50 protein-coding genes and 5 tRNA genes (1 of these 55 cut by a window edge) are annotated in these 57094 nt (G+C 72.6%); 13 read left to right on the top strand and 42 right to left on the bottom strand.

Annotation, left to right across the window (positions count from 1 at the left end):
• Positions 1-114 carry the 5' end (the start) of a hypothetical protein gene (locus ACZ3TI_RS14570; RefSeq protein WP_350602344.1) on the bottom strand. The gene continues 465 nt to the left of window position 1, outside the view, so only the first 114 of its 579 coding nucleotides appear in the window; it begins with the start codon at positions 112-114; its stop codon lies off the left edge, out of view.
• Positions 115-547: 433 nt separating this feature from the next.
• Positions 548-1960, bottom strand: coding sequence for a proline--tRNA ligase (proS, locus tag ACZ3TI_RS14565; RefSeq protein WP_465726532.1), 1413 nt, complete (start codon positions 1958-1960; stop codon positions 548-550).
• A gap of 218 nt (positions 1961-2178) precedes the next feature.
• On the opposite strand from proS, the gene ACZ3TI_RS14560 reads away from it, so the two are divergent.
• On the top strand, positions 2179-3012 hold the full coding sequence (locus ACZ3TI_RS14560; RefSeq protein ID WP_465726531.1) for a class I SAM-dependent methyltransferase: 834 nt from the start codon (positions 2179-2181) through the stop codon (positions 3010-3012).
• 148 nt (positions 3013-3160) lie between these two features.
• Here the strand turns inward: ACZ3TI_RS14560 and ftsH are convergent, their stop codons facing one another.
• From ftsH to nsdA, 7 genes are all read right to left on the bottom strand, one after another.
• Positions 3161-5122, bottom strand: coding sequence for an ATP-dependent zinc metalloprotease FtsH (gene ftsH / locus ACZ3TI_RS14555; protein WP_465726530.1), 1962 nt, complete (start codon positions 5120-5122; stop codon positions 3161-3163).
• A 94-nt stretch (positions 5123-5216) separates the two neighbouring features.
• The gene (locus ACZ3TI_RS14550) at positions 5217-5741 is read right to left on the bottom strand and encodes a GNAT family N-acetyltransferase (protein ID WP_465726529.1); all 525 of its coding nucleotides are present in this window, start codon (positions 5739-5741) and stop codon (positions 5217-5219) included.
• Positions 5742-5962: 221 nt separating this feature from the next.
• The gene (gene ffh / locus ACZ3TI_RS14545; protein ID WP_465726574.1) at positions 5963-7528 is read right to left on the bottom strand and encodes a signal recognition particle protein; all 1566 of its coding nucleotides are present in this window, start codon (positions 7526-7528) and stop codon (positions 5963-5965) included.
• 148 nt (positions 7529-7676) lie between these two features.
• The gene (locus ACZ3TI_RS14540; protein WP_465726528.1) at positions 7677-10121 is read right to left on the bottom strand and encodes a [protein-PII] uridylyltransferase; all 2445 of its coding nucleotides are present in this window, start codon (positions 10119-10121) and stop codon (positions 7677-7679) included.
• A gap of 140 nt (positions 10122-10261) precedes the next feature.
• Positions 10262-10600 (bottom strand): P-II family nitrogen regulator, encoded by a 339-nt coding sequence (locus ACZ3TI_RS14535; RefSeq protein WP_097236101.1) that lies wholly within the window; start codon positions 10598-10600, stop codon positions 10262-10264.
• Complete coding sequence (locus ACZ3TI_RS14530; RefSeq protein WP_465726527.1) at positions 10600-11988, bottom strand: ammonium transporter; 1389 nt, start codon at positions 11986-11988, stop codon at positions 10600-10602. The genes ACZ3TI_RS14535 and ACZ3TI_RS14530 overlap by 1 nt, the downstream gene beginning before the upstream one ends.
• A gap of 319 nt (positions 11989-12307) precedes the next feature.
• Positions 12308-13762: a transcriptional repressor NsdA gene (nsdA, locus tag ACZ3TI_RS14525; RefSeq protein WP_465726526.1), complete on the bottom strand. Its 1455-nt coding sequence runs from the start codon at positions 13760-13762 to the stop codon at positions 12308-12310.
• 615 nt (positions 13763-14377) lie between these two features.
• Between nsdA and ACZ3TI_RS14520 the strand changes: the two genes are divergently transcribed.
• Positions 14378-15070 carry a bifunctional DNA primase/polymerase gene (locus ACZ3TI_RS14520; RefSeq protein ID WP_465726525.1) on the top strand — a complete coding sequence of 231 codons (693 nt, stop codon included), beginning with the start codon at positions 14378-14380 and terminating at the stop codon, positions 15068-15070.
• A 120-nt stretch (positions 15071-15190) separates the two neighbouring features.
• On the opposite strand, the gene ftsY is transcribed toward ACZ3TI_RS14520, so the two are convergent.
• From ftsY to ACZ3TI_RS14495, 5 genes are all read right to left on the bottom strand, one after another.
• Positions 15191-16426: a signal recognition particle-docking protein FtsY gene (gene ftsY, locus ACZ3TI_RS14515; protein WP_465726524.1), complete on the bottom strand. Its 1236-nt coding sequence runs from the start codon at positions 16424-16426 to the stop codon at positions 15191-15193.
• A 47-nt stretch (positions 16427-16473) separates the two neighbouring features.
• Positions 16474-20052, bottom strand: a complete 3579-nt coding sequence (gene smc / locus ACZ3TI_RS14510; RefSeq protein ID WP_465726523.1) for a chromosome segregation protein SMC — start codon at positions 20050-20052, stop codon at positions 16474-16476.
• A 162-nt stretch (positions 20053-20214) separates the two neighbouring features.
• Positions 20215-20418: a hypothetical protein gene (locus tag ACZ3TI_RS14505; protein WP_045702518.1), complete on the bottom strand. Its 204-nt coding sequence runs from the start codon at positions 20416-20418 to the stop codon at positions 20215-20217.
• Positions 20419-20844: 426 nt separating this feature from the next.
• Positions 20845-21144, bottom strand: coding sequence for an acylphosphatase (locus ACZ3TI_RS14500; RefSeq protein WP_465726522.1), 300 nt, complete (start codon positions 21142-21144; stop codon positions 20845-20847).
• 158 nt (positions 21145-21302) lie between these two features.
• Positions 21303-22649 carry a hypothetical protein gene (locus ACZ3TI_RS14495; protein ID WP_465726521.1) on the bottom strand — a complete coding sequence of 449 codons (1347 nt, stop codon included), beginning with the start codon at positions 22647-22649 and terminating at the stop codon, positions 21303-21305.
• 321 nt (positions 22650-22970) lie between these two features.
• Here ACZ3TI_RS14495 and ACZ3TI_RS14490 point away from each other — a divergent pair, with 321 nt between their 5' ends.
• Entirely contained in the window at positions 22971-23894 is a 924-nt protein-coding gene (locus ACZ3TI_RS14490) for a DMT family protein (RefSeq protein WP_465726520.1), read from the top strand.
• 23 nt (positions 23895-23917) lie between these two features.
• Here the strand turns inward: ACZ3TI_RS14490 and mutM are convergent, their stop codons facing one another.
• The 10 genes from mutM to ACZ3TI_RS14440 all read right to left on the bottom strand — a co-directional run bounded on the left by mutM (position 23918) and on the right by ACZ3TI_RS14440 (position 33728).
• Positions 23918-24796 (bottom strand): bifunctional DNA-formamidopyrimidine glycosylase/DNA-(apurinic or apyrimidinic site) lyase, encoded by an 879-nt coding sequence (mutM, locus tag ACZ3TI_RS14485; RefSeq protein WP_465726519.1) that lies wholly within the window; start codon positions 24794-24796, stop codon positions 23918-23920.
• 53 nt (positions 24797-24849) lie between these two features.
• Entirely contained in the window at positions 24850-25620 is a 771-nt protein-coding gene (rnc, locus tag ACZ3TI_RS14480; RefSeq protein WP_465726518.1) for a ribonuclease III, read from the bottom strand.
• Positions 25621-25640: 20 nt separating this feature from the next.
• Positions 25641-25814 (bottom strand): 50S ribosomal protein L32, encoded by a 174-nt coding sequence (gene rpmF / locus ACZ3TI_RS14475; protein WP_035866499.1) that lies wholly within the window; start codon positions 25812-25814, stop codon positions 25641-25643.
• Between the two features lie 2 nt (positions 25815-25816).
• A complete protein-coding gene (locus tag ACZ3TI_RS14470) occupies positions 25817-26461 on the bottom strand; it encodes a YceD family protein (protein ID WP_465726517.1) in 645 nt (214 codons plus the stop codon).
• Positions 26462-26624: 163 nt separating this feature from the next.
• Positions 26625-27791 carry an ATP synthase F0 subunit B gene (locus tag ACZ3TI_RS14465; protein ID WP_465726516.1) on the bottom strand — a complete coding sequence of 389 codons (1167 nt, stop codon included), beginning with the start codon at positions 27789-27791 and terminating at the stop codon, positions 26625-26627.
• A gap of 193 nt (positions 27792-27984) precedes the next feature.
• On the bottom strand, positions 27985-28476 hold the full coding sequence (gene coaD / locus ACZ3TI_RS14460; RefSeq protein WP_465726515.1) for a pantetheine-phosphate adenylyltransferase: 492 nt from the start codon (positions 28474-28476) through the stop codon (positions 27985-27987).
• Between the two features lie 51 nt (positions 28477-28527).
• Positions 28528-29112, bottom strand: coding sequence for a 16S rRNA (guanine(966)-N(2))-methyltransferase RsmD (gene rsmD, locus ACZ3TI_RS14455; RefSeq protein ID WP_465726514.1), 585 nt, complete (start codon positions 29110-29112; stop codon positions 28528-28530).
• Between the two features lie 90 nt (positions 29113-29202).
• Complete coding sequence (locus ACZ3TI_RS14450) at positions 29203-29736, bottom strand: hypothetical protein (RefSeq protein WP_465726513.1); 534 nt, start codon at positions 29734-29736, stop codon at positions 29203-29205.
• A gap of 105 nt (positions 29737-29841) precedes the next feature.
• Positions 29842-32058 (bottom strand): ATP-dependent DNA helicase RecG, encoded by a 2217-nt coding sequence (recG, locus tag ACZ3TI_RS14445; protein ID WP_465726512.1) that lies wholly within the window; start codon positions 32056-32058, stop codon positions 29842-29844.
• Positions 32059-32099: 41 nt separating this feature from the next.
• Complete coding sequence (locus tag ACZ3TI_RS14440; protein WP_465726511.1) at positions 32100-33728, bottom strand: DAK2 domain-containing protein; 1629 nt, start codon at positions 33726-33728, stop codon at positions 32100-32102.
• Between the two features lie 298 nt (positions 33729-34026).
• Between ACZ3TI_RS14440 and rpmB the strand changes: the two genes are divergently transcribed.
• Positions 34027-34212 carry a 50S ribosomal protein L28 gene (rpmB, locus tag ACZ3TI_RS14435; protein ID WP_014138233.1) on the top strand — a complete coding sequence of 62 codons (186 nt, stop codon included), beginning with the start codon at positions 34027-34029 and terminating at the stop codon, positions 34210-34212.
• Between the two features lie 166 nt (positions 34213-34378).
• Here rpmB and thiD read toward each other — a convergent pair whose 3' ends face one another.
• From thiD to ACZ3TI_RS14420, 3 genes are all read right to left on the bottom strand, one after another.
• Positions 34379-35239 carry a bifunctional hydroxymethylpyrimidine kinase/phosphomethylpyrimidine kinase gene (gene thiD / locus ACZ3TI_RS14430; protein WP_465726510.1) on the bottom strand — a complete coding sequence of 287 codons (861 nt, stop codon included), beginning with the start codon at positions 35237-35239 and terminating at the stop codon, positions 34379-34381.
• 24 nt (positions 35240-35263) lie between these two features.
• A complete protein-coding gene (locus tag ACZ3TI_RS14425; RefSeq protein WP_465726509.1) occupies positions 35264-36289 on the bottom strand; it encodes a 6-phosphofructokinase in 1026 nt (341 codons plus the stop codon).
• 195 nt (positions 36290-36484) lie between these two features.
• Positions 36485-37450 carry a thiamine-phosphate kinase gene (locus ACZ3TI_RS14420; protein WP_350634183.1) on the bottom strand — a complete coding sequence of 322 codons (966 nt, stop codon included), beginning with the start codon at positions 37448-37450 and terminating at the stop codon, positions 36485-36487.
• A 224-nt stretch (positions 37451-37674) separates the two neighbouring features.
• Here ACZ3TI_RS14420 and ACZ3TI_RS14415 point away from each other — a divergent pair, with 224 nt between their 5' ends.
• On the top strand, positions 37675-37908 hold the full coding sequence (locus ACZ3TI_RS14415) for an Lrp/AsnC family transcriptional regulator (RefSeq protein WP_465726508.1): 234 nt from the start codon (positions 37675-37677) through the stop codon (positions 37906-37908).
• A gap of 35 nt (positions 37909-37943) precedes the next feature.
• Positions 37944-38462: a DUF3515 family protein gene (locus tag ACZ3TI_RS14410; protein WP_465726507.1), complete on the top strand. Its 519-nt coding sequence runs from the start codon at positions 37944-37946 to the stop codon at positions 38460-38462.
• 69 nt (positions 38463-38531) lie between these two features.
• Here ACZ3TI_RS14410 and ACZ3TI_RS14405 read toward each other — a convergent pair whose 3' ends face one another.
• The 3 genes from ACZ3TI_RS14405 to ACZ3TI_RS14395 all read right to left on the bottom strand — a co-directional run bounded on the left by ACZ3TI_RS14405 (position 38532) and on the right by ACZ3TI_RS14395 (position 41626).
• Complete coding sequence (locus tag ACZ3TI_RS14405) at positions 38532-39677, bottom strand: D-alanine--D-alanine ligase family protein (protein ID WP_465726506.1); 1146 nt, start codon at positions 39675-39677, stop codon at positions 38532-38534.
• Positions 39678-39794: 117 nt separating this feature from the next.
• The gene (locus ACZ3TI_RS14400) at positions 39795-40799 is read right to left on the bottom strand and encodes an NAD(P)H-dependent glycerol-3-phosphate dehydrogenase (protein ID WP_350634180.1); all 1005 of its coding nucleotides are present in this window, start codon (positions 40797-40799) and stop codon (positions 39795-39797) included.
• Entirely contained in the window at positions 40796-41626 is an 831-nt protein-coding gene (locus ACZ3TI_RS14395; protein ID WP_465726505.1) for a lysophospholipid acyltransferase family protein, read from the bottom strand. The genes ACZ3TI_RS14400 and ACZ3TI_RS14395 overlap by 4 nt, the downstream gene beginning before the upstream one ends.
• Before the next feature lie 231 nt (positions 41627-41857).
• Between ACZ3TI_RS14395 and cofC the strand changes: the two genes are divergently transcribed.
• Positions 41858-42541 carry a 2-phospho-L-lactate guanylyltransferase gene (gene cofC, locus ACZ3TI_RS14390; protein ID WP_465726504.1) on the top strand — a complete coding sequence of 228 codons (684 nt, stop codon included), beginning with the start codon at positions 41858-41860 and terminating at the stop codon, positions 42539-42541.
• 137 nt (positions 42542-42678) lie between these two features.
• Positions 42679-42900 carry a hypothetical protein gene (locus tag ACZ3TI_RS14385; RefSeq protein WP_465726503.1) on the top strand — a complete coding sequence of 74 codons (222 nt, stop codon included), beginning with the start codon at positions 42679-42681 and terminating at the stop codon, positions 42898-42900.
• A gap of 232 nt (positions 42901-43132) precedes the next feature.
• Here the strand turns inward: ACZ3TI_RS14385 and ACZ3TI_RS14380 are convergent, their stop codons facing one another.
• The 4 genes from ACZ3TI_RS14380 to leuC form a co-directional block, all read right to left on the bottom strand.
• On the bottom strand, positions 43133-43873 hold the full coding sequence (locus ACZ3TI_RS14380; RefSeq protein ID WP_465726502.1) for an HU family DNA-binding protein: 741 nt from the start codon (positions 43871-43873) through the stop codon (positions 43133-43135).
• A gap of 133 nt (positions 43874-44006) precedes the next feature.
• Positions 44007-44354, bottom strand: a complete 348-nt coding sequence (locus ACZ3TI_RS14375; protein WP_380658828.1) for an SCO5555 family protein — start codon at positions 44352-44354, stop codon at positions 44007-44009.
• A 182-nt stretch (positions 44355-44536) separates the two neighbouring features.
• Positions 44537-45133 (bottom strand): 3-isopropylmalate dehydratase small subunit, encoded by a 597-nt coding sequence (gene leuD / locus ACZ3TI_RS14370; RefSeq protein ID WP_350524622.1) that lies wholly within the window; start codon positions 45131-45133, stop codon positions 44537-44539.
• Positions 45134-45136: 3 nt separating this feature from the next.
• A complete protein-coding gene (gene leuC / locus ACZ3TI_RS14365; RefSeq protein ID WP_465726501.1) occupies positions 45137-46576 on the bottom strand; it encodes a 3-isopropylmalate dehydratase large subunit in 1440 nt (479 codons plus the stop codon).
• A gap of 232 nt (positions 46577-46808) precedes the next feature.
• Between leuC and ACZ3TI_RS14360 the strand changes: the two genes are divergently transcribed.
• The gene (locus ACZ3TI_RS14360) at positions 46809-47522 is read left to right on the top strand and encodes an IclR family transcriptional regulator (protein WP_030246527.1); all 714 of its coding nucleotides are present in this window, start codon (positions 46809-46811) and stop codon (positions 47520-47522) included.
• A 170-nt stretch (positions 47523-47692) separates the two neighbouring features.
• Here ACZ3TI_RS14360 and ACZ3TI_RS14355 read toward each other — a convergent pair.
• The 8 genes from ACZ3TI_RS14355 to ACZ3TI_RS14320 form a co-directional block, all read right to left on the bottom strand.
• Positions 47693-47767 (bottom strand) — tRNA-Gln (locus ACZ3TI_RS14355).
• Between the two features lie 49 nt (positions 47768-47816).
• A tRNA-Glu gene (locus ACZ3TI_RS14350) sits at positions 47817-47889 on the bottom strand.
• 26 nt (positions 47890-47915) lie between these two features.
• A tRNA-Glu gene (locus ACZ3TI_RS14345) sits at positions 47916-47988 on the bottom strand.
• 27 nt (positions 47989-48015) lie between these two features.
• Positions 48016-48088 (bottom strand) — tRNA-Glu (locus ACZ3TI_RS14340).
• Positions 48089-48134: 46 nt separating this feature from the next.
• A tRNA-Gln gene (locus ACZ3TI_RS14335) sits at positions 48135-48206 on the bottom strand.
• A gap of 239 nt (positions 48207-48445) precedes the next feature.
• Positions 48446-49945 (bottom strand): glutamate--tRNA ligase, encoded by a 1500-nt coding sequence (gene gltX, locus ACZ3TI_RS14330; RefSeq protein ID WP_465726500.1) that lies wholly within the window; start codon positions 49943-49945, stop codon positions 48446-48448.
• Complete coding sequence (locus ACZ3TI_RS14325) at positions 49938-50738, bottom strand: fumarylacetoacetate hydrolase family protein (protein WP_465726499.1); 801 nt, start codon at positions 50736-50738, stop codon at positions 49938-49940. Before ACZ3TI_RS14325 ends, gltX begins: the two co-directional genes overlap by 8 nt.
• Positions 50739-50981: 243 nt before the next feature.
• Complete coding sequence (locus tag ACZ3TI_RS14320) at positions 50982-51248, bottom strand: hypothetical protein (protein ID WP_465726498.1); 267 nt, start codon at positions 51246-51248, stop codon at positions 50982-50984.
• A gap of 590 nt (positions 51249-51838) precedes the next feature.
• Here ACZ3TI_RS14320 and ACZ3TI_RS14315 point away from each other — a divergent pair.
• From ACZ3TI_RS14315 to ACZ3TI_RS14300, 4 genes are all read left to right on the top strand, one after another.
• Positions 51839-55504 carry a nitrate- and nitrite sensing domain-containing protein gene (locus ACZ3TI_RS14315; RefSeq protein WP_465726497.1) on the top strand — a complete coding sequence of 1222 codons (3666 nt, stop codon included), beginning with the start codon at positions 51839-51841 and terminating at the stop codon, positions 55502-55504.
• A 10-nt stretch (positions 55505-55514) separates the two neighbouring features.
• Positions 55515-55928: a roadblock/LC7 domain-containing protein gene (locus ACZ3TI_RS14310; protein WP_030291361.1), complete on the top strand. Its 414-nt coding sequence runs from the start codon at positions 55515-55517 to the stop codon at positions 55926-55928.
• A gap of 164 nt (positions 55929-56092) precedes the next feature.
• Entirely contained in the window at positions 56093-56518 is a 426-nt protein-coding gene (locus ACZ3TI_RS14305) for a DUF742 domain-containing protein (protein WP_465726496.1), read from the top strand.
• Positions 56499-57077: a GTP-binding protein gene (locus ACZ3TI_RS14300; protein WP_465726495.1), complete on the top strand. Its 579-nt coding sequence runs from the start codon at positions 56499-56501 to the stop codon at positions 57075-57077. The genes ACZ3TI_RS14305 and ACZ3TI_RS14300 overlap by 20 nt, the downstream gene beginning before the upstream one ends.
• Positions 57078-57094 lie beyond the last annotated feature (17 nt).

Below are 57094 nucleotides of genomic sequence, written 5' to 3'. Positions count from 1 at the left end.
GCCGATCAGGGCCTCGGGCGAGGCCAGGTCGGGGAGGTCCTGGTGGTAGGCCTGGATGTCGCTCCAGGCGGCGGCCAGTTCGGCCGCGAGAACGAGGGGCTGTGTCGTGCTCACGCTAGACCAACGATGGAGTGCGAGCCGATGTTCCGCATGTTCTCGTTCTCCGGGAATTCACAGGGAACTCCCAGGAATGCAAGGCCGCGCGCGAATTGCACGCTCCGGATCTGACGCAAGACCAACCCCCTGCCGGTTTCGGCCCGTCGAAGAGTCGGCGGGCCTGGTGAAATTCCGCCCCGGAGGGCGGGCTGTCGCCCCCAGGACGTACGGCCCGTGGTCCCGCCTGATTGACAGGGCCACGGGCCGTACACCGTACCGCTATTCCGTTAATACCGGGAGTTGACCGGCCAGTAGGGATGTCCACTGCCGGGAGTCCCTCGGAAGAGTTACCGGATTCTTACCCATCCGCATTCCGGGCAAATGTTGTCGCCGCCGGTCATTACCAGCAGGTAACACACATACCGGAACCCGGAATCAGTACGCGCGGGCGTCAGTACGCGCGGGCGACGATCGCGATGTTGCCGTCCTGGTCGTCCGACGCCGGCACCGAGCCGTCGGCCGCGACGATGCAGCGCACCGTGACGCCCTGCTCGGCCAGCTTGGCCTCGCCCTCCGCGCCGAGCTCGGCCCAGGAGATCCGGCCCCAGCCGGTCGCGGCGGCCTCGACGGCCTCGTCGATGGTCTTGACGTCGACCGTGCGGGACTCGCGGCGCTCGCGGGACTGGCGCAGCAGCAGCGCCTGGTCCTCCTCCAGGATGCCGGGGAGCAGCGCGGCCAGGGCGTCGATGGCGACCGGCTCCTTGCCGCCCGGGATGCGGCGGGCCAGCATCGCGGTGCCGTTCTCCAGGTCGCGCGGGCCGACCTCGATGCGCAGCGGAACGCCCTTGAGCTCCCAGTCGACGGCGCGGCGGCCGAACGGGGTGTCGGTGCGGTCGTCGACCACGACGCGGATGCCGACGGCCTCCAGCTGGGCGCCGATCTCGCGGACCTTGGCGATGACCGCGTCGTCGCCCTTGATCGCGAGCACGACGGCCTGGACGGCGGCCAGGCGCGGGGGCACCCGCAGGCCGTTGTCGTCACCGTGGGACATGATCAGGCCGCCGACCATGCGGGTCGAGACGCCCCAGGAGGTCTGCCAGACGTACTCGCGCTCGGCGCCCTGCAGCTGGTAGGTGGTGTTGAACGCCTTGGCGAAGTTCTGGCCCAGCTCGTGGCTGGTGCCCATCTGCAGCGCCTTGCCATCGCCCATCATGCCCTCGAGGGTGAGGGTGTTGATGGCGCCGGCGAAGCGCTCCTTGGCGGTCTTGCGGCCGAGCACGACGTCGATGCCGAGCACGTTGGTCATGAAGTCGCCGTAGACCTGGGTGTGGATCATCGACGCGTACTCGCGGGCGTCCTCGTAGGTGGCGTGGGCGGTGTGGCCCTCCTGCCAGAGGAACTCGGTGGTGCGCAGGAAGACGCGCGGACGCAGCTCCCAACGGACCACGTTGGCCCACTGGTTGATCAGCAGGGGCAGGTCGCGGTGACTCTGGACCCACTTCGAGAAGTACTCGTTGATGATCGTCTCGGAGGTGGGCCGGACGACGACCGGCTCCTCCAGCTGCTTGCCGCCGCCATGGGTGACCACCGCGAGTTCGGGCGCGAAGCCCTCGACGTGCTCCGCTTCCTTGGTCAGATAGGACTGCGGGATGAACATCGGGAAGTACGCGTTCTGGGCGCCGGCCTTCTTGATCCGGGCGTCCATCTCCTGCTGCATCCGCTCCCACAGGCCGTAGCCGTACGGTCGGATGACCATGGTGCCGCGCACCGGACCGTTGTCGGCCAGCTCGGCCTTGTTGATGAGGTCCTGGTACCAGCGCGGGAAGTCTTCCGCCTGAGGGGTGAGAACGGGTGCCTTAGCCATGGGGCGAATGGTACGGGGAGCGACCCCCTGACTTCGAATCGGTATCACACCCGCGGAGGGTGGCGAGCCGGGTCGCGGAACGGGGGGCGCACCACCGCGACGCGCGCGCACCACCCTGCACCCCTCTGGACGCCGGGCCCGACCCGCTGTTCGCTGGAGTGGGGCGGGACTTTGGGGGAGCCGTAGCAGCACACCGAAGGACCGGATGGGAGGCCGCGATGGCTTCAGCTCGGACGACCGGCACGACCCGCACGACCGTACGACCAACGGGCGCACGCGCGCACCACCCGCAGCCCGGGGCGACCGGGCCCGCGCGGGCGCGCGACTGGGCGGAGATCCAGGAACGCATGCTGGTGCCGCTCTACGAGGCGGTCCACGACCGGCTGGAGGTCGGTCCGGCGAGCAGCGTGCTGGGCCTGGGCTGCCGGTCCGGACTGGCCCTGCTGCTCGCGGCGGGCCGGGGCGCCCAGGTCGCCGGGCAGGAGCCGCGGGACGAGCTGCGCGAGCTGGCGCGCGGGCGCCGGCTGCGGGTGTGCGCCGTGGCCCGGCCGACCGCCGCCGTCCCCCGCTCGGCCCATTCGCTGGTGACGGTTTTCGAGCAGCTGCCCGGCGCCGCCGAGCCGCGCGCGCTGGTGGCCGAGGCTGCCCGGCTCACCCTCCCGGGCGGGCACGTGGTGCTCGCCGCCTGGGGCCCGCCGGAGCGCTGCGAGAGCGCCCCGGTGCTGGACGTGGCCCGGCGGATGGCGGGCCGCACCACCGCGCGCGACCCGTTCGAGCTGAGCGCGCCCGGAGCGCTGGAGGACCTGCTCGCCCCGGCCGGCCTGCGCCCCGCCGGCAGCGGCCGGGTGAGCTGCCCGTTCGCCTACGCGGACCTCGACAGCGCGGTGCGCGGCCTGCTCTCCACCGGCCTGTTCGAGGCCGCCGAGGAGTTCTCCGGCGCCTCGCTGGTGGCCAAGGAGCTGGAGGAGGCGCTGCAGCCGTACCTGCGCGCGGACGGCTCGGTCCGGATGGAGAACGTGTTCCGCTACCTGATCGCCGAACGGCCGCGGTAGGCGGTCCGACGCGCGGTAGCGGGCCCGACGCGCGGTAGCGGGCCCGACGCGCGGTAGCGGGCCCTCACGGCCGCGCTGGAAGCGTTCATGGAGGGCACGATGAAACCGGGGGCGCCCGCCACACGGCGAGCGCCCCCGGACGACCGGCTCACACCTGGTCGAGCGACTTCCCCCCGGCGCCGTCCGGCCCGTCCGAGGCCCCCTCCCGCGGCACCCCCGCCGCCCGGTACGCCTCCTCCTCGTCCAGCGTCTCCGCCTCCAGCAGCGCCGCCGCCAGCGCGTCCAGCCGGTGCCGCTGCTCGGTCAGCAGCCGCAGCGCGTCGTCGTAGCACTCGGCGACGATCCGGCGGGCCTCCTCGTCCACCGCGTCCAGCGTGGTCGGCGCGGCGGAGAGCCCGTACGCGCCGGCGCCCTGCACGTCCGCGGGCACCGCGGTGAGCCGGCCGACCCGCTCGCTCATCCCCCAGCGCCCGGCCATCCCGCGGGCGATGCCGGTGACCTGCTCCAGGTCGCTCTCGGCACCCGTGGTGATCACCCCGTAGACCACCTGCTCGGCCGCCATGCCGCCCAGCGCGCCGATGATCCGACCGCGCAGGTACGGCTCGGTGTACGAGTAGCGGTCGTTCTCCGGGGTGGAGAGGGTGACGCCGAGCGCCCGGCCGCGCGGCACGATGGTGATCTTGCGGACCGGGTCCGCGCCGGGCTGCAGCATGCCCAGCAGCGCGTGCCCGCTCTCGTGGTATGCCGTCCGCTCGCGCTCCTCCTGCGGCATCACCAGCGGCCGCACCGCGCCCAGTTGGACCTTCTCCAGGGCGTCCGAGAGGTCCCGCTCGTTGACCGCGTCCTGGTCGCGCTTGACGGCCAGCAGGGCGGCCTCGTTGACCAGGTTGGCGAGCTCGGCGCCGGTCATCCCGGGGGTGACCTTGGCCAGCTGCAGCAGGTCGGTGCCGCCGGCCAGCGGGACGCTGCGGGTGTGGATGCGCAGGATCGCGGCGCGGCCCTCCCGGTCGGGCGGGCTGACGGTGATCCGCCGGTCGAAGCGGCCGGGGCGCAGCAGCGCCGGGTCGAGCACGTCCGCCCGGTTGGTCGCGGCGATCACGATGACGCCCTCGGAGCCGCTGAAGCCGTCCATCTCGGTGAGGATCTGGTTGAGCGTCTGCTCGCGCTCGTCGTGCCCGCCCATGCCGCCGCCCGCGCCGCGCTGGCGTCCGATGGTGTCGATCTCGTCGATGAAGATGATCGCCGGGGCGACCTTGCGGGCCTCGGCGAACAACTCGCGGACCCGGCTGGCGCCGACACCGACGATCATCTCGATGAACTCGGAGGCGGAGGCGGAGAAGAACGGCACGTCCGCCTCGCCGGCCACGGCCCGGGCCAGCAGGGTCTTGCCCGTCCCGGGCGGGCCGCTCAGCAGCACGCCGCGCGGCATCTTGGCGCCGAGCCTGCGGTACCGCTCCGGGTTCTTCAGGTAGTCGACCACCTCGGTGAGTTCGGCTTCCACCTCGTCGATGCCGGCCACGTCGGCGAAGGTGGTGCGCTTGCCCTGCTCGGCGGTGACCGGCTTGGGCGGCGCCTTGCGCCCGAGCGGTCCGCCGCCGAGGCCCCCGGCCATCCGGCGGGCGAGCAGCACCCAGATGAAGATCAGCAGCAGCATCGGGGCGAGCGAGAGCAGCAGGTTGGTGAGGAAGCTGCGCTGCTGGACCGGCGAGGTGGCGGTGACCTCGACGCCCTGCTGCTGCAGTATGGCCCACAGGTTGTCGCCCGCGAAGGAGGGCCGCTGGGTGTCGAACTCGGTGTAGTCGCCCTTGCCGCCGTCCGGCTTGGGCTGGGCGCTCTTGAGGGTGCCCTCGATCGCGTCGCCCTTGGCGTAGATCTTGGTGATGTTGCCCTTGTTCAGCTGGTCGTTGAACTCGGTGTACGAGATCGTGGTGGCGCCCTCGTTGCCGAAGAAGGACAGCAGCACGTCGGAGATCAGGAACACCACGAGGGCGGTGAGGACGAGGCCGGTCCAGCCGCCGGGCATCCGCCGACGGGGCGGCGTCGGGGGCGGGGCGCCCTCGGAGCGCCAGGGCTGGTCGGGAGTCTGACGCGGCGGCACGGGTTCGGTCACCCATCGGACGATACGGACAGGTGATCGGGCGGGCCAACCGCAACGCCGCGCCCGGGCACCCGTACGGGGGGTGCCCGAGGGCCCTCACCAGCGGCTATGCCGAGGCGCCGGGCCACTCCTCGGCGGTCAGCGCGAACCGCTCGTGGTCCCGCCAGTCGCCCTGGAGGAAGAGCATCCGCGGCGAGAAGCCCTCGTGCCGGAAGCCCAGCCGCTTGGCCATCGCGACCGAGCGCTCGTTGTCCGGCTGCACGTTGATCTCCAGCCGGTGCAGCCCCAACCCGCCGGCCGAGTGCGGGGCGAAGCACTGGTCCAGGACCAGCCGCATGCCCTCGCTCATCCGCCCGGTGCCGGCGAACGGCAGGTACGAGTCGTAGCCCAGCGCCGCGTTGCAGAACCGGCCCATCACGATGTTGGCGACGTTCACCTTGCCGACCAGCCCGCCGGTCGCCCCGTCGACGATCAGGAAGGTGCGCAGGCCCGCCCCCTGGCGCTCGAGCAGCTCGGGCAGCCCGTCCGGCTCGACCGGGTTCCACCGCCCGATGTGTTCGGCGGACCGCCGGACCGCCTCGGCGTACGCAACCGCGTCCTCGGCCCTCGGGGCCCTGATCGTCACTCGCATGTCCCCATCATCGGACACGCGATCGGCCCGCCGCCCGGAAACACCGGACGACGGGCCGACCAGAATCGATCAAGGCCGATCGCGCACAAGCCCCGGAAGGGCCTCGACCGATCAGGAGACCGATCAAGAGCGCCGATCAAGAGCGCCGATCAAGAGCGCCGATCAAGAGGGCTGATCAAGAGGGCTGATCAGGAACACCGATCAGGAACACCGATCAAGGACTACAGCATGTCCTTGAACTCCTTGGGCAGCTCGAAGTCGGCCGGGCCCTTGCCCGCGCCGAGGCCGAACGCCCCGCCGTCCGCCGGAGTCTGTCCGGCGCCCGGGCCGAGCGCGCGGCGCTCGGCGGCCGCGGCCTCCTCCTGGGCCCGCTTCAGCGGGTTGCCGCTCTTGCGCTTGCCCTTGGCCTGCGGGGCCTTCTTGCCGGACTTCTTCGCGCCGCCGCCCATGCCCGGGATCCCCGGCATGCCGGGCATGCCCTTGCCGGAGGCCATCGCGGACATCATCTTGCGGGCGTCGAAGAACCGCTCGACCAGGTTCTTCACCTCGCCGACCTGGACGCCCGAACCCTTGGCGATGCGGGCCCGGCGGGAACCGTTGATCAGCTCCGGCTCGGCGCGCTCGGCCGGGGTCATCGACTTGATGATCGCGCCGACCCGGTTGACGTCCTTGTCGTCGATGTTGTTGATCTGGTCGCGGATCTGGCCCATGCCGGGCAGCATGCCGAGCAGCTTGGAGATCGAGCCCATCTTCTGGACCTGCTCCAGCTGCGACAGGAAGTCGTCCAGCGTGAACTGCTTCGGGCCGCCGCGCAGCTTGGCGGCGATCTTCTCCGCCTCGGCCTGCGAGAAGGTCTGCTCGGCCTTCTCGATCAGCGAGAGGACGTCACCCATGCCGAGGATGCGCGAGGCCATCCGGTCCGGGTGGAAGGCGTCGAAGTCGTCGACCTTCTCGCCGTTGGAGGCGAACATGATCTGCCGGCCGGTGACGTGCGCGACCGACAGGGCGGCACCGCCGCGGGCGTCGCCGTCGAGCTTGGAGAGCACGACACCGGTGAAGTCCACGCCGTCGAGGAAGGCCTGCGCGGTGGTGACCGCGTCCTGGCCGATCATCGCGTCGACGACGAACAGGACCTCGTCCGGGTTCACCGCGGCGCGGATGTCGGCGGCCTGCTGCATCAGCTCGGCGTCGATGCCCAGGCGGCCGGCGGTGTCGACGACGACGACGTCGTACTGCTTCTGCTTGGCGTACTCGATCGAGTCCTTCGCGACCTGCACCGGGTCGCCGACGCCGTTGCCCGGCTGCGGGCCGTAGAAGGCCACGCCGGCGCGCTCGGCGACCACCTGGAGCTGGTTGACCGCGTTGGGGCGCTGGAGGTCGCAGGCGACCAGCAGCGGGGTGTGCTTCTGCTTCTTCAGCCAGTGGCCGAGCTTGCCCGCGAGGGTGGTCTTACCGGCACCCTGCAGACCGGCGAGCATGATGACCGTCGGGCCGCTCTTGGCGAACCGCACCCGGCGGGTCTCGCCGCCGAGGATCGCGATGAGCTCCTCGTTGACGATCTTGATGATCTGCTGCGCGGGGTTCAGCGCGCCGGAGACCTCGGCACCGAGCGCCCGCTCCTTGACCTGCTTGATGAAGGCCCGGACGACCGGCAGCGCGACATCCGCCTCGAGCAGCGCGATGCGGATCTCGCGGGCGGTGGCGTCGATGTCCGCCTCGCTGAGGCGGCCCTTGCCCCGGAGGTTCTTGAACGTCGCTGCGAGGCGATCGGAAAGGGTGTCGAACACGTCGTCGCGGGTCCTCTGCGGCATCGGTATCGGTACGGTCGTCGTCCCCCAGGGTATCCGGCCGCCCCGGGTACGGTCTCCACCCCTGCTCCGAGAGCTCCCCACCTCCTGCTCCCGGAGCTCCCTGGCGCCCCGCGCCCGGCGGTCCTCAGCCCAGCGCCGCCCGCACCGCCGCCGCCACCTCCCCGGCCCGCAGGGCGGTCAGCGGACGGCCCGCCTCGTCGGTCAGGTAGAAGGAGTCGACGGCCTCCGCGCCCAGCGTGGAGACGTGCGCGGTGCGCACCCGTACGCCCGCCCCGTCCAGCGCCCGGCCGATCCGGTGCAGCAGCCCGGGAGCGTCGTGCGCGCGGACCTCCAGCACGGTCGCGGTCGCCGAGGCCACCGCGGGCGCCACCGCGACCAGCGGCGGCGGGGTCGGGATGCCCCTGCGACGCGGGGTGGCCGCGTCCCGCTCGGCGAGGCGGCGCGCGACGTCCAGCGAGCCGTCCAGCGCCCGGCGCAGGTCGGCCCGCAGCCGGGCCGCCTCCGGCAGCTCGCCGAACTCGGCGGCCACCCGCCAGGACAGCAGCAGCACCGGCCCGGCACCGATCGGGTCCAGCTCGCGCAGCCCGGCCGAGCGGACGGTCAGCCGGTGCAGCGCGAGCACCCCGGCGGCGGTGCCGAGCAGCCCGGGACGGTCCGGGACGGCCAGGGTCAGCTCGACGCCCATCGGCTCGGTGCCCGGGTCCGCGCCCTCGGCCTGGGCCCGCAGCGAGAGCGCCGGCTCACCGGTGCGGGCCGCGTCGACCGCGAGCCGCTCCTGCTCGGCGGTCGGCGCCGCCTCCACCGGCGCGGTGCCCGCCCCGGCCAGCCGGTCGGCCGCCCGCGCCACCAGCCCGCCGACCAGCGAGGCCCGCCAGCTGCTCCACGCGGCCGGGCCAGTGGCCAGCGCGTCCGCCTCGGTGAGCGCGTGCAGGAGCTCCAGCTCCGGCAGGGTGGTGACGGCCTTGGTGATCACCTCGACGGTGGCCGGGTCGTCCGGGTCGCGGCGGGTCGCGGTGTCGACCAGGGTCAGATGGTGGCGGACCAGCACCGCCAGGGTCTCGGTGTCCTCGGGGCCGAAGCCCATCCGGGGGGCGAGGTCGCGGACGATCACCTCGCCGGCCTCGCTGTGGTCCCCGGGCCAGCCCTTGCCGATGTCGTGCAGCAGCGCCGCGACCAGCAGCAGGTCCGGCCGGGCCACCCGGCGGGTCATCGCGGCGGCCCGCACCGCCGTCTCCACCAGGTGCCGGTCCACCGTCCAGCGGTGCACGGCGTTGCGCTGCGGACGGCAGCGCACCCGCTCCCAGTCCGGCAGCAGCCGGGTGACCAGCCCCTCCGCCTCCAGCGCCTCCCACACCGGCACGGCCGCCTCCCCCGCGCCCAGCAGGGTGACCAGCTGCTCGCGCGCCTCGTCCGGCCAGGGCACCGGCAGCGGACGGCACTCGGCGGCCAGCCGGCGCACCGTCGCGTACGAGACGGTCAGCCCGTTCTGCGCGGCGGCGGCCGCGGCGCGCAGCGGCAGCACCGGATCGGCCGCCGGGCGGGCGCCCTGGGCCAGCACCGCCTCACCGTCCTGCTCGACCACGCCCTCGGCGAGCGGACGGCGCTCGACCGCGCCCCGGGCCACCGCGCCCGCGCCCCGGCCGACACCGGTGAACGGCGCGGTGAACGGGAGCGCGCGGCGCACCGCCCGGCGGCCCCGGCCGGCCTTGGCGGCGAGCACCCGGTCCACCGCCCGCCAGGTGACGTCGCTCGCGTAGGCGATGGTGCGGGCGGCCTCGTAGACCTGGCGCAGCAGGGTGTCGGCGTCCAGCACGCGGAGCCGCTCGGCAACCTGGTCCTGGTCCTGGAGGCTGAGCCGCTCGGTGGCCCGGCCGGTGACCAGGTGCAGGGCGTCGCGCACGTCGGCGAGCCGCAGCGCGGCGGCGTCCAGGCCGTCCCGGGGCGCGTCGGCCAGCCAGGTGGCGGCGACGGCGTTGAGCGCGACCACGTCGCGCAGGCCGCCGCGGGCCTCCTTGAGGTCGGGCTCCAGCAGGAAGGAGAGCTCACCGTGCCGTTCGGCCCGCTCGCGGCCCAGCTCGCGCAGCTCGGGCAGGCGTGCGGGGGCGCCCGCGCGCCAGTCGGTGAACACCGCGGCGCGCAGCTCGGCGGTGAGCGCCGGGTCCCCGGCGAGGTGGCGGGCGTCCAGCAGGCCGAGCTGGGCCTTGAGGTCGGCGGCGGCGACCGCCCGGGCCTCGGCGACGGTGCGCACCGAGTGGTCGAGCCTGGCGCCCGCGTCCCAGACCGGGTACCAGATCCGCTCGGGCAGCTCGCGGGCGATCGGTCCGTCGTGCAGCAGCAGGACGTCCAGGTCGCTGCGCGGGGACAGCTCGCCGCGCCCGTAGCCGCCGACGGCGACCAGGGCGACGCCGGGCGGGGCGCCGGCCGCCGCGAGCAGGCCGGCCAGCCAGTCGTCGGTGAGCCGGGCGAGCGCCTCACGGCGGGGTCGGCCGACCGGGCCGGGGTCGGCGAGCAGCGCGGCCCGGGCGGCGGCATGGTCGGCGGGGTCGGAAGGCCTGGTCTCGGTGGTCATGCGCTGGGTCCCGTCCGTCGTGCGGCCGGACCGTCCCGCGGGGCGCCGGGAATGCGGTGCGCCGCGGTTCGGCCGAGCGGGGGTACGCCGTCGGCGGGCCCGCGTTCCCCTGGGGGTCACGGGCCCGCCGGCGGTGGGGGCTACAAAGCGTCGGGGCCGCGCTCTCCGGTGCGGACCCGTACGGCGGTGTCGACCGGGATGCTCCAGACCTTGCCGTCGCCGATCTTCCCGGTCCGGGCGGCCTTCACCAGGACCTCGATCAGGTCATCGGCGTCCTCGTCCTCGACCAGGACCTCGATTCTGACCTTCGGTACCAGGTCCACGGTGTACTCGGCGCCCCGGTACACCTCGGTGTGGCCGCGCTGGCGGCCGTAGCCGCTGGCCTCGGTGACGGTCAGGCCGTGGACCCCGAAGGCCTGCAGGGCGGCCTTCACCTCGTCCAGGCGGTACGGCTTGATCACGGCGGTGATGAGCTTCATCAGGCGTCGACCTCGGTCTTCTCGGCAGCCTTTCCGGCGGCCTGCTCGGTGGGCTTCTCGGCGGACTTCACCTCGGGGTTCGCGGCGGCCGGTGCGACGGCCGCGGCCAGGCCCGGCAGGGCCCGGGCCAGGCCCGCCCCGACAGCGCTGAAATCGTAGGCGGACTCGGCGTGTTCGGCCTGGTCGATGCCGGCCACCTCGACCTCCTCGGCGACCCGGAACCCGACCAGCTTGTCGACCGCCTTGGCCAGCAGCCAGGAGAGGACGAAGGAGTACGCCGCGACCACGGCCACGCCCATCGCCTGCTTGCCGAGCTGCCCCAGCCCGCCGCCGTAGAACAGGCCCTTGGCGGCCTGGCCGACCCCGCCGGTGGCGAACAGGCCGACCAGCAGCGAGCCGATCGCCCCGCCCACCGCGTGCACGCCCACCACGTCGAGTGAGTCGTCGAAGCCCCAGCGGTACTTGAGCGAGACGGCGGCGGCGCAGACCGCGCCCGCGACCAGGCCGATCGCCACCGCGCCGAGCGGGCTGACCGAGCCGCAGGCCGGGGTGATCGCGACCAGTCCGGCGACCGCGCCGGAGGCGGCGCCCAGCGTGGTGAAGGCGCCGTGCTTGAGCTTCTCGTAGACCAGCCAGCCGACCAGCGCCGCACCCGTGGCGACCTGGGTGTTGACCATCGCCATCGCGGCGACGCCGTTGGCGGCCAGCGCCGAGCCCGCGTTGAAGCCGAACCAGCCGAACCACAGCAGCCCGGAGCCGAGCATCACCAGCGGCAGGCTGTGCGGGCGCATCGGGTCCTTCTTGAAGCCGACCCGCTTGCCCAGCACCAGGCAGAGCGCGAGGCCCGCGACACCGGCGTTGATGTGCACGGCCGTGCCGCCGGCGAAGTCGATCACACCGTTGCGGTCGCCCAGCCAGCCGCCGTTGCCGCCGTCGAAGAAGAACACCCAGTGCGCGACCGGGAAGTAGACGACCGTCACCCAGAGCGCGATGAACAGGCCCCAGGCGGCGAACTTGGCCCGGTCCGCGATGGCGCCGCTGATCAGCGCCGGGGTGATGATCGCGAACATCAGCTGGAAGACCGCGAAGGCGGTGACCGGGATGGTCCCGGTCAGCTCGTTCAGGCCGATCCCGCGCATCCCGAGGAAGTCCAGGTTGCCGATCAGACCGGCGAAGGAGTCGGGCCCGAAGCTGAGCGAGTACCCGTAGAGGACCCAGAGCACGGTGACGATGCCGAGCGAGAGGAAGCTCATCGCCAGCATGTTCAGTGTGCTCTTCGCCCTGACCATGCCCCCGTAGAAGAAGGCCAGGCCCGGGGTCATCACCATGACCAGGGCCGCACTGATGAGCACGAAGGCGGTGTCGCCCGCGCTGAAGCCGTCCGGCATCGGCGTCTCCTCTGCGTCCAAGCCGATCCGCACCCGGGTACCTGTCCCGTGCCATCCGGGGCGTCGGCGATGAAGAGGAGCGTGCCGAAGGCTGGTTTCGGCCAGTGCGGCCGGTTGTTTCGCGGCCGTGACGCGTTCGACGCACGGGTTACGGCTGCGTGAACCACGGCCCCGCGCTCGCCCGGACGGGTTACCGTGCCGCCGCACGCGACGACCCCGGGCGCGACGGAGCCACCGACCGTGACGGCGGCGGCCGCCACGGTCGGTGGAGTCACGGGGAGGGCCGTTCCCGGGGCCCCGGGACCCGGACCGGCGGGGCTCAGACCACCGAGACGTACTCCGGGATGTCCTGAACGACCCGCTCCTTGAGCCGGCTCACCGCGTCCACGCCCTTGAACCGGGCCGCCGCGGCCTCCGTGGTCTTGCGCACCCGGGAGTTCAGCCGCTCCGAGCGCACCTTGGTCGCGATGTCCACCGCCTGCTCGGCCATCACCACCGCCTGCTCGGCCTCCTTCTGCAGCAGGTGCACGCTGGCCATGCCGATCAGGTTGAAGGCGTACGAGCGCACGTGGTCGCCGTCCTGGCGGAACAGGTCGACCGCGCGCTCCATCACCGGCGCCGACAGCGAGGCGTACAGCTGGGCGTTGTCGGAGTGGTACGCGAGGTCGCGGAAGGAGTGCGCGTTCTCGGCGTTCAGCTCGGCCGGCGAGAAGAACTTCAGCCAGTCCGGATCCCCGTCCCCCTCGCGGATGTCGGTGAAGGTGTCCTCGGCCAGCCGGATCGCCCGGGCGCAGCGGTTCACCTCGCCGATGGTGGCGTAGGCGCGCGCCTCCATCGCGTACAGCAGGGACTGCTGGCGCGGGGTCGCGGTGTCGCGGCTGCCGTACTGGGCCAGGTGGATCAGTTCCAGGGCGTCCTCGCCCCGGTTGAGGTGGATCATCTGCCGGCTCATGTCGGTGAGGATCAGCGCGCCGAACGGGCGGTCGCCGGCCTCCTTGGCCGCGTGCAGGGCCAGCACGTAGTACTTCTGCGCGCTCGGGTGCATCCCGACGTCGTACGACATCCACCCGGCCAGGTGGGCGAGTTCGGCGGTGAGCCGGAACAGTCGCCGGGTGGTGTCCTCGTTGTACGTCTCCTGGAGCAGGTCGGTGACCTCGTGCAGCTGGCCGACGACGGCCTTGCGGCGCAGCCCGCCGCCGTTCTGCGCGTCCCACTGGCGGAACATGACCGTGGTCTGCTCCAGCAGTTCCAGCTCGGGCTCGGAGAGCCGGCCGGTGAACGCCTCGCCCCCGTTGGCCGCGGTCAGGATCGGGGTGGGCACGCCGGTCGGGCCGGGGGTCAGCCAGCGCTGCATCGGCTCGATCAGCGCGGCGCCGGCGGTCAGCGCCAGCGAGGTGCCGAGGAAGCCGCGGCGGTTGAGCATCAGGTCGCTGCGGGAGTAGTCACTGATCAGCTGGACGGTCTGCGGACCGCTCCACGGCAGGTCGACGCCGCCGCCCACGGTGGAGACCGGGATCGCGGCGCGCAGGCCGAGGTCCTCGATCGAGACCACCGAGCCGAAGCGCTCGGAGAAGAGCTCCGACATGATCTTGGGGATCGGCTCGCGGGGCTGCTCCCCGTCGAGCCAGCGGCGCACCCGCGACGTGTCGGTGGACACGTGGTGGGCGCCGATCTGCCGGGCCCGGCGGTTGACCTGACGGGCCAACTCGCCCTTGGACCAACCGCTGCGGGCGAACCACGTGGTCAGCTTCTCATTGGGTTGCTTCTCTGCCATGGGAACGTCCCATCCCGCCCGGCCCCTCGCGGGGCCCCCGATCGTGACCGCCCGACGGTTGCGGGCTCTTGCCAGACGTGCCGTGCCTGAGGTGGTGCCGTGCCGCGTCCTCGCACTGGTGTGCCATCGTCGCGGACGAGCCGTCAGATCCCCAACTCCCGTTCTCCGAAGGCCCGGAGCGGGATCAACGACAGCATCCGCGCACTGAACGTAATGCCCCGCGAGGGGCCCGCGGGAGCGACCCTGGCGAAACGCCACCTTTCGCCACCCCCAGGAGTGAACCGAAGCCAAGGGGTACACGCTTCACTAGGTAGTCCCGACGGTCCGGCATATGCGGGCCGCCAAGTCTCCGGGCTCATCCCGGGGGGCCCGGCAGAACCCGCAATCCACCTCAGCCACAAGCGAGTTCAGCACCCACTCGGGGCGGCAACAGTCTCGCGCACACGACGATCCGGCATCCGCGTCGCCCCCACAAGGCGGCGCCCGAGGCGCACCACCGGAACAGGCGCACGCCACGCGCTGCGCGCCGCCACCGCACAACGCACCACGCGTCCGACAATCGACACACAGTCACCGTCCCGTAACCATCGGCAACGAGAACCTGTTGGGGGAGGCATGGACAACCTGTTCGGCGAACTTCGACTGGGGCACCTGCGGCTGGCACCGCTGGGCGCGCGCCGCCGCACCAAGGTCACCGCGTCCCGGGCCGCCGCGGAGTACACCGGCCGCTGGGGTTGGGCGGTCGCCACCGGCGACCCGGCCACCGGCACATCGGTCAGCGGCGCCACCGACCCGACCCGCTGTCCCTGCGGCGCCACCCGCTGCGCCGCGCCCGGCCTGCACCCCGTACCGGGCGACGAGGGACGGGCCCGCGCCGGCCGCGCCGAGGGCTCCGTGCTGTTCCCCACCGGCCGCGCCTTCGACGTCCTGGACGTCCCCGAGCAGGCCGGCCTGCAGGCGCTGGTCCGGCTGGAGCGGATGGGCACCCAGGTCGGCCCGGTGCTCGCCGCCCCGACCGGCCGGCTGCAGTTCCTGGTCGCCGCCGGCACCGCCCGCCGCCTGCCCGACCTGCTCTACCGGATGGGCTGGGACGACGCCGCGCTCGACCTCGCCTGCCACGGCGAGGGCAGCTACGTGGCCGCCCCGCCCACCGTCCTCGGCGGCCTCGGCCCGGTCCGCTGGCTGCGCCGCCCCACCCGCGACAACGCGGGCTGCCCGCCCGAGGCCCGGCTGCTGCTCGGCACCCTCGCCTACGCCTGCCACCGCGGCCGCGAGCGCACCCCCGAGCCGGCCTGGATCGCGTCGTGACTCATCCGCTCGCCCGCTGACCCGCTCGGGGCGAGGAGCCCCACCCGGTCCCGGGCACGCGAAAGGGCCCGCCCCCTGAGGAGCGGACCCTTCCCACGACAGGCCTACGGGGAACCCCGGTCAGTCCCCGATCAGCGCGTCCACGAACGCACCCGGCTCGAACGGCGCCAGGTCGTCCGCGCCCTCGCCCAGACCGATCAGCTTGACCGGCACGCCCAGCTCGCGCTGGACCGCGACCACGATGCCGCCCTTGGCGGTGCCGTCCAGCTTGGTCAGCACGATGCCGGTGATGTCGACCACCTCGGCGAACACCCGGGCCTGGATCAGACCGTTCTGGCCGGTGGTGGCGTCCAGCACCAGCAGCACCTCGTCGACCGGGCCGTGCTTCTCGACGACCCGCTTGACCTTGCCCAGCTCGTCCATCAGGCCGGTCTTGGTGTGCAGTCGGCCGGCGGTGTCGACCAGCACGGTGTCCGCGCCCTCGGCGATGCCCTCCTTGACCGCGTCGAAGGCGATCGAGGCCGGGTCCCCGCCCTCCGGGCCGCGCACGGTGCGCGCACCGACCCGCTCGCCCCAGGTCTGCAGCTGGTCGGCTGCGGCGGCGCGGAAGGTGTCGGCGGCGCCGAGCACCACCTTGCGGCCGTCGGCGACCAGGACCCGGGCCAGCTTTCCGGTGGTGGTGGTCTTGCCGACGCCGTTGACGCCGACGACCAGGACCACGGCCGGGCCCTCCGCGTGCTTGGTGGAGCGGACGGTGCGGTCGGCGTCCTTGCCGACCAGCTCGACCAGCTCCTCGCGCAGCAGCGCGCGCAGTTCCTCGGGCGTACGGGTGCCGAGCACCTTCACCCGGGTGCGCAGCCGCTCGACCAGCTCCTGGGTGGGGGCGACGCCGACGTCGGCGGTGAGCAGGGTCTCCTCGATCTCCTCCCAGGTGTCCTCGTCCAGGTGCTCGCGGGAGAGCAGCGAGAGCAGGCCCTTGCCGATCGAGTTCTGCGAGCGGGAGAGCCGCGAGCGCAGCCGGACCAGCCGGCCGGCGGTGGGCTCGGGGACCTCGACGGCGGGAGCCGCCTCGGCCTCGGCGGGCACGACCTCGACGGCCTCGGGGACCGCCGGAGCCTCGGGGGCCTCGGGCTCCGCCGGGAGTTCCACCTCCTCGACGGTGCGGCGGGGCTCCTCGGTGGGCGGCGCGGCCTCCTCGCCGACCTGGGGCTCCGCCGGAGTGGGCTTCGGCGCCGTGATGACCGGCGCCTGCGACTTCGGGGGCAGCTGCTGGCGTCGTCTGCCGGAAACGACGAGGCCCGCGATCGCGCCGATGGCGATCACGGCGATGACTACGGCAAGGATCACGTATTCCATAACTGCTCCAGTATCCGCGACCGGAGCCCGGATGGACCGCAGCCGGACTACACGGATGCCGCCCGGGGTCGCTCCCGGTCCTCGTCCCGCAGCCGCTGGCTGATCACCTGCGAGATGCCGTCGCCCTTCATCGTCACGCCGTAGAGCGCGTCCGCGGACTCCATGGTCAGCTTCTGGTGGGTGATCACGATCAGCTGGGAGCTCTCCCGCAGCTCCTCCATGATCCCGACCAGCCGGCGCAGGTTGGTCTCGTCCAGCGCCGCCTCCACCTCGTCCATCACGTAGAACGGGCTGGGCCTGGCCTTGAAGATCGCCACCAGCAGCGCCACCGCGGTCAGCGAGCGCTCGCCGCCCGACAGCAGCGACAGCCGCTTGACCTTCTTGCCCGGCGGACGGGCCTCCACCTCGACCCCGGTGGCGAGCATGTCGTCCGGATCGGTCAGCACCAGTCGGCCCTCCCCGCCCGGGAAGAGCCGGGCGAAGACGGCCTCGAACTGGGCGGCGGTGTCGTGGTACGCCGAGGTGAACAGCTGCTCGACCCGCTGGTCCACGTCCCGGACGATGTCCAGCAGGTCGCGCCGGCTGCGCTTGAGGTCGTCCAGCTGCTCGCCCAGGAACCTGTGTCGTTCCTCCAGCGCGGCGAACTCCTCCAGCGCCAGCGGATTGACCTTGCCGAGCTGCTGGTACGCCTTCTCGGCGGCCTTCAGCCGCTTCTCCTGCTCGGCCCGGACGTACGGGTACGGCTCCCCCGGCTCCTGTCCCTCCTCCGGTACCCCCGGCGGGACGGGCTGGTCCGGCCCGTACGCGGCGAGCAGCTCGCCGCCGTCGATGCCGAACTCCTCCAGCGCGCGGGCCTCCAGCTGTTCGATCCGCAACCGCTTCTCCGCCCGCAGCACCTCGTCCCGGTGCCCGGCGTCGACCAGCTTGTCCAGCTCCTCCTTGAGGCCGCGGCCGTGCTCGCGGTGCTCCCGCAGTTCCTCCTCGCGCTCGGCACGGGCCTGTTCGACGGCTTCCCGCCCGGAGTCCGCGCGGGCCAGCGACACCTCCAGGCAGGCCAGCAGCTGCCGGGCACCCGCCGCGACGGCGTTCGCCACTCCGGCGTCGTGCTCGGCCCGCCGACGGCGCTCGGCGGCCTCGGCGCGCGCCTCGCGCTCGGCGCGGGCGGCCCGGTCCAGTCGGTCTGCCCGCCCGGCCAGCGCGCGGACCCGCTCCTCGTGGGTGCGCACCGCGAGCCGGGCCTCCAGCTCGGACTGCCGGGCGGTGCTCGCGGCCTCCGCCAGCCGCTGCTGCTCGGCGGTGTCCGGCTCGTCCTCCCCCGCGTCCGCCGACTCCTCGGCGGCGGCCAGGCGCTGCGCCAACTCCTCGGCGGTGTCCAGTAGTTCACCCAGGCCCTGGTCTGCCCGCGCGGCGGCGTCCGACAGCCGCCCGGCCTCCCCGGCGGCGGCACGGGCCTGCCCGCCGAGGCGGCCGAGCGCCCCCGCGACCTGGGCCCGCTCCTTCTCCGCCTGCCGCCGCCGCTCGCCGAGCCGCTCCACCTCGGCGGCCGACTCCCGGCGCAGCTCGGCGAGTTCGGCCAGCCGCTCGGCCGACTCGGCGCAGCGCACGGTGAGTTCCTCGATCGCCCGGGCCGCCTCGTCCACCGCCGCCTGGGTCTCCAGCAGGCTCGGCGCCCCGCCGGAGCCGCCGTGCGCGAAGCCGGCGCCCAGCCGGTCCCCGTCGGCGGTGACGGCGGTCAGCCCGGGGCGCTCCGCGACCAACCGCAGCGCCGCGTCCAGGTCCGGGACGACGGCCACCCCGGCCAGCAGCTGCCGTACGGCGGCGAGCAGCTCGGGCGGGCCGCCGACCGGTTCGGAAGCCCAGCGGGCTCCGTCCGGCAACTCCCCTGCCACGCGCGGAACTCCAGGCGCATCCGCGATCAACAGTGCCGCCCGGCCGGCGTCGTCCGCCCGCAGCAGCCGCAGCGCCTCGACAGCGGCGGAGGGCGAGTCGACGGCCACCGCGTCGGCCGCGGCTCCGAGCGCCGCCGCCACCGGCACCTCGTACCCGGCCTCGATCCGCAGCAGCGCGGCCGCCGGGCCGAGCAGCCCGCCCAGCCGCTCCCCCGCGGCGAGCAGCGCGCCGGTGCCGTCCTTGCGGCGCAGCCCGAGCGAGAGCGCCTCGTGCCGCGCGGTGAGCCCGGCCCGCTCGCGCTCGGCGGCGCCGGCCGCGTCCCGGGCGGCGGCCAGTTCCCGTTCGACGGCGGCCAGCCGCTCACGGGCCTCCCGGTACCCGGCCTCGGTCTGCTCGTCGTCCCCGGCGAGGCCGTCCACCTGCTGCTGGAGTTCGTCCAGCTCGGCCTGCGCGGCCTCGGCACGCAGCAGCGCCTCGTCCCTGGCTTCGGTGAGCCGGCCGATCTCGGCCTGGGCCGCGGCGGCCTTGGAGCGGGCGGCAGCCGCCTGCCCCTGCAGCCGGGCCAGGCCCTCGCGGCGGTCGGCGATGGCCCGGGCGGCGTCGCGCAGCCGGCGCTCCTCGGCGGCCAGCTCCCGTTCCAGTCCGCCCTTGCGCTCGACCGCCTCGGCCAGCGCGTACTGCGCCTCCTCCAGCGCCTCGGCGAGCGCGGCCTCCTCCTCGCGGACCCGTTCGGCCTCCCGCTCCAGCTCCTCGGGGTCGCGTCCGCGCCGCTCCTCGACCCGCCCCCCGGCGGCGGCATGCCGGGCGCGGGCCTCGGCCAGCCCGAGCGTGCCGCGGGTGCGCTCGGCGAGCGCGGACAGCCGGTACCAGGTCTGCCGGGCGGTCTCCAGGCTCGGCCCGAGCTGCTGGACCTGCGCCTCCAGGACGCGCTCGCGCTGCACCGCGCGGGCGAGCTCCTGTTCGACGGTGGTCCGGCGCAGCCGCAGCGCCAGTTCGTCGGCGACCTCGGCCTCGACGGCCCGGCGGAGCGTGGACAGGTCGTCGGCGAGCAGCCGCAGCCGGGCGTCGCGCAGCTCGGCCTGGATGCCGGCGGCCCGGCGGGCGATCCGGGCCTGCCGTCCGAGCGGTCCGAGCTGGCGGCGCAGCTCGGCGACCAGGTCCTGGACCCGGTTGAGGTTGGCCTGCATCGCGTCCAGCTTCCGCAGCGCCTTCTCCTTGCGCTTGCGGTGCTTGAGGACGCCGGCCGCCTCCTCGATGAAGGCGCGCCGACCCATCGGGTCGGCGTGCAGGACGGAGTCCAGCTGCCCCTGCCCGACGATCACGTGCATCTCGCGGCCGATGCCGGAGTCGGAGAGCAGCTCCTGGATGTCCAGCAGGCGGCAGGTCTCGCCGTTGAGCGCGTACTCGCTGCCGCCGTTGCGGAACATGGTCCGGGTGATGGTCACCTCGGAGTAGTCGATCGGCAGGGCGCCGTCGGCGTTGTCGATGGTGAGGCTGACCTCGGCGCGGCCGAGCGGGGCGCGCCCGCTGGTCCCGGCGAAGATGACGTCCTCCATCTTGCCGCCGCGCAGCGACTTGGCCCCCTGCTCGCCCATCACCCAGGACAGCGCGTCGACCACGTTCGACTTGCCGGAGCCGTTCGGGCCGACCACGCAGGTGATGCCCGGCTCGAAGCGCAGGGTGGTGCTGGAGGCGAAGGACTTGAACCCGCGCAGCGTCAGACTCTTCAGGTGCACGCGGCCGGTCTCCTCGTCGCTCGCCAGGGGGCCCCAGCGTGCGACTGTATCCGGAGTCGGACACGACGAAGGGACGCCACATCAGGGCGTCCCTTGCAAGCTGCGTCCCTTTCGGGGCGGCTCAGTGCACAGCGGCGTCGATCTGCGAGGACCGGGCGGGACTCAGGTGAGAGCCGGCTCCCGCTGATCCAGATCGATGCTGTTGAGCAGCGAGTGCTCGTCAGCGACAGCGGTGAGAGCGTCGTTCTCAGCCTGCATCCGAAGGAGCTCGGCTTCAAGGTCCTGGACGCGCTGCTGGAGCCGTCGCATCTCGGAGAGCATTCGCGGGTCGGGGCCGCCGACGTACCCGAGAAGCGCCTTTGCCATGATGAATGGTCCTCCACGCTGAGTGACCGAACCGGAACGGTACAGGTCTAGGGGGAAGGGGGACGCACGCGCGGCGCGACACCGGAAGTGCTGGCTGGGCACTTCGGCACAACCACCGTGAGCTGGGCTCCCGAGGGCATGCGCCTGCCGGATGAACGCGGTCGTGTGCGCGGGCTTCCAGCGTCTCACCAAAGACGGAAAGGGTCAACACGATCACCGCACGCTACCGCGCCCCTGTCACCCGCCCGGCGGTGTGGTCACGCCTGGGGGTCCAACGGGACGGGTCCACCACATGCTCGTGGATCATCGTTCGATGCGGAGTCAACCACGAGTCTGCCCGGATGGCAACCTCGTGACACCGACCGTTCCGGATCATTTCCCCAGCAGGCCCGGCGGCAGGCCCGCGAGGGGCCCTCCGGGGGCGGCTCAGCGGATCTCGAAACCCCCGTAACCAGGGCCGACGGCCGTCCAGATCTCGGTCACGCCGCTGACGTTGCCCGGGGTGCCCGGACCGCGCAGCAGGGCCAGCAGCTGCTCGCAGTCGGGAGCGAGCCCCTCGGCGACCACCTGCACCCGGCCGTCGCCGAGGTTGCTGGCGTAGCCGGTCAAGCCGATCTCCAGCGCCCGCGCCCTGGTCCACCAGCGGAACCCGACCTGCTGGACCTTCCCCCGGACCCAGGCGGTGACCCGGACCGGTTCCTCACTGTGGGCGTCGCGACCGTGCATGCCCCGACCCTAACGGTGCGCACGCCCGGTCACAGCTCGGGCCCGGGAGGCGGAGCCGGGAGTCCTGGAGCCCTGGAACCCTGGAACCCGCACACGGGAACGGCCCCGCCGGAGGAACCGGCGGGGCCGCGTGGAGTCGAGCGCTCGGGAATCGGGGGTTACCAGTCCCCGCCACCGAAGTCGCCGCCGCCACCGAAGTCGTCGCCGCCGAAGCCGCCGAAGTCACCGCTGTTGAAGTCGGCGCCGGTGTAGTCGCCGCCCTCGTGCTGGTCCTGGTAGCCGTGGTGGCCGCCGTCCATCATCGGTGCCACCGCGTAGGCCGGGGTGCTCATCATCGAGCCGAGCATGGTGCCGACCAGCAGGCCCGGCAGCAGACCGCCGCCGAAGCTGCTGTAGTAGCCGCCCGCGTACGGGGCGTACGCCGGGCCGGCGTTCCAGTACGGCTGCGGGCCGTACTCGGTCTCCACGGTGCGGACGGCCGGGTCGAGGCCCGCCGCCACCCGGTCCGCGTCGGCCTGGCAGACCGGGACGGAGCGGGCGGAGCCGCCGGCCGGGGCCCAGTCGACGTCCTTGACGGACGGGCCGTGGCGCGGGTCCATGAAGCACGGGGGACGGCGCTCGGGCAGCGGGCGCTTCTCCCGCCGGGCGGCCAGGGTCGCCAGCGCGAACCGGCCGTCCTCGATCGCCTCGGTGACCTGCTTGACGTCCTCCGGCCGTTTGGCCTCCTCCATCAGGCGCTTGGACTTCTCGTACGAGTCCAGGGCGTGGGTGTAGTCCGTGCGCTGGACGTCGTCGGCGTCCGCCGCGCGCGGGTCGAAGTCGAGCCGGTCCAGCTCCTCGCCGAAGGCGGTGATGTCCTCGTCCACCACCCGGCGCAGCTGCTCCAACTCGGCCCGGGCCTGCTCCTCCTTGCGCTTCTTGGCGCGGCGGAAGAGGAAGAAGACGCCGGCACCGGCCAGGGCCACCAGCACGAGCGGGACGACCACCCAGGCGATCGAGGTGCTGTGGTTGACGCCCTGGCCCTTGGTCTGCGGGGCGGCCTGGTCGACGAAGTCGTTCAGGGTGGCGTCGATGTCGCCGTTGTGGGCCCGGAAGGCCGCACCGGAGATCTTGGCGGGGACGCCGGCGGCCATCGCGCCGCGGTCCGCGTCGGCCTTGAACTGGTTACCGCGCCAGACCGCGTAGACCCCGTCGATGCCGACCAGGGTGCGGAGGTCCGTGAAGACGGTCTCCTTGCCGTAGGCCGGCGAGTCGGGGACGACCGCGACGAAGATCGGCTTGTCGGCCTTGTCGATCTTCTTGGTGAGGGCGTCGGCCTGGGCCTGGCTGAAGCGGTCGGTCATCGCCGGGTCGACATAGACCTTGCCCTGCTTCATGGTGGCGGCGGCGTCGCTCAGCCCGCCGGCGGCCGAGGCCGCCGGTGCCAGCAGGAGCAGCAGCCCGAGCAGCGCCGCCACCAGGGCAAGTGGCCCGGCGCCCCGGGAACGTCGTGCAAGGGTTCTCATGCCCCCGACGCTACCGCGAGTGGCGTCGGAGCACGCCATACCCTTCGCATACTGGTTATGACAAGACTCCCCGCCGACCGCCGGGGCCGCTCCCCTTCTCGCGGATGATGTTTCCCCCGAGCCGACCCTGATGCGGCTGGGGCGCGGGAACCGCGGGAGCTGCCCGGACGTACGTCCCGGCGGGTCCGGCCCGGTTCCGGGGCACTCCGGGGGGCTTGCCGACGGTATCGCGCGAAGGGGCATAGTGGTCCCGGACCGCCGGTCCCTTTGTCTTTTCTTGACCCAGCCCGTTCTCGACCCAACTCCCGATCGGAGCACCCGGTGATCATCGGCCTCGTCACTGCCGTGGCGGCATCCGCCTGCTACGGCACCGGCTCGGTCCTGCAGGCCGTCGGATCCCGCCGTTCCGCCCGGGAGGAGGCGGCCAAGGGCGCCACCACCTCGACCACCGAGCACGGCGGACCGAGCCTGTCCTCCACCGCGAAGGCCGCCGTCACCTGGGAGTTCATCCTCGGCACGGTGCTCGACCTGATCGGCTTCGGGCTCGGCGCGCTGGCCGCGCGGCTGCTGCCGCTGTTCCTCTCGCAGACCATCATCAGCGCCAACCTGGTGATCACCGCGCTGCTCAGCATCAAGCTGTTGGGCATCCGGCTCAAGCAGCTGGAGTGGGCCTCGATCGGCGTCCTCTGCTCGGCCCTGGTGCTGCTGGCCGTGTCGGCGGGCCCGGAGGGCGGCCACCACGCGGACATGTCCTTCCACTGGTGGCTGCTGATCGTCACCACCGTGCTGCTGGTCGGCGGCAGCCTGCTGGTGCGGCGGATGGGCGCGAACGGCGCGATCGTCGCCGGTCTGCTCTCCGGCCTCGGCTTCGGCGCCCTGGGCGTCGGCGTGCGCATCCTGAACGGCGTCGAGCCGTTCGGCCTCGGCACGCTGCTCTCCGACCCGGCGCTGTACGCGATCCTGGTCGGCGGCCTCGGCGGCATGTACATCCACACGGTGGCGCTGCAGATCGGCTCGGTGAACGGCGCGACGGCCGCGCTGGTGGTCGGCGAGACGGTGCTGCCCGGCGCGGTCGGCGTGCTCTGGCTCGGCGACTCCTCCAAGGCCGGCCTGGGCTGGCTCGGGGTGGTCGGCTTCCTGCTCGCGGTGGTCTCCGCGGTCGGCGTCGCCTACTTCGGGCAGGACACCCACGGCACGCCCGGCGAAGCGGGCGCCGAGCAGCCCGCGCTCGCCGGCAAGAAGTAGGACCGGCCGGAAGCAGGGTCGGTTCAGCCCTCGCTGCGGGCGCGCGGCACGCGCTGGCAGCGGGGGCAGAAGTAGCTGGAGCGGTTCATCCAGGCCGCCCGCCGGATCGCGGTCCCGCAGCGGCGGCAGGGCTCGTGCTCGCGGCCGTAGGCGTCGAGGTCCCGGGAGAAGTAGCCGCTCTCGCCGTTCACGTTGACGTAGAGGCTGTCGAAGCTGGTGCCGCCGACGGCGAGCGCCGCGGTCATCACGTCCCGGGCGTTGGCCAGCAGGAGGGCGGCCTGCGGGCGGGTGAGCGTCCCGGCCGGGCGCTCGTAGTGCAGCCTGGAGCGCCACAGCGCCTCGTCGGCGTAGATGTTGCCGACGCCGCTGATCAGTGTCTGGTCGAGCAGCGCGCGCTTGACGGTGGTGCGCCTGGCCCGCAGCGCGGCCACGAAGGCCCCGTCGTCGAAGCGCGCGTCGAGCGGGTCGCGGGCGATGTGCGCGATGGAGACGGGCGTGCCCTCCGGGTCGCCCTCCTCGGCCTCCTCGACCGCGAGGCCACCGAAGGTGCGCTGGTCGACGAAGCGCAGCTCGCGCCCGCCGTCGGCGAAGCGCAGCCGGACGCGCAGGTGCGTCTCGTCCGGTACCGACGGGTCCTGGACGAGGAGTTGGCCACTCATCCCGAGGTGGCCGATCAGCGAGAACCCGGTACCGGCACCGGAGAGCGGCACCCACAGGTACTTGCCGCGGCGCTGCGCGGTGCCGAGGGTGGTGCCGGTCAGCCGGGCCGTGAAGTCGGCGGCGCCGGCCGGCTGGCGGCGCACCGCGCGCGGGTGCAGCACCTGGACCTCGGCGACGGTCCGCCCGGCGACCCAACTGGCCAGACCACGGCGGACGACCTCGACCTCGGGGAGTTCGGGCACGGGAAGGAGCCTCCTGCTTCGATACCGATCAGCAGGAAAAGGCTACTTCTCGATCAGTTGCCCGCGGGCAGCCGGTCGGCGTACTTCTCCTTGATCGCACGCCAGGCGCTCTCGGCGGCCTTCTGCTCGGCTTCCTTCTTCGAGCGGCCGACGCCGCTGCCGAAGTCCTCGCCGGCCACCCGGGCCGCCGCGGTGAAGGTCTTCTCGTGGTCCGGGCCGGACTCCATGACCACGTACTCGGGCACCCCGATGCCCACCGAGGCGGTGAGCTCCTGGAGGCTGGTCTTCCAGTCCAGGCCGGCGCCCAGCTGAGAGGACTCCTCGATCAGCGGGTCGAACAGGCGGTGGACGAACTCGGTGGCCGCGTCCAGACCCTGGTCCAGGTAGACGGCCCCGATCACGGCCTCGACGGTGTCGGCGAGGATCGACGACTTGTCGCGGCCGCCGGTGCCCTCCTCGCCCTTGCCGAGCCGGATGAACGCGCCGAGGTCCAGGCCCCGGCCGACGTCCGCGAGCGCGCGGGAGTTGACCACCGCGGCGCGCAGCTTGGCGAGCGTGCCCTCCGGGACGTCCGGGTGGACGCGGTAGAGGGTGTCGGTCACCACCAGGCCCAGCACCGAGTCGCCGAGGAACTCCAGGCGCTCGTTGGTGGGCAGACCCCCGTTCTCGTACGCGTACGAGCGGTGGGTCAGGGCACGTACTAGAAGGGCGCGCTCGAGCGTGTACCCGAGGCGCCCTTCCAGGACGTCGTATTCGGTCGAAGCCGGCCCGCCGGCCTTGCCTCCGTTGGAAGCCGACTTGCGGGAGGAGTTACCGTCCGACATCGATCCGTACACCCCGCCGATCAGACCGAGAGGACCTGGCGACGGTTGTACGTGCCGCAGCTCGGGCACGCGATGTGCGCCAGCTTCGGCTCGTGGCAGCGGTCGCACGCCACGAGGGCCGGAACGACGGCCTTCCAGTTGGAACGGCGGTGGCGCGTGTTGCTGCGCGACATCTTCCGCTTCGGAACAGCCACGGCTACTTCTCCTGGTTCTCGGCGGCACCCTCACGGGTGTCGCTGTTCTTGATCCCGTCACCCTCGTCGCCGGGGGCGGCGGAGAGTCCCTGCAGTGCCGCCCACCGGGGGTCGACGGCATCGTGGTGGTGCGCCGGGTCGTCGCTCAGGCGCGCTCCGCACTCGGAGCACAGGCCCAGGCAGTCTTCCTGGCACACCGGCTGCAGCGGCAGTGCGAGCACCACCGCGTCACGCAGCACCGGCCGGAGGTCGAAGAAGTCGCCCTCCAGACGGTAAGTCTCGTCTTCCGGGTCCTCGTCGAGGTCCTCGGCACCGGCGGTCCGGGCGCGGTGGCGCTCGTCGGACTCCGGGTAGTAGTACAGCTCCTGGAAGTCCACGTCGACGTCGAACTCGACGGGCTCCAGGCACCGGACGCACTCGCCCTCGACGTGGGCGTCGGCGGTGCCGGTGACCAGCACGCCCTCGACCACGGACTCCAGGCGGAGCTCCAGCTCGATCGGGCTCTTCTCCGGCACGCCGATCACATCGATGATCCCGAAGCCCTCGGGGGCCTCCAGGGTCCGGGACACCTTGCGCATCGCACCCGGGCGACGACCGAGCTCGTGCGTGTCGAACACGAGGGGGTCGCGGTGGTCGAGGCGGTTCACGGTGTCCTGACTTCCATAGGAAATGATCGAGGGATTCCCCAGACGATTCGGCCTTGCGCGGGCAAGCCGACAGCCGGACATGGGGATGCCGGAGTGGTCAGACTACCGGAGTCTCCCGCCAGGCCCAACTTCGGTCCCGTCAGGAGACTCCGCGACGCTCCGCTCAGCGGCCGCCGAGCTCCCGCAGCCTGGACATGTCGATCATGCTGGTGTCGAAGAAGCTGGTCTCGTCCAGGCCCTGCTGCTGTTGCGGCACGGCCGGCGGGGCGGCGGGCGGCTGCGGGTAGGCGTAGCCGTCGTACGGCTGCGCGTCGTAGCCCTGCTGCTGCTGTTGCGGGTAGGCGTAGCCGTCCTGCTGCTGGGCCGGGTAACCCTGCTGCTGGTAGCCGCCCTGCTGCTGGCCCCACTGGGTGTTGTACGGGTCGCCCTGGCCCGCCGGGTCGAAGCCGCCGCCGTACACCTCGGCGTACTGCCCGCCCGGCTGCTGCGCGGCGGCCGCGTACTGGTCGTTCCCGGGGGTCTGCCAGCCGGCCGCGGCCGGGGTCTGCTCGGGCCAGGTCTGCTGCTGTGGGACGTCCTCGCGGTACCAGGCGATGTCCTCGCCGTCGGCCTCCGCGGCGAAGCCCGACGCCACCGCCTCGGCCCGCTCCTTGGCCTGCTGCGCCTCGTCGGCGGCGGCCAGGTAGGCGCCCAGCTCGTCGATGGGCCGCTTGCCGAGCAGCTTGTCGCGGCCCTTGCCGACGGCCTCCAGCGTGGCGCCGAGCACGTTCTCCAGGGTGGCGAGCTTCACATCGACGTACTCGTCGACCTCGGGGCTCGGGCTGATCCGCTGCGGGCGGAACTCCTCGCCGTCGGTCTCGCCGTCGTGCTCGTTCTCGAAGACGCTCGAGTCGCCCCGCAGCTTGGTGCGGCCGCGACCGACCGCGCCGAGCGTCTTGGTCAGCACCACCTCGAAGTTGGCGAGCTTGCTGTCCACGTAGTCGTCGGCCTCGGCCCGCTTGGCCTCGGCCTCGGAACGCGCCTCGGCGAGGATCCGGTCCGCCTGGGACTGGGCCTGGCGGACCACCTCGGTGTCCGAGATCAGCGAGCCGCGCTCGGCGTGCGCCCCCTGGATGATCCGCTCGGCCTCGGCCTGGGCTCCGGCCACCACCTGCTCGTGGTCGGCCATCACCGACTGGGCCTGGGCGAGTTCGGCGGGCAGCGCCGCCTTGAGGTCGTTGAGCAGGCCGATCAGCTCGGCCCGGTTCACCACGCAGGAGGCCGACATCGGCATCGAGCGGGCGTTCTCGACCGCCGCCACGATCTCGTCGACCTTGTTCTGCACGTCCACGGGGCTTCGTCTTTCCGTGTGCCGCCGACGGTCCGGCGGAGGCAGGCCCGGCGCGGTGGACCTCACCGCAGGGCAGGAGTACAGACTGTACGGCCACCCCGGGGCAGGGTCACAACGCCCGAGCCCGGCCCGGACGGACATGCCGTGACGAACCGGCAGAAAAGGACCGGCCGACCACCGCCGGCCGCCGGACCTACTGCTCGGCCTTGCGCTCCGCGATCCGCTCGACCAGCCGGCGGTGCACCGTCTCCGGCAGCAGGTGCGAGACGTCGCCGCCGTACGAGGCGACCTCCTTGACCAGCGTCGAGGAGAGGAAGCTGTACGTCGGCGAGGTCGGCACGAACAGCGTCTCCACGCCGGTCAGACCGTGGTTCATCTGGGCCATCTGCAGCTCGTAGTCGAAGTCGCTGACCGCGCGCAGGCCCTTGATGATCGCGGGGATGCCGCGCTCCCGGCAGAAGTCCACCAGCAGGCCGAGGTGCGACTCGACCACCACGTTCCCGTACTGGGCGGTGGTCTCCTCGATCAGCTCGATCCGCTCCTCGATGGTGAACATGCCCTGCTTGTTGCGGTTGACCGCCACCGCGACGTGCACCACGTCGTAGAGCTTCGAGGCCCGCTCGATGATGTCGAGGTGACCGTTGGTGATCGGGTCGAACGACCCGGGGCAGACGGCTCGGCGCATGGCGTGTGTGCTCCCTCGTGGGGTGACGGCTCGTGCGGGCCGACGGGCCCGCTACTCCTGCTGGTCGGCCGCGGCGGCGGCGCGACCGTACCAGAGCGTGCCCTCGCCGTAGCGGCGGGAGCGCAGCCCCTCGAAACCCTCCGGCCAGTCGAACTCACCGCCACGGGTGCTGCGCTCCACGGTGACGAGTGTGTCCTCCGCGAGCCAGCCCCCGGCCAGGAGTGTGATCAGCATCTCGCGCAGTTCCGCGTCCGTCACGGCGTACGGCGGGTCGAGGAACACCAGGTCGTAAGTGCTCTGCGGGGGCGGGCCGACGATCACCTTCTCCGCCTTCGCGGCCCGGACCTCGGCGCCCGGCAGGCCGATCGTGCGGACGTTCTCCCGGATCACCCGGGCCGCCTGCCCGTCCGCCTCGACGAGCAGGACGTGCTCGGCGCCGCGCGACAGCGCCTCCAGCCCGACCGCGCCCGATCCGCCGAACAGGTCCAGCATCCGGGCCCCGTGCAGGGTGCCGCGCAGCGCCTCCAGGGTGGAGAACATCGCCTCGCGGGCCTTGTCGGAGGTCGGTCGGGTGCCCCGGCCGGGCGGTACGGCCAGTCGGCGGCCACCGGCCGCCCCGGCGATCACGCGGGTCATGGTGGTGGGAGGTCCTTTCGTCGCTGCCCGACCACGCTATACGCAGGTGGCCCCGCCGGTCGGACCGGCGGGGCCACCTCGGTCACCGGCTCAACTGGCGTCCGCCGCCGCTCCCTGGGCCGGGACGGCCGCGCCGAGCAGGGCCGGCGAGGCGTAGCGGGACCAGGACAGGCAGCCGTCGGGCGGGCAGAACTCGGGGCGGCGCGGGTCGTGCCCGAGCTCGCGCAGCTTGGTCCGGACGGAGTCGGGCGTGCGGCCGAAGCGGGCGGCGATCCGGGCGACGGTCTCGCCGTCGTGGAAGCGCCGGACCAGCTCCTCCTCGTGCTGCGGCACCCAGGGGGCGCCGTGGCCGGGGTACAGCTCGCGCAGCACGTCGCGGTCGGGGATGGGCTCGGAGACGTCGGCGACGATCGCCAGCGCCCGCAGCGCGCGGTTGAGCGCGATCCGCAGCGAGGCGACGTCCTCGACCGGCAGGCGGAGCTTGCCCGAGGCGAGCGGCGCGGCGGCCGCCCCCTCACGCCAGCCGGTCAGGGTGAGGGTGACCTCGCGGTCGTCGTCGCTGGCGAGTTCGATCCGGAAGACCTTGTCGCCCAGCGGGAGCTCGTTGAGATGACGGAATGCCATGGCAGGACCCCCAAGTGTCGCGCCAGGTACGCACCTTGAGGGTGCGTCCTGAACACCTTCATTCTCTCGCGGGGGTCTGACAATCCGGCCTGCCCGACGGCCCGCTCAGCCCTTCTCCATGTAGGCCGCGCGGTCCTCGTCGAGCAGGCTCTCCAGCTCGGTGCGCAGCTCCGGGTGAGCGGCCAGCTCCGGGTCCTCGGCGACCAGCCGGGTGGCCTCGGTCCGGGCGGTGAGGATGACGTCCTCGTCCTCCAGCACCGAGAGCACCTTGAGCGAGGACTTCACCCCGGACTGCGCCTGGCCCAGCACATCGCCCTCGCGGCGCTGTTCGAGGTCGATCCGGGACAGCTCGAAGCCGTCCAGGGTGCCCGCCACCGCGTCCAGCCGGGCCCGCGCGGCGGTGCCCGCGGGCATCTCGCTGACCAGCAGGCACAGGCCGGCCGCGCTGCCGCGGCCGACCCGGCCCCGCAGCTGGTGGAGCTGCGAGACGCCGAAGCGGTCGGCGTCCATGATGACCATCGCGGTGGAGTTGGGGACGTTGACGCCGACCTCGATGACCGTGGTGGCGACCAGTACGTCCACCTCGCCGGCCGCGAACCGGCGCATCACCTCGTCCTTGGCCTCCGGCGCGAGCCGGCCGTGCAGGATCTCCACCCGCAGTCCGGCGAGCGGGCCCTTGACCAGCTTCTCGGCGGTCTCCACCACCGAGAGCGGGGGCCGCCGTTCGTCGCTCGCGGCCCCGAGGTCGGCGATGTCCTCGAAGTCCTCCTCGCCCGCCCTGCGCTTGCGCTTCGGCTCGGCCGCGGGCTCCTCGTCCCCGATCCGGGGGCAGACCACGTACGCCTGGTGGCCCTTGCCTACCTCCTCGCGGACCCGCTCCCAGGCCCGGGTGAGGAAGTTGGGCTTCTCCAGGGCCGGGACGACATGGGTGGAGATCGGCGAGCGGCCGGCCGGCAGCTGGTCCAGGACGGAGGTCTCCAGATCCCCGAAGACGGTCATCGCGACCGTGCGCGGGATCGGGGTCGCGGTCATCACCAGCAGGTGCGGCGGCTGGTCGCCCTTGGCGCGCAGCGCGTCCCGCTGCTCGACGCCGAAGCGGTGCTGCTCGTCGACCACGACCAGGCCGAGGTCCTGGAACTGGACCTTGTCCTCGATCAGCGCATGGGTGCCGATGGCGATCCCGGCGTCCCCGCAGGCCATGTCGAGCAGCGCCTGTCGGCGGGCGGCGACGCCCATCGAGCCGGTCAGCAGCACCACCCGGGTGCCGAGGTCCGAGCCGCCGAGCATGCCGCCCTCGGCCAGGTCCCCCATCATCTCGACGATCGAGCGGTGGTGCTGCTGCGCGAGCACCTCGGTGGGCGCCAGCAGGACGGCCTGGCCGCCCGCGTCCACCACGGCGAGCATGGCGCGCAGTGCGACCAGGGTCTTGCCGGAGCCGACCTCGCCCTGGAGCAGCCGGTGCATCGGGTGCTCCGTCGCCAGGTCGGCGGCGATCTCGGCGGAGACCTTCTGCTGGCCCTCGGTGAGGGTGAACGGCAGCCGGGCGTCGAAGGCGTCCAGCAGACCGCCCTCGCGGGCCTTGCGCGGCTTGGCGGGCAGCGCCGAGTCGGCGGCCCGGCGCTGGGCCAGGGCGACCTGGAGCACGAAGGCCTCGTCCCAGCGCAGCCGGCTCTGGGCGCGCTCGCGGTCGGCCTGGCTGCGCGGGCGGTGGATCAGCTCCAGCGCCTCGGGCAGCGGGATCAGGTCGTGCCGCTCGCGCAGTTCGGCGGGCAGCGGCTCGCCGACGTCACCGAGGTGCTTGGTGAGCGCGGTCTCGATGCAGATCGACAGCTTCCAGCTGGGCATCTGCGCGCTGGCGCCGTAGACCGGGATGAGCCGGCCGGCGAACTGCTTGGCGGCGTCGGAGCCGGCGTCCTCGTCGAGCAGCTGGTAGTCCGGTGAGACCAGCTGGCGGGTGCGGTTGAAGACGCCGACCTTGCCCGCGAACAGGCCCTGGGCACCGGCCCTGAGCTCCTTCTGCCGCCAGCCCTGGTTGAAGAAGACCAGCGAGAGCCGGCTGCGGCCGTCGGTGACGACGACCTCCAGGCGGTCTCCCTTGCGGCCGCGGAACGGGATCAGGGTGACCTTCTCGATCCGGGCCAGCACGGTGACGTGCTCGTCGACCTCCAGCTCGTCCAGGCTGGTGAGCTGGCCGCGCTCGACGTAGCGGCGCGGATAGTGGTGCAGCAGGTCCCCGACCGTGCGCAGCTTGAGGCTGTCGGCGAGCACCTTCGCGGTGCGGTCGCCGACGAGCTTGGTCAGTGGTTCATCGAGAGCGCCCATCAGCGCCCTGTTTACACCACCGGGCCGACAAAATCCCTGCCCTACTCCACCCCGATGAGCAGCGGCGCGGACTCCTGGCCGCCGTGGAAGACCACCGCGTCCACCTCGGGCCGCCGGTGCCGCACGTGGGCGACCAGCCGTTCGGCGAGCGTCTCCTCGATGCCCTCGCCGAGGATCAGGGTGACGAGTTCGCCGCCTGCGCCGAGCATCCGGTCCAGCACGCTCTCGCCGACCTCGGCCAGCCCCGCGCCGATCACCGCGACGTCGCCGTCGATCAGCCCGAGCACGTCCCCGGCCTGGCAGACCCCGGCCATCGTCCAGGACTCCCCCTCGGCGACGGCCAGCTCGGCGTACCGGGTGGCCCCGGCGGCGGAGGTCATGGCGACCACGTCCTCGTCGAAGCGGCGGCCGCCCTCGTGCACCGCGAGCGCCGCCAGCCCCTGCACCGGCGAGCGGGTGGGCAGGACGGCGATCCGGACGCCCTCCTCGCGCAGCTGGTCGGCGGCGGCCCCGGCGGCGGCGCGCAGTTCCGGGTCGTTGAGCAGCAGGACGACCTCGCGGGCCGCCGAGCGGCGCACCGCGGCGGCGAGTTCGGCACTGGCCGGCGGGCGGTCCGGGTCCGCGTGCAGGACGACGGCGCCGGACTGCTCGCAGAGCTCGGCCAGGCCCTCGCCGGAGACCACCGAGAGCACCGCGCGGGCCCGCTCCTCGCGCTCGCCGCGCTCGGCGGCGGTGCTGCCGGCCCGGGCGGCGGCCTCGGCGAAGTGCGTGATCCGGATCTGGTGCGGGCGCCCCGCCTCGACCCCGGCCTCCACGGCGGCGCCCGCGTCGTCCACGTGGACGTGCACGTTCCACAGGCCGTCGCCGCCGCCGATCACCAGCGAGTCGCCGAGCCCGCCGAGCCGCTCGCGCAGCGCGGGCAGCGCCTCGTCGGGCGCGTCCAGCAGGTAGATGACCTCGAAGGCGGGGTGCCCGGGGCCCGGCGGCCGTACGTGCACCTCGCAGCTCTCCACCACGTCCCCGCGCAGCGCCACCGGGCCCATCGGCTGCTGCCCGGCGACGGCGTCGGCGAGCGCGCCGAGGACGGCGACCAGGCCGCGCCCGCCGGCGTCCACCACGCCGTTCTCGGCCAGTACGGCGAGCTGCTCGGGGGTGTGCCGCAGCGCGTCCCGGGCGGCCCGGTACGCGGTGTCGGCGACCTGCGCCAGCCCGTCCCCGGCCCGGACGGCCTCCCGGGCGGCGACCCTGGCGACGGTCAGCAGGGTGCCCTCGACCGGTTCGGCGACGGCCTGGTAGGCGGAGTCGGCGGCCCGCTGCAGGGCGGACCGCAGCTGTTCGGCGCCGCCGCCCTCGGCCAGCGTCTCGGCGGTGCCGCGCAGCCACTGGGCGAGGATCACCCCGGAGTTCCCGCGGGCGCCGACCAGCGCGCCGCGGGCCATCGCCCGGACGGCTTCGGCCAGTCCGGGGGCCGGGTCGGCGGCGGGGTCGGCGAAGCGGCTCTCCACCTCGGCGGCGGCGGACTCGACGGTCAGGTAGAGGTTGGTGCCGGTGTCGCCGTCCGGGACCGGGTAGACGTTGAGCGCGTCGATCTCCTCGCGGGCCTGGCCGAGCGCGCGCAGGGCGAGCTGGCACCAGGTGCGCACGGCCGGGGCGTCGAGCGTGTGCAGCACCAGGTCTCCTCCGGATGGGACGCCGCGATGGCCTGTGGGGCCTCGAACGCGTCGAGGCAGCGGTAGGGGTGATACCGGCAGGTTATCGGGGGCCGGGGAGGCCCGTCCGGACCGGCGACCGGAGCGATCACTCGGCCGGTCATGGTAGTTTCGTGGGACGGAAGCAAGCGTTGTATGCTCTTCCGGTTGCCTGGAACCGTCCAGGCTCACCCCCTTGTCCGGTCTGGTTCACGTGAGTGCTCCGGTGGTTGAGCGGGGTTTTCGAAAGTATCTGATCTGAAGTCTTGGAGTGACTCCTGTGGCTGCCAACTGCGACGTCTGCGGCAAGGGGCCGGGCTTCGGCAACAGCATCTCCCACTCTCACCGCCGTACCCCCCGTCGTTGGAACCCCAACATCCAGACGGTGCGCGCTGTGATTGGGCGGACGCCGAAGCGGCTCAACGTCTGCACCTCGTGCATCAAGGCCGGTAAGGTCTCGCGCTGACGCGCAGACCGGCATGCCGGTCCTCCAGTGAGTCGGTTCATCCCCGGATGGACCGGCTTCGCTGTTTTCACGATCGGCTACGCCGCTTTCCGGACTCACCACTGGTGGGCGGGCTCCTTCGGGGGTCCGCCCACCAGTGTTTCGTCCGGCATGTCGGGCCGGCTCCTCAGCGCCAGCGCCAGGCGTGGTCGACCGGCCCGATCCCGGCGCCCAGCGCGAAGCCCCCGGCGATCGCGCCGGTGATGTACTCCTTGGCCGAGCCCACCGCCTCCGGCAGCGACTCGCCCTTCGCCAGGCCGGCCGCGATCGAGCTGGCCAGGGTGCAGCCGGTGCCGTGGGTGTGCCGGTTGTCGTAGCGCGGCGCCCGGTACCAGTGCACCTCCCCCGGACCGCCGTACAGCAGGTCGGCTGCCTCGCCCTCCAGGTGGCCGCCCTTGACCAGCACCCAGCGCGGCCCGAAGTCGAGCAGCGCCCTGGCGGCGTCCAGCATCTGCCCCTCGTCCTCGACGGTGCGGCCGGTGAGCTGCGTCACCTCGTGCAGGTTGGGGGTGGCGAGGGTGGCGACCGGCAGCAGCTTCTCCCGGACGGTGGCGACGGCCTCGGCGGCCAGCAGCGCGTCCCCGTGCTTGGAGACGCCGACCGGGTCGACCACCACCGGGGCGTCCACCCCGGCGAGCAGCTCCGCGACGGTTTCGACCAGCTCGATCGAGGCGAGCATGCCGGTCTTCACCGCCTGCACCCCGATGTCGTCGACCACGCTGCGGAACTGCGCCCGGACGGCTTCGGCGGGCAGCTCCCAGTAGCCCTGGACCCCGAGCGAGTTCTGCGCGGTGACGGCGGTGATCACGCTCATGCCGTGGACGCCGAGGGCGAGCATCGCCTTCAGGTCGGCCTGGATGCCGGCGCCGCCGCCGGAGTCGGAGCCGGCGACGGTGAGCACGCGGGGCGGGGCCACGCGGGAAGGAGCATCGGAAGTGCCGCGCGAAGCGCGTCGGCCAGGGGCGGGGGTGGGAGACGGGAGGGCCATGGGACCCAACCTACCCGCGCGGGATCACAGCACCGCTTCGGACTCCGTCCAGCGGTCCTCCGGCACCGTCTTCAGCCGGCTCACCGCGTCACTGATCGGCAGCAGCTCGATCCCGGTCCGGCGCAGCGCGGTGAAGTGCCCGAACGCGCCCTGGTGGACGGCCTCCACCGCGTGCCAGCCGAAGCGGGTGGCGAGCACCCGGTCCCGGGCGGTCGGGGTGCCGCCGCGCTGGACGTGGCCGAGGATGACCGGGCGGGCCTCCTTGCCGAGCAGGTTCTCCAGCTCGTGGGCGAGCCGGTTGCCGATCCCGCCGAAGGTCCGGTGGCCGTACTGGTCGACCTCGCCGTGGTCGAAGCGCATGGTGCCGGGCCGCGGGGACGCGCCCTCGGCGACGGCGATGATGGCGAACTTCTTGCCGCGTGCGAAGCGGTCCTCGATCATCCGGGCCACCGCCTCGATGTCGAAGGGCTTCTCCGGGATCAGGATGCCGTGCGCACCGCCGGCCATGCCCGCGGTGAGGGTGATCCAGCCGGTGTGACGCCCCATCAACTCCACCACCATGACGCGCTGGTGGGACTCGGCGGTGGTCTTCAGCCGGTCGATCGCCTCGGTCGCGACGTGCACCGCGGTGTCGAAGCCGAAGGTGACGTCGGTGGCGTCGATGTCGTTGTCGATGGTCTTCGGCACCCCGACCACCGGCAGCCCGGCCTCGCTGAACAGCCTGGCGGCGGTCAGCGTCCCCTCGCCGCCGATCGCGATCAGCGCGTCGATGCCGATCTCCCGGGCCAGCTCCTTCGCGTTCTCCACCGCCCAGGCGATCCGGTCGCGCCGCACCCGGGCCGAGCCCAGGATGGTGCCGCCCAGGGTGAGCAGGCCGGTGACGTCATCGTGCGAGACCGTCCGGGTGCGGCCCTCGATCAGCCCGAGGAAGCCGTCCTCGATGCCGACGATCTCGTCGCCGTGGACGTCCGTGCCCCGGTGCACCACCGAGCGGATCACCGCGTTGAGGCCGGGGCAGTCGCCGCCGCTGGTCAGTACACCGATGCGCATGTCAGGTGTGCTCCCGCTCGCAGTGGTTCGGCCCACCCGCCGGACGGGCGGGCGGGCTCGGATGCCGCAAGCCTACGCAAAACGCACCCTCGAAGCCCGTCCGCCGCACACCCCGGGCGTCCCGCGCCGCAACGGCGTCCAGCGCCCATCAGCCGTACGCCGTAGGGCAATCGCGAGCGGGCGGGCAGCGGCCTACTATTCTGCGAAGTGGTCCCAGCCGCCGACCCGGTCCCAGGGGGCGCCGTCCACCGTCACGCGGCCGCTGCGGCTGCCCGTCGGGCGGCCGGTCACCTCGCCCACCACCCGCCAGCGGGCCGGGAGTTGGACCCCGCGGGGGAAGGTCGCCACGATCGCGTGGTCCTCGCCGCCGGAGAGCACCCAGACCAGCGGGTCCACCCCGACCGCCTGGCCGATGTCCGCCATCTGCGCCGGGACGTCGAAGTCGGCGGCCTTCAGGTCGATGTCCACCTCGCTGGCCCGGGCCACGTGGCCGAGGTCGGCGACCAGTCCGTCGCTCACGTCGATCATCGAGGTCGCGCCCAACTCCGCTGCCGCCGGGCCCGCGTGGTACGGCGGCTCGGGCCGGCGGTGCGCCTCGACGAAGGCGCGCGGGGAGCGGAATCCGCGCTGCAGCACCGTCAGTCCGGCGGCCGACCAGCCCAGCCAGCCGGTCACCGCGACCACGTCGCCGACCTGCGCACCGGAGCGCGTCACCGCCGCCCGCCCCTGCAGGTCACCGAGCGCCGTGATGGCCAGCGTGACGGTGTCACCGCGCACCACGTCGCCGCCGACCACCGTCGCCCCGGCCACCTGGCACTCGTCGCGCAGCCCGTCCATCAGCTCGGTCGCCCAGGTGGTCGGCAGGTCGGCGGGGGCGACCAGGCCGAGCAGTATGGCGGTCGGCACCGCCCCCATCGCGGCCACGTCGGCGAGGTTCTGGGCGGCGGCCTTGCGTCCCACGTCGTAGGCGGTGGACCAGTCCCGGCGGAAGTGCCGGTTCTCGATCAGGACGTCGGTGGTCGCCACCACCCGGCCGTCCGGAGCCCGTACCACCGCGGCGTCGTCACCCGGGCCGAGGTCGACCGCATCGGTGAGCGGTACCCGGGCGGTCAGCTCCCTGATGAGGCCGAACTCGCCGAGCTCGCCCACGGTCCCCTGCATCTGCCGTCCTCTCGCCTTTCTTCCGGATGGCGCTGCCATCCGTTCCGGTCCCCGTCGCGCTCCCCCGCGCGCAGCGTACGCCCTTCGGGGGTGCAGAAGTCTCCCCTCCCCGGCCCGCTGCGCGGTAGCGTGGTGATCAGCCTGCCGGTGAGCCCGTTCCCACCCCGACGCCTGACCGGGCGATCACGGCGGCGATCCCCGTAACCGGCCGCCGGGAGGTCCTTGTGGTACAGGCATACATCCTGATCCAGACCGAGGTAGGAAAGGCCACCGCGGTGGCCGAGTTGATCTCCGGGATCCCCGGCGTGCTCACCGCCGAGGACGTCACCGGCCCCTACGACGTGATCGTCAAGGCCGAGGCCGAGACGGTGGACGACCTGGGTCGCATGGTGGTGGCCCAGGTCCAGAAGGTCGAGGGCATCACCCGCACCCTCACCTGTCCCGTCGTCCACCTCTAGACCCGGCTCCCGGTAGCCCCGGCTACCATCGGCGGGTGGCCAGAGAATCCCGCGTCCCCAAGGCGCTGACCGCCCTGCCGGCGCCGGTCCGCTGGCTGGCCCTGCCCGTCGCGCTGACCTGCACGGTCGTCGTGCTGGTCGGCAGCTGGGGCTCGGGCGACCGCGCGATCGAGGTCCCGGAGCCGAGCGGCAGGGCGGCCGACTACTGCAGGGCCCTGGCCGCCGCGCTGCCGCAGCAGCTGCTCGGGCACGCCCGCAAGGACCCGGCGCCCGCCTCGCCGTACGTGGCCGTCTGGGACAGCTCGCCCCGGACGGTCATGCGCTGCGGCATCGACCGGCCGGAGGAGCTGAACGGGCCGCACGCCAAGGACCTGTCGCCGACCGTCGACGACCTCACCTGGTGGTCGCAGAAGCTGGACGACGGGAGCTACCGCCTCGTCGCGACCATGCGCGCCGCCTACGTCGAGGTGGTCTCCCCGCCCGGCGTCTACTCCAGCCCGCTGGACCCGGCCGCCGCGCTCACCCCGCTGGTCAAGGCCAACATCCCCGGCTGAACCGGGCGGTGCCGACGTACCGAGGGCGGGCCGGGAGCTTCCCGGCCCGCCCTCCGCCGTACGGGACGGCTAGCGCAGCCCGGTCGAGCGCCGCAGCGCCGTCTGCAGCAGCCGGTCGATCAGCTCCGGGTACGAGACCCCGCTGGCCTCCCACATCTTCGGGTAGGCCGAGATCGGGGTGAAGCCGGGCATGGTGTTGATCTCGTTGATCACCCAGGAGCCGTCCTCCAGCAGGAAGAAGTCGACCCGGGCCAGGCCCTCGCAGCCGAGCGCCTCGAAGGCCTCGATCGCCTGGCGCTGGATCTCGGCGAGCTCCTCGGGGGTGAGGTTCGCCGGGATCTGCACGTCGGAGGAGTCGATGTACTTGGCCTCGAAGTCGTAGAAGTCGTAGCCCTCGCCGACCAGGACCTCGCCGGCCACGCTGGCCCGCGGGCCGTCCTCGAACTCCAGCACGCCGCACTCGATCTCGCGGCCGGTGACGCCCGCCTCGATGATCAGCTTGGGGTCGTGCCGACGGGCCTCCTCGATCGCGGCGTCGAGGTCGGCCAGGTCCTTCACCTTGGTGATGCCGATGCTGGAGCCGGCCCGGCAGGGCTTCACGAACAGCGGCAGGCCCAGCTCGGCGGCCCGCTCGCGCACCGCCGCGCGGCCCGTCTCGGTCTCCCAGTCGCGCGGCCGCACGATGGTGTAGCGGCCGACGCCCAGGCCGTGCGAGGCCAGGACCCGCTTCGCGAACTCCTTGTCCATGCCGACCGCGCTGGCCAGCACGCCGTTGCCGACGTACGGGACGCCGGAGAGCTCCAGCAGGCCCTGCAGGGTCCCGTCCTCGCCCCACGGGCCGTGCAGCAGCGGGAACACCACGTCGACGTCGCCGAGGGCCTTGGGGGCGCTTCCCGGCTCGCTCAGCAGCACCTCCCGGTTGCCCGGGGCGACCGGCAGCGCGACCTGCGCGTCGACGGACTCGGCGACGTGTGCCACGTCCGGCAGCCTGCCGTCGGTGATGGCCATCCGGGCCGGCTCGTCGCTGGTCAGCGCCCAGCGGCCCTCGTGCGTGATGCCGATCGGCAGCACGTCGTACTTGTCGCGGTCGATCGCCCTGAGCACACTGCCCGCGGTGGAGACCGAGATGGCGTGCTCGGAGCTGCGCCCGCCGAAGACCAGCGCGACGCGCGGCTTCGAGGCGGACGGGTTCGGGGAGGACTGTTCGATGCTCATATCGGGTTTGAGACTACCGTGCGACGTGTTTCCGGCACGTCAACCGTCCCGGCGACCGCCTCCCCCGCCCTGTCGGCGCCCCCGGAGACCCCAGGGACCCCGGCGCCGTCGACGCCGTCAGCGCCGCCGCTCCGCCTTCGCCGAGCGCGACATCAGCGTCTGCAGCGCCTCCTGGGTCGGCCGCCCGTTGTGCACCACGTCCACCACGGCCTCGACGATCGGCATGTCGACGCCGTTGCGCCGGGCCAGGTCCAGCACGGACTCGCAGGACTTCACGCCTTCCGCGGTCTGCCGGGTGGCCGCGATGGTCTCCGCGAGCGACATGCCGCGGCCCAGGTTCATGCCGAAGGTGTTGTTGCGGGACAGCGGCGAGGAGCAGGTGGCGACCAGGTCGCCCATCCCTGCGAGCCCCGCGAAGGTGTGCGGGTCGGCGCCCAGCACCTCGCCGAGCCGGGTGGTCTCGGCCAGCCCGCGGGTGATCAGCGTCGCCTTGGTGTTGTCGCCGAGGCCCATGCCGGCCGCCATGCCGACCGCCAGGCCGATCACGTTCTTGACCGCACCGCCGAGTTCGCAGCCCACCACGTCGGTGTTGGTGTACGGCCGGAAATACGGCGTGTGGCAGGCCGCCTGGAGCCGCTTGGCGACCGCCTCGTCGGTGCAGGCGACGACGCTGGCCGCGGGCTGCCGATTGGCGATCTCCTTGGCCAGGTTGGGCCCGCTGACCACCGCGACGCGCTCCGGACCGACCTTGGTGACCTCGTCGATCACCTCGCTCATCCGCTTGGCGGTGCCGAGTTCGATGCCCTTCATCAGGCTCACCAGCACGGTCTGCGGCTCGATCAGCGGCGTCCAGGCGGCCAGGTTGTCGCGCAGCGTCTGCGAGGGCACCACCAGGACGGCGAAGTCGGCCCCGGCCAGCGCCTCGGCGGCGTCCGTGGTGGCCCGCACGGTGTCGGGCAGCCGGACGCCCGGCAGGTAGTCCGGGTTCTCGTGCGTGGAGTTGACGGCGTCCACCAGCTCCTGGCGGCGGGCCCAGAGCACGACCTCGCAGCCCGCGTCGGCGAGCACCATCGCGAAGGCGGTGCCCCAGGAGCCGGTCCCCATCACGGCGCAGCGCGTCACTTGCCGGCCTCCTCGGCGCCCTTGCCCGGCTCGCCCTTGGCGCGCCGGCGCTCGGCCAGCGCCGCGGCGGCGCGCTCCCGGGCCGCCTTGCGCATGTCGTAGCGCTCGGCCGGCGGCTGCTCCCCGCGGACCTCGGCCAGCACGGCGGTGATCGCCGTCATGATGTCCTCGGTCGCGTCCGCGAGCACCTGGGCGGTGAGCTCCTGGCCCCGGTACTTGCTCAGGTCCACCGCGGGACCGGCCGCGACCGTCACCTTGTGGCGCGGGAAGAGGTTGAACTTGCCCTTCCCGTAACCGGGCCGGCCGTACGGCGGGATGATCTCGTGCGCGCCCCAGTGGGCGACCGGGATGACCGGCGCGCCGGTCATCAGCGCGACCCGGGCGACGCCGTTCTTGCCGGTCATCGGCCACAGGTCCGGGTCCCGGGTGAGCGTTCCCTCCGGGTAGAACTGCACGCACTGACCGCTGTTGACGGCGTCGATCGCGGCCCGGAACGCCTGCGCGGCATCGGTCGACTCGCGGAACACCGGAATCTGGCCGGTCTTGCGCAGCATGAATCCGATGAAGGGAATCGAGAACAGCGAGGACTTGCCGAGAATGCGCGGCGGGCGACCACTGTTGTACTGCCAGTGCGCGTAGATCACCGGGTCGATGATCGAATTGTGGTTCACCGCGGCGATGAAGCCGCCTTCTTTCGGAATGTGCTCCCAACCCCGCCAGTCGGGCTTCACCAGGGCGGTCGTCACCGGCTTCACCAGCACGGCCGCGAAGCGGTACCAGATGCCGTAGTCGGCGTTGCCGAACTTGGCGTACGAGCGGCGGGCCACCCCAGCTCCTTCTCATCCGAGTGCGGCACGTGGAGTGCCGCCGTCATGGCCTCCCGGTGCGGCGCACCGGTGCCGTCGGTGCCCGGGCCACGGGCGCGGAACAGTCTCGCCCGCCCGCTCACCGGCTGTCGAGCGACCGCGCCAACGCGCCGGGCAGGCGTGATCAAACGCACGTCCGCACAGTTCGGACGGCCTGGCGAGGGCTCCGGGACCGGCGACACAATGACGCCGATGACCCAGGACACCGTACGCCCCAGCGGGCCCGTCGCGCCCGCCGCACCCACCGCCGGCTGGTCGCTGGTGCTCCCGCTCAAGCCGCTCGCGCTGGCGAAGAGCAGACTCGCCCCGTACGCCGGAGCGCACCGGGCCGACCTGGCGCTGAGCTTCGCGCTCGACACCGTCACGGCCGCGCTCGCCACCCCGGGCGTCGCCCGCGTCCTGGTGGTCACCCGGGACGCCGTGGCCGGTGCCCGACTTGCCGCGCTGGGCGCGCTGGTGGTCGCCGACGAACCCGGCGGCGGCCTCAACCGGGCGCTGGCGCACGGCGCGTCGGCCGCCCTGGCACTCGCCCCGCGGGCCCCGCTGGCCACCCTCTCGGCGGACCTGCCGGCCCTGCGCCCCGCCGAACTCGCCCGGGTGCTGGGCGCGGTGCCGCCGGACGGCCGGGCGTTCCTGCCCGACTCCCCCGGCCTCGGCACCACACTGCTCGCCTGCACGCCCGGCCGGCCGCTCTCCCCCGCCTTCGGGGACGGCTCGCGGGCCCGGCACGCGACCGGCGGTGCGCTCGAACTGCGGCTCGCGGACGTGGAGTCGGTGCGACGGGACGTCGACACCGGTACGGACCTCGGCGAGGCCGCGGCGCTCGGCCTCGGCCCGCACACCAGCGCGCTGTTCGCCCGCCTGAGCCTGTCCTGAGCCCGCCCCGCGCCCTTCCCGCAACCCGCACCTCAACCCGCACCGATCCCGCCCTGCGGCCCGTCCGGAGCACCGAGCGACCCACGGCCCGGGTCCTGGCCCCGGGTTCGGACCGGCCCGCTCGCTATGCTGCTGACATGCAGGCCACCGCGTTCACCTTCGACCCCGCCACCCGGGCCGGCTCCGTGCTGCTCGACGACGGGACCCCGGTGCCGTTCGATGCGGCCGCCTTCGACGCCGGCGGCCTGCGGCTGCTGCGGCCCGGCCAGCGGGTGCGGATCCGCACCGAGGGCACCGGCGAGGCCCGCCGGGTGGTCTTCGTGACGCTGCAGACCTTCCCGGACCCCGCCGACGGCTGACCCCGCCGACGGCTGACCCCGCCGAGGGCGCCTGCCCCGGGATCCTCCGACCACCGACCATCCGGTGCCCCGCCCCGAGGCCTCGATCGGAAGGCGAGTGGGCGAGTCACACCGTCGAATCCTGACTAAGCGCCCGGAAATCGGAAGAGCCGCGGCGACCGGTCTCCGCGAATTCGCGGGAGGGGCGCCGCGGCTCTTGGCCGAAGGCCGTCCGAGGACGGTCGCGCGGGACTTACTTGGCGGTGGTCTTGCGCGCGGTGGTCTTGCGGGTGGCGGTCTTCTTCGCCGGAGCCGTCTTCTTGGCGGTGGCGGTCGCCTTCTTCGCGGCGGTGGCCGTGGTCTTCTTGGCGGCGGCGGTGGTGGTCGCCTTCTTGGCGGCGGCCGTCTTCTTGGTCGCGGCAGCCGTGGTCTTCTTGGCGGCGGCCGTGGTCTTCGCGGCGGTGGTCTTCGCCGCGGTCTTCTTGGCGGTGGCGGTCGCCTTCTTCGCGGCGGTGGCCGTGGTCTTCTTGGCGGCGGCGGTGGTGGCCGTCTTCTTGGCGGCGGCCTTCTTGGTGGCCGGAGCGGCGGCGGCAGCGGCGGTGGCGGCACGCTTGGTGGCGGCGCGCTTGGCGGCCGGGGTGGCGGCGACACCGCTCTTGCCCGGGGTGAGGGAGCCCTTGGGGGCCTTCTTCACCGAGGGGCCTTCCTTCGGCAGCTTCTTGCTGCCGCTGACCAGGTCCTTGAAGCCCTGGCCCGGGCGGAAGCGGGGCACCGAGGTCTTCTTGACCTTGACGCGCTCGCCGGTCTGCGGGTTGCGGGCGAAGCGCGCGGAGCGCTCCACCTTCTCGAAGGTGCCGAAACCGGTGACCGAAACCCGGTCGCCGGCCACGACGGCACGGACCATGGTGTCGAGCACTGCGTCGACGGCCTCTGCGGCAGCCTTGCGACCGCCCAGCTGCTCGGCCACCGCTTCGACAAGCTGAGCCTTGTTCACGTCTTCCCCTTCGGAAACGGGCGCCGGATGATTCCATCCGTTCTTTTCGCACGTTAGGTATGTATCTGCGGACTTTCAATTACCAAACGCGCGAATCACCCTAGTGTCGCAATGGATTTGCGCGTCGGCGACCTCAGCCGAGCGGCGGGCGCCCCTCGTCGAGGTCATGTACAAAGCGACTCAACCGCCTTGCCGCCTCCGGAAGATCGCGCTTGGCGGTCTCGGTGACGATGAGGAGTTGACGGGTGAGAGCGGTCTTTGCATCGGCAGACACGTTCAGCGCATGCACGCGGGCGTGAGCTTGCTTCAACCGCTCGGCCACGAGCGCGTAGAGCGCTGCGACTTCCTGGTCGTCCGGCCCCTCAGCTGGCGCGGAGGTGACGTCCGGCCGATCGTCAATTCGGCGTTCGGATGGCCGGCCCATGGAGTCCTCAGCCGCGGGTTCGCCGCCCGCGTACGGAGGTTCATGGTGCCGGTGCATGTACTGATTGTGCCATCTACCCGCAGTTGTACTTGCGCGGGGCCCTCTTCCGCAAAGCCAAATGGGCAATCCGGGGCGGGCCGCGGCGCTAACTCGTGCTCCGGAACGACGGATGGCCCGGCCCCCCCGAGGGGAGCGCGGGCCATCCGGTGGATCGTCAGAATGCTTGTTCTGAAGGGAACTCAGGCGACCGGCAGAGTACGGGGCTTGAACGCCGGGCGGGTCGCCTCGAAGGCCGCGATGTCGGCCTCGTTCTGCAGCGTGATGCTGATGTCGTCCAGGCCGTTGAGCAGCCGCCAACGGACGTTGTCGTCCAGTTCGAAGGCCGCCGTGACGCCCTCGGCCCGCACTTCGCGCGCCTCCAGGTCAACGGTGATCTCGGCCGAAGGGTCACTCTCGGTGAGCGCCCAGAGCCGTTCCACGGTCTCCTGCGGCAGGACGACCGTCAGCAGGCCGTTCTTCAGGGAGTTGCCCCGGAAGATGTCGGCGAAGCGCGAGGAGATGACCGCGTGGAAGCCGTAGTTCTGCAGCGCCCAGACGGCGTGCTCGCGGGAGGAGCCAGTGCCGAACTCGGGGCCGGCCACCAGGACCGTGGCGCCCTGCCGCTCGGGCCGGTTGAGGATGAACGACTCGTCCTTGCGCCAGGCTTCGAACAGCCCGTCCTCGAAGCCGGATCGGGTGACCTTCTTGAGCCAGTGGGCCGGGATGATCTGGTCGGTGTCCACGTTGCTGCGGCGCAGCGGGACGGCCCGGCCGGTGTGGGTGGTGAACTTCTCCATGGCTCAGGCCTCCACGCTGTGCTGGGTCGAAGAGAGGGCTTCGGCGGTCAGGTCGGACGGGGCGGCGAGGCGGCCCAGCAGGGCGGTCGCGGCGGCGACCTGCGGGGAGACCAGGTGGGTGCGGCCGCCCTTGCCCTGCCGGCCCTCGAAGTTGCGGTTCGAGGTGGAGGCGCAGCGCTCGCCCGGGGCCAGCTGGTCCGGGTTCATGCCCAGGCACATCGAGCAGCCCGCGTGGCGCCATTCGGCACCGGCGGCGGTGAACACCTTGTCCAGGCCTTCCTCGACGGCCTGCAGGGCGACCCGGACGGAGCCGGGAACCACCAGCATCCTCAGCCCGTCGGCGATCCGCCGGCCCTCCAGCAGGGCGGCGGCGGCCCGCAGGTCCTCGATTCGGCCGTTGGTGCAGGAGCCGACGAAGACGGCGTCGACCTTCACCTCGCGCAGCGGGGTGCCGGCCTCCAGTCCCATGTACTTCAGGGCGTTCTCGGCGGCCAGGCGCTCCTGCGGGTCGGCGAAGGAGGCCGGGTCCGGCACGTTCGAGCCCAGCGGGGCGCCCTGGCCGGGGTTGGTGCCCCAGGTGACGAACGGGCTCAGCTCGCTCGCGTCGATGAAGATCTCGTGGTCGAAGACCGCGTCCTCGTCGGTGCCCAGGGTCTTCCAGTACGCGACGGCCGCGTCCCAGTCCTCGCCCTGCGGGGCGTGCGGGCGGCCCTCGAGGTACGCGAAGGTGGTCTCGTCCGGGGCGATCATGCCGGCCCGGGCGCCGGCCTCGATCGACATGTTGCAGATGGTCATCCGGGCCTCCATGGACAGGCTCCGGATCGCCGAACCGCGGTACTCCAGGACGTAGCCCTGGCCGCCGCCGGTGCCGATCCTGGCGATGACGGCCAGGATCAGGTCCTTGGCGGTGACGCCCTCGGGCAGTTCGCCCTCGACGGTGATCGCCATGGTCTTGAACGGCGCCAGCGGCAGGGTCTGGGTGGCCAGCACGTGCTCGACCTGGCTGGTGCCGATGCCGAACGCCAGGGCGCCGAAGGCGCCGTGGGTGGAGGTGTGGGAGTCGCCGCAGACCACGGTCATGCCGGGCTGGGTCAGGCCGAGCTGCGGGCCGACGACGTGCACGACGCCCTGCTCGACGTCGCCGAGCGAGTGGATCCGGACGCCGAACTCGGCGGCGTTCCGGCGCAGGGTCTCCAGCTGCACCTTGGACACCGGGTCGGCGATCGGCTTGTCGATGTCCAGGGTGGGGGTGTTGTGGTCCTCGGTGGCGATCGTCAGATCGGTACGGCGGACCGTGCGGCCCGCCAGGCGCAGCCCGTCGAAGGCCTGCGGGCTGGTGACCTCGTGGAGCAGGTGCAGGTCGATGAACAGGAGGTCGGGCTCGCCCTCCGCACGTCGCACGACGTGGTCGTCCCAGACCTTCTCTGCGAGTGTCCGTCCCATCGGATTCCCTCCAGCCGGCCGCGTTGCCGGCCTTCTCGTGTCGTCGAGGTCAAAGCGTGCGCCGCCCAGTGCGGAGCGCGTTCGCGCGACCTGCACGCCGGATCGCTGTCCACGATGCGGACACTCGGACGAGGCCCCATCCTGGATGTCTCCCGGGCTGCTGCATCCAGAGTGGCGCTTTTCCCGGAAGATTGAACTTGCGTCTCGCGGAATGAGACTGCAGTCTTAGAGCATGGACAACACTAGTGGCGTCGGCGTTCTCGACAAGGCCGCTCTGGTGCTGAGCGCACTGGAGTCGGGCCCCGCCACGTTGGCGGGGCTGGTCGCCGCCACCGGTCTGGCGCGCCCCACGGCCCACAGACTCGCCGTCGCACTCGAACACCACCGTCTGGTCACCAGGGACATGCAGGGGCGCTTCATCCTCGGCCCCCGCCTGTCCGAACTCTCCGCCGCGGCGGGCGAGGACCGGCTGCTCGCCACCGCGGGCCCGGTCCTGACCCACCTGCGCGACGTCACCGGCGAGAGCGCACAGCTCTACCGCCGCCAGGGCGAGATGCGGATCTGCGTAGCCGCCGCCGAGCGGCTCTCCGGCCTGCGGGACACCGTCCCGGTCGGCAGCACCCTGCCGATGAAGGCCGGCTCGGCCGCCCAGGTCCTGCTGGCCTGGGAGGAGCCGGAGCGGCTCCACCGCGGACTGCAGGGCGCCCGGTTCACCGCCACCGCGCTGAGCGGCGTCCGGCGGCGCGGCTGGGCCCAGTCCATCGGCGAGCGCGAGCCGGGCGTCGCGTCCGTCTCCGCACCCGTCCGCGGCCCCTCCAACCGGGTGGTGGCCGCAGTGTCGGTGTCCGGCCCGATCGAGCGCCTGACCCGCCACCCCGGCCGCCTGCACGCCCAGGCCATCATCGAGGCCGCGAACCGGCTCACCGAGGCCCTCCGCCGCAGCTGACCCGGCTGCGCCCCGGCTCCCCCGGGAAATCTCCCACCCACCCCACCGATGTCTCCCACCGCACTTCCCCCACCGACAGCCGAAAGGGCCCCGCTCCGAATCGAGCGGGGCCCTTCGACGAATTTCCCGGGGAAAGCAAAAAGACCCCGGGAACCGGGGCCTTCCGTTACTGGCTGGGGTACCAGGACTCGAACCTAGACTAAATGAACCAGAATCACTCGTGCTGCCAATTACACCATACCCCAACACAAAGCAAGGGCCGATGGGCGAGCCCATCGGCTTCCTGCTCTGAAGTACCCCCGACCGGATTCGAACCGGCGCTACTGCCGTGAGAGGGCAGCGTGCTAGGCCGCTACACAACGGGGGCTTCCTGGCGATCCCTTGCGGGATCAGTACCCCCGACCGGATTCGAACCGGCGCTACTGCCGTGAGAGGGCAGCGTGCTAGGCCGCTACACAACGGGGGCTTTCCAGGTGATCCCTTGCGGGATCAGTACCCCCGACCGGATTCGAACCGGCGCTACTGCCGTGAGAGGGCAGCGTGCTAGGCCGCTACACAACGGGGGCTTGATCTTCATTTGTACTGCGGTACTGCGGTTACTGCAGTACTGCGCTGGGGTACCAGGACTCGAACCTAGACTAAATGAACCAGAATCACTCGTGCTGCCAATTACACCATACCCCACCAGAGTTGAACCCTCGTCGGGATCTTCTCAGGCGTTGCGCCTCTCGTTCGGTCCCGGCCGGGGGGCTTTCGCTCCCTCGTCCGTTCCCTCCCGGGCGGCGCAGAAAGAACATTACCCGACGTCGGCCCTGGCTCCAAAATCGATAACCCCAGGCAGCGGCCGGGAGGCCGGCGGACGGCCTCCGGGTACGCCGCGGGCCCGGCACGGAGCCGGGCCCGCGGCCTGCTCAGCGGCCCGTTCAGGCGGCGGGCAGGGCGTCCAGGGCGGAGCGCAGTCGGCGCAGCGTCTCGGGGCGCCCCAGCAGCTCCATGGACTCGAACAGCGGCGGCGAGACCCGGCGGCCGGTGACGGCCACCCGCAGCGGCGTGAAGGCGAACTTGGGCTTGATGCCCAGCCCGTCCACCAGCGCCTCGCGCAGCGCGGCCTGGATCGGCTCCGGGGTGAAGTCCGGGAGCTCCTCCAGGGCCTTGATGCTGGCCTCCAGCACCGGGCGGGCGTCCGCGGTCAGCACCTTGGCGGCGTCGTCCGGGTCGACGGCGAACTTCTCCGGCGCCACGAACAGGAAGCCGGCCATGTTGACGATCTCGCTCAGCACGACCATCCGCTCCTGGGTGAGCGGCGCGACCTTGGCGAGCACGTCCAGCTGCTCGGCGGTCGGCTCGGCCGGCAGCAGCCCCGCGGTCTGCAGGAACGGCACCAGCCGCCCGGCGAAGTCCTCCGGGGCCAGCTTGCGGACGTGCTCGGCGTTGATCGCCTCGCACTTCTTCAGGTCGAAGCGGGCCGGGTTGGCGTTCACCTTGGCGATGTCGAAGGCGGCGACCATCTCGTCGATGCCGAAGATGTCGCGGTCCTCGGCCAGCGACCAGCCCAGCAGGGACAGGTAGTTGAGCAGGCCCTCGGGGATGAAGCCGCGCTCGCGGTACAGGTTGAGCGAGGACTGCGGGTCGCGCTTGGAGAGCTTCTTGTTGCCCTCGCCCATCACGTACGGCAGGTGGCCGAAGCGCGGGGTGGTGCCGTTGCCGACGCCGATCTCGGCGAGCGCGGCGTACAGCGCGACCTGCCGCGGGGTGGAGGACAGCAGGTCCTCGCCGCGCAGCACGTGGGTGATGCCCATCAGCGCGTCGTCCACCGGGTTGACCAAGGTGTACAGCGGGGCGCCGTTGGCCCGGACGATGCCGTAGTCCGGCACGTTCTCCGGCTCGAAGGTGAGCGTGCCGCGCACCAGGTCGTCGAAGGAGATCGTCTTGTCGGGCATCCGGAAGCGCAGGATCGGCTCGCGCTTCTCCAGCTTGTAGACGGCGACCTGGTCGTCGGTCAGCTCGCGGCAGTGGCCGTCGTAGCCGGAGGGCTTGCCGGCCGCGCGGGCGGCCTCGCGGCGGGCGTCCAGCTCCTCGGTGCTGCAGTAGCAGTGGTAGGCGTGGCCGGCCTCGTGCAGGCGGCGGGCGACGTCCGCGTAGATGTCCATCCGCTGCGACTGGCGGTACGGCTCGTGCGGGCCGCCGACCTCCGGGCCCTCGTCCCAGTCGAAGCCGAGCCAGCGCATGGCGTCGAGCAGCTGGTTGTACGACTCCTCGGAGTCGCGGGCGGAGTCGGTGTCCTCGATCCGGAAGACCAGCGTGCCGCCGTTGTGGCGGGCGAAGGCCCAGTTGAAGAGGGCGGTGCGGACCAGGCCCACGTGGGGGTTGCCGGTCGGGGAGGGACAGAAGCGAACCCGGACGGCCGGGTCAGTGTTAGCCACGCTTGATCACCTTGTTGGTGAGAGTGCCGATGCCTTCGATGGAGACGGCGACCTCGTCGCCGACGTTGAGGGGGCCCACCCCTGCGGGCGTGCCGGTGAGGATGACGTCGCCGGGCAGCAGCGTCATGGCCTCGGAGATGTGGACGATCAGCTCGGCGACCGAGCGGACCATCAGGGAGGTGCGGCCGGTCTGGCGGAGCTCGCCGTTGACCGTGCAGGTGACGGCGAGGTCGCTCGGGTCCAGGTCGGTCTCGATCCACGGACCCAGCGGGCAGGAGGTGTCGAAGCCCTTGGCCCGGGCCCACTGGCCCTCGCGCTGCTGGACGTCCCGGGCGGTGACGTCGTTGGCGCAGGTGTAGCCGAGGATCACCTCGGGCACCCGCTCCAGCGGCACCTCGCGGCACATCCGGCCGATCACCACGGCCAGTTCGGCCTCGTGGTGGACGTCCGAGGAGAACGGCGGGTACGCGATGTTCTCGGTCGGACCGATCACCGCGGTGGACGGCTTGAAGAAGGTCAGCGGGACGTCCGGGACCTCGTGGCCCAGCTCCTGCGCGTGCGCCGCGTAGTTGCGGCCGACCGCCACGATCTTGTTCGGGAGCATCGGGCTGAGCAGCCGGACGTCCTGGAAGCGGTAGCTCTCGCCGGTGGGCTGGGGCTGGCCGAACGGGTGGCCGGCCAGCGCGTGGACGACCAGCGAGTCGGGCTGGGAAGGGTCGCCCTCCACCACGCCGAAGGAGACGCTGCCGGCGGCAGGGCTCCCTTCCCGGACGGAAAACCTGGCAATGCGCACGGCTGGGCTACCCCTCGCTTCGTCGGCCGCCCGGGGCGCGCCCGGGCGCTGGTGGGCGCCTCGCCCAAGGGTGGGCGCGACCCCGTCAATCGGCCTCCAGGCTATCGCGTGAGGCCTCGACTGACCGCTTTGCCCCTGTTCAGCGCGGTTGGGGCGGAAACCGCGCGGGTGGGACTCCAGAGCACGGCAGAGGGCGCCGTCGTCACCGGGTGACGACGGCGCCCTCTGCCGTGCGCGCTGGGTTCAGTCCGCCACGACGACGACCGGGGCGACCATCAGCTGGGTGCGCCGCGGGTTGGCGGTGACGGCCGGCAGCTCGGTGCCGTAGGTCACGACGTCCTCGGGCTTGCGGGCGCCCGGGATCTTGCTGAAGTCCTCGACCGAGGCCAGCGTCGTCCGGCGCGGGTTCGCCGTGGAGCGGCAGGACAGCGTGGACTTGGTGGCCTTCTTCGCCTGGGACATCGAGAGCACCTCGTGGTCGCGGCCGGGCGGATCCGCGCGGATCGGCACCGGCCTGAGTGGTTCCGAATGATTCGGAGGGGTTCTGGGCAGGCTGATCGGGGCCGTGCTCCGGAGACAGCCCACATTACGAGATCTCTTTCCACAGAGACCGTGACCAAAGCTACACATTAGTCTGTGACTTTGCTCACAAAATGCTGAGCAAAACGCAGATATCCGACATATCGCCGGATCGGAATTTCCCGACATTCGGCCGGTATCGGGCATTCCGGAAGGTCTGCGACTCTTTTCGATCTACGGTCCGGTTGGCATGTATCCGGCGAGTGTCCGAAAAATGCGGTATTCCGGTCCGGTTACCGCACAGTCAGTGAGATCCCGCAAGCGGTCGGTAGCGCCGGGCGCCGGGTTCCTGCGGCCCTTGTTGGGATTCCCCGGCTGTGCTGGAATGCGACGGACCGTGGGTAGGGAGTGGTCCACCCCGGTGACCCGCTCTCCCGGACCGGCCGGGGAGCGAAGGAAACTCGACACCGTCCAGGCCGTGGCGACGCGGCGGGACGCCCGGTCCAGAGGTTGCGACGCCAGTGCAGGGACGTTTCAAAAGGGGTAGGGGCGCCGCGGGTAACCCGGAGTCTCGCGAGCCTGTGGCAGCCCCCCAGCAGGCGGCGGCGCCCGGCGGCCCGGCCGAGCCGATGACGCCCGAGGCCGTCGGCCGTCCGGAGGCGGACGGACAGGACAGGAAGTCCGCCCGGGGCAAGCTCCGGACCTCGCTGACCCGACGCCGGGCCACCGGTATCAACCGGCTCGCGATGCGCAACTGGCGCATCCGTACCCGACTGATCGCCCTGCTCGCCCTCCCCGTCCTGGTCTCGCTGGTCCTCGGTGGCCTGCGCATCCAGAGCTCGATGGAGAACTCGCAGCAACTCGCCCAGATGGCCAACCTGTCCGACCTGGCCAAGAAGGCGACCAACCTCGCGGACGCGCTGCAGACCGAGCGCGACATCAGCGCGGGCCCGATCACGGACAAGCCGAACGCCCCGCTGGACGACGACATCGTCGCCGCCCGCAAGGCCACCGACGATCTCAGCCGCACCTTCTCCGCGTCCTCCGACAGGTTCGACAACCTCGAACTGTCCGGCGGTAAGGCGCTGCTGCTGCAGATCCGCAAGGACCTGAACTCGATCGCGGACACCCGCAGCCTGCCGTACCAGAACAACCAGAACATCCAGTCGACGATCACCGCCTACGACGTGATCATCCGCGACCTGCTGTCCATCACCCAGGACATCGCGCTCGCCTCGAACAACAAGGACCTGGTCCTCTCCACCCGCGCGCTGCAGCAGTTCTCGCTCGCCAAGAACGCGACCTCGCAGCAGCGGGCCCTGATCAGCGCCGCGCTCGCCAACCCCAAGGGCCCCGACCTCAGCCTGAGCGACGAGTCCTTCGGTATCCGCCTGCGCGTGTCGTTCACCAACGCGGTCGACAGCTTCAACAACATCTACACCGCGCACGACCTGGACAACCTGCGCAGCCAGCTGAGCTACAACGGCGTCGTCGCCGACGCCGACCGCTACGCCCAGACCGTCCTCGTCCAGGGTGGTATCCGCCAGACCGAGCCGGTCACCTACAAGGACTGGTACGAGAAGTCCAGCGCCAAGATCTCCGCCGAGCGCCGGATCGAGTCCAAGCTCATCGAGAACCTCGACGGCAAGGCCCAGGACCTGCAGTCCCAGGCCGACACCGACGCGCTGATCATCGGTGTCGCGGTCGCCCTGGTGCTGCTCGTCGCCCTCGGTGGCGCCGGTCTGATCGCCCGCTCGATGGTGCGCTCGCTGACCCGTCTGCAGGCCGCGGCCGAGGACGTCGCCGAGCGCCGTCTGCCCGAGCTGGTCAAGACCCTCTCCGAGAGCGACCCGCACGACGTCGACACCACGGTCGAACCGGTCGCCGTCGACTCCGCCGACGAGATCGGCCACGTGGCGCACGCCTTCGACATGGTGCACAGCGAGGCCGTCCGCCTCGCCGCCGAGCAGGCCCTCCTCCGCGGCAACATCAACGCGATGTTCACCAACCTCTCGCGCCGCAGCCAGGGCCTCATCCAGCGCCAGCTGTCGCTCATCTCCGAGCTGGAGAGCCGCGAGGCGGACCCGGACCAGCTGGCCAACCTCTTCAAGCTGGACCACCTCGCGACCCGTATGCGCCGCAACGGCGAAAACCTCCTCGTCCTCGCCGGTGAGGACCCGGGCCGCCGCTGGACCAGGCCCGTCCCGCTGGTCGACGTGCTCCGCGCCGCCGCCTCCGAGGTGGAGCAGTACGAGCGCATCGAGCTCGCCGCCGTGCCGTCGGCCGAGGTCGCCGGCCGCGTCGTCAACGACCTCGTCCACCTGCTCGCCGAGCTGCTCGAGAACGCCACCTCGTTCTCCAGCCCGCAGACCCGCGTCCGGGTCACCGGCCACGCGCTGCCGGACGGCCGCGTGCTGGTCGAGATCCACGACACCGGCATCGGTCTGAGCCCCGACGACCTCTCCGAGATCAACGAGCGCCTCGCCAACCCGCCGACGGTGGACGTCTCGGTCTCCCGCCGCATGGGCCTCTTCGTGGTCGGTCGCCTGTCGCTGCGACACGGCATCCGCATCCAGCTGCGTCCCAGCGACTCCGGTGGCACCACCGCGCTGGTCATGCTCCCGGTGGACGTCACCAACTCCGGCGAGCGCCGCGGCCCCGGCCGGGCCGGTTCCGCGCAGGCCAAGCAGCAGCGCGGGGTCGCCCCGACGCCGCGTCAGCAGCGCCAGATGGCGCCCGGCCGCCAGGGCGGTCCGGCCGCGCTCGGCCAGGCCCCGGCCGGCGGTGCCCCGCAGGGCGGCCGCCCGCAGCTCGGCCAGGGTGGTCCGGCCGGACCGGGCCCGCAGGCCGGTCCGGGTGCGCCCGGCGGCCGCGCGGACGGTCTGCCGACCCGCCAGCGCGGCAAGTCGCTGCAGGAGAACCCGGTTTCGCCGGGCCAGCAGGCCAAGCAGGGCCAGGGTCGCAAGCCCGCGCAGCCGCAGCCGCAGCCGCAGCCGCAGCCGGGCCAGCAGGCCCCGCAGCAGCAGTCGCCGCAGGGCGGCCTGCCGCAGCGCGCCCCGGGCCGTCAGGGCCCGCCGCAGGCCGGCCCGAACGGCCTGCCCCGCCGCGGCCCCCGCCAGCAGGCCCCGCAGCAGCCCGGTCAGCCGCAGCCCGGCCAGGAGCGGCCGCGTCCCGGCGGCGAGTTCGACGGCGGTCCGGGCCCCCGGACCGGCGAGCAGCCCCAGCACGGCCGTCCCGGCGGTCCCGGTGCTCCGCAGCAGGGTGCCCGTCCGGGCAACCGTCCGCAGGGCGGTCTGCCGCAGCGCGCCCCCGGCCGTCAGGGCCCGGGCGGCCCGGGTGCCCCCGCCGGCCAGGGCGGTCCGGGTGCCCCCGGCCGTCCCACCCCGCAGGGTCAGCGCCGTCCGCAGCGTCCCGGCCCGGACGCGCCGCAGCGCGACCGCCAGCCGCAGCTGCCGCAGCAGCAGGCCCCGCAGCAGCCCCAGCCGCTGCCGTCGGCCGAGCCGGCGCCGGTGGAGAGCACCCAGCAGTTCGCCCGCCCGCGCTTCGAGGCCAGCCAGATCGACCCGCGTGACCCGCTGGGCCTCGGCCTGGTCGAGCCGGTGCTGCCGGACGTGCCGAACCCGGCCCGTCCGGAGCCGGTGCGCCAGGAGCAGGCCCCGCAGCAGCCGCAGCAGCTGCCGTACCAGGAGCCGATGGCGCTGCCGACCGGCCCGTCCGCGGTCGCCGGCCAGCAGCCCGTCGACCAGCAGCAGCCCTGGTACCCGCAGGGCGAGGCCCAGCAGCGGCAGGCTCGGCCGGGGTACCAGCCGCGCCGGCCCGGCACCACCGCTCCGGAGTTCCGGGAGCAGGGCCAGGCCCAGCAGGCCCCGCAGCAGCAGCAGCCGGGCGTCGGCGAGGCGCCCTGGCGCCCGTCCGCGAACGACGAGCGCTGGCGCCGCGCCGAGCAGGTCCGCGAGCCCTCGACCAACGGCGTCACCATGTCGGGCCTGCCCCGGCGGACCCCGCAGGCGAACCTGGTCTCCGGCACCGCCGAGGCCTCGCCGCTGACCGGTCCGCAGGTGTCCCGGGCCCCCGAGGAGGTCCGCGGCCGACTGACCAACCTGCGCCGCGGCATCCAGCAGGGCCGCCGGGCGGGAGCCGAACAATCCGGCAACCAGCCGGGCTTCCAGCATGGTGCCCAGCAGCCCGGATTCGATAGTTTCGGTGGCCGGAGCGACGGCAACGGCGCAGATCACCAGGAGCGTTGAGTTGAATCAGATGAGCCAGGCCGCACAGAACCTGAACTGGCTGATCACCAATTTCGTGGACAACACCCCCGGGGTGTCCCACACCGTGGTGGTCTCAGCGGACGGCCTCCTGCTGTGCATGTCCGAGGGCTTCCCCCGGGACCGCGCCGACCAGCTCGCCGCCGTCGCCTCCGGCCTCACCTCCCTCACCTCCGGCGCCAGCCGGATCTTCGAGGGCGGCGAGGTCAACCAGACCGTCGTCGAGATGGAACGGGGCTTCCTGTTCCTCATGGCCATCAGCGACGGCTCCGCCCTCGCCGTCCTGGCCGCACCCGACTCCGACATCGGCCTCGTCGGCTACGAGATGGCCCTGCTCGTCGACCGCGCCGGCGCCGTCCTCACCCCCGCACTCCGCGCGGAACTCCAGGGCAGTCTCCTGCACTGACCGGAGCCCGCGAGGATCCACCCACCCGTCCCACCTCCCCGCCGGGTCCGACCCGACCGGACCCGGCGTCTCACCCTCAGCTACCCTCAGGCAGCTGATCCGCCTCAGCTGGCACCCGCTCCAGCTGGAACCGGCTGCTCAAGGCTGCAGCACAAGGAGGACCCATGACCCCGCCCTCGACACCCGCCGGCCCGTACGGCAACGGGTACGGCAGCGGCTACGGCGGGCAGCAGTCCGACGGCTACGAGCAGCAGCCGCTGGTCCGCCCGTACGCGATGACCGGCGGCCGGACCCGTCCCCGGTACCAGCTCGCCATCGAGGCCCTGATCTCCACCACCGGCTCCGCCGAGCGCACCGGCGGGCTGCTGCCCGAGCACTCCCGGATCGTCAACCTCTGCCGTGAGGTCAAGTCCATCGCGGAGATCTCCGCACTGGCCGGTGTGCCGCTCGGGGTCGCCCGCATCCTCGTCGCCGACCTCGCCGAAGCCGGTCTCGTCGCCATCCACCAGCCCGCCGCCGCGGGCGAGTCGGGCGGAACGCCCGATGTCACGCTGCTCGAAAGGGTCCTCAGTGGACTTCGCAAGCTCTAACGGACCCGCCCGCGCCACGACGTCGGCCAAGATCGTCGTGGCGGGCGGCTTCGGTGTCGGCAAGACCACGCTCGTCGGCGCCGTCTCCGAGATCAACCCCCTGCGCACCGAAGCCGTCATGACCTCGGCCTCCGCCGGCATCGACGACATCAGCCACGTCTCCGGCAAGACGACCACCACCGTCGCCATGGACTTCGGCCGCATCACCCTCGACGAAGACCTCATCCTCTACCTCTTCGGCACCCCCGGACAGGACCGCTTCTGGTTCATGTGGGACGACCTCGTCCGCGGCGCCATCGGAGCCGTCGTCCTCGTCGACACCCGACGCCTCGCCGACTGCTTCCCGGCCCTCGACTACTTCGAGAACAGCGGACTGCCGTTCGTCGTCGCCCTCAACGGCTTCGACGGACACCAGCCCCACACCCCCGACGAAGTCCGCGAGGCACTCCAGCTCGGCGCCGACACCCCCGTCGTCACCCTCGACGCCCGCCGCCGCGACAGCGCCAAGAGCGCCCTCATCACCCTCGTCGAACACGCCCTCCTCGCCCGACTCCGCTGAGAACCGGCGAACGAGCG

The organism is Kitasatospora sp. NPDC023120 (genome assembly GCF_055560835.1).
This window is presented reverse-complemented; position numbering and strand designations above follow the sequence as displayed.

Coding starts and splice junctions, on each gene's coding strand:
- proS (WP_465726532.1), bottom strand. CDS start 1,960: ATGGCTAAGGCACCCGTTCTCACCCCTCAGGCGGAAGACTTCCCGCGC.
- ACZ3TI_RS14560 (WP_465726531.1), top strand. CDS start 2,179: ATGGCTTCAGCTCGGACGACCGGCACGACCCGCACGACCGTACGACCA.
- ACZ3TI_RS14550 (WP_465726529.1), bottom strand. CDS start 5,741: ATGCGAGTGACGATCAGGGCCCCGAGGGCCGAGGACGCGGTTGCGTAC.
- ACZ3TI_RS14540 (WP_465726528.1), bottom strand. CDS start 10,121: ATGACCACCGAGACCAGGCCTTCCGACCCCGCCGACCATGCCGCCGCC.
- ACZ3TI_RS14535 (WP_097236101.1), bottom strand. CDS start 10,600: ATGAAGCTCATCACCGCCGTGATCAAGCCGTACCGCCTGGACGAGGTG.
- ACZ3TI_RS14530 (WP_465726527.1), bottom strand. CDS start 11,988: ATGCCGGACGGCTTCAGCGCGGGCGACACCGCCTTCGTGCTCATCAGT.
- nsdA (WP_465726526.1), bottom strand. CDS start 13,762: ATGGCAGAGAAGCAACCCAATGAGAAGCTGACCACGTGGTTCGCCCGC.
- ACZ3TI_RS14520 (WP_465726525.1), top strand. CDS start 14,378: ATGGACAACCTGTTCGGCGAACTTCGACTGGGGCACCTGCGGCTGGCA.
- ftsY (WP_465726524.1), bottom strand. CDS start 16,426: ATGGAATACGTGATCCTTGCCGTAGTCATCGCCGTGATCGCCATCGGC.
- ACZ3TI_RS14505 (WP_045702518.1), bottom strand. CDS start 20,418: ATGGCAAAGGCGCTTCTCGGGTACGTCGGCGGCCCCGACCCGCGAATG.
- ACZ3TI_RS14500 (WP_465726522.1), bottom strand. CDS start 21,144: ATGCACGGTCGCGACGCCCACAGTGAGGAACCGGTCCGGGTCACCGCC.
- ACZ3TI_RS14495 (WP_465726521.1), bottom strand. CDS start 22,649: ATGAGAACCCTTGCACGACGTTCCCGGGGCGCCGGGCCACTTGCCCTG.
- rnc (WP_465726518.1), bottom strand. CDS start 25,620: ATGTCGGACGGTAACTCCTCCCGCAAGTCGGCTTCCAACGGAGGCAAG.
- coaD (WP_465726515.1), bottom strand. CDS start 28,476: ATGCGCCGAGCCGTCTGCCCCGGGTCGTTCGACCCGATCACCAACGGT.
- rsmD (WP_465726514.1), bottom strand. CDS start 29,112: ATGACCCGCGTGATCGCCGGGGCGGCCGGTGGCCGCCGACTGGCCGTA.
- ACZ3TI_RS14450 (WP_465726513.1), bottom strand. CDS start 29,736: ATGGCATTCCGTCATCTCAACGAGCTCCCGCTGGGCGACAAGGTCTTC.
- recG (WP_465726512.1), bottom strand. CDS start 32,058: ATGGGCGCTCTCGATGAACCACTGACCAAGCTCGTCGGCGACCGCACC.
- thiD (WP_465726510.1), bottom strand. CDS start 35,239: ATGGCCCTCCCGTCTCCCACCCCCGCCCCTGGCCGACGCGCTTCGCGC.
- ACZ3TI_RS14425 (WP_465726509.1), bottom strand. CDS start 36,289: ATGCGCATCGGTGTACTGACCAGCGGCGGCGACTGCCCCGGCCTCAAC.
- ACZ3TI_RS14420 (WP_350634183.1), bottom strand. CDS start 37,450: ATGCAGGGGACCGTGGGCGAGCTCGGCGAGTTCGGCCTCATCAGGGAG.
- ACZ3TI_RS14405 (WP_465726506.1), bottom strand. CDS start 39,677: ATGAGCATCGAACAGTCCTCCCCGAACCCGTCCGCCTCGAAGCCGCGC.
- cofC (WP_465726504.1), top strand. CDS start 41,858: ATGACCCAGGACACCGTACGCCCCAGCGGGCCCGTCGCGCCCGCCGCA.
- ACZ3TI_RS14385 (WP_465726503.1), top strand. CDS start 42,679: ATGCAGGCCACCGCGTTCACCTTCGACCCCGCCACCCGGGCCGGCTCC.
- ACZ3TI_RS14375 (WP_380658828.1), bottom strand. CDS start 44,354: ATGCACCGGCACCATGAACCTCCGTACGCGGGCGGCGAACCCGCGGCT.
- leuD (WP_350524622.1), bottom strand. CDS start 45,133: ATGGAGAAGTTCACCACCCACACCGGCCGGGCCGTCCCGCTGCGCCGC.
- leuC (WP_465726501.1), bottom strand. CDS start 46,576: ATGGGACGGACACTCGCAGAGAAGGTCTGGGACGACCACGTCGTGCGA.
- ACZ3TI_RS14360 (WP_030246527.1), top strand. CDS start 46,809: ATGGACAACACTAGTGGCGTCGGCGTTCTCGACAAGGCCGCTCTGGTG.
- ACZ3TI_RS14310 (WP_030291361.1), top strand. CDS start 55,515: ATGAGCCAGGCCGCACAGAACCTGAACTGGCTGATCACCAATTTCGTG.
- ACZ3TI_RS14305 (WP_465726496.1), top strand. CDS start 56,093: ATGACCCCGCCCTCGACACCCGCCGGCCCGTACGGCAACGGGTACGGC.